Raw genomic sequence first — 57,671 nt, forward strand, 5'->3', positions numbered from 1 at the left:
GCTCTCCGATGACGAGGGTCGCGAGGCGGAGCTTCCCATGCCACGAGACGTCGTGTACGTCTCGGTCGCGCCCTACCTCAATGAGACCCACGAGTGCTACTACCACAGCCTGACGACCTGCACGGGTGAGCTCGCCAGCGCTGACATCTCGGTCACGCTCACCGACGACTCGGGAGATGTCCTAGTGGACGACGTGCTCACGACCTACGACAACGGTTTCGTCGGGCTCTGGGTTCCGCGTGACCTGGAGGCGACGCTGACCGCAAGCTACGCGGGGCGCAGCGCCACCACGAGTGTCTCCACGCGCAGCGACGACGACGCGACCTGCATCACCACGCTGCACCTGATCTGAGCAGATCCCAGTGGTAGCTGGGGTATCCCGTATCCCATGCGGATGTGCGGCGTCGGGCACCCGACGCCGCACATGCATGCTCAGGCGACGCGGTTGATGGGGCTGCCTGCGGCGAACGCGCGGATGTTGTCGCCGACCATCGAGACGAGGCGCTGCCTCGTCTCCAATCCGCGCCACCCCATGTGCGGTGTGATGATGACGGTGTCCATGGAGTACAGCGGGCTGGAGTCGTCGAGCGGCTCGTTCTCCTGGACATCCAGGCCGGCGCCGGCGACGACGCCGTCGCGGATGGCCTCGATGAGCGCCTGCTCGTCGATCAGGGGTCCCCGGGCGGTGTTGATGACGTAGGCGGAGGGCTTCATCAGCGCGAGGGTGTGCGCGTTCACGAGATGCCTCGTCTGCTCGTTCAGAGGGCAGTTGAGCGAGAGGAAGTCACTGCGCCGGAACAGCTCCTCCTGGGTGGTGAAGTGCACGCCGTCGGTGTCCTCACGTGGGGTGCGGGTGGCGACGATCACCTGCATGCCGAGAGCCTGGGCGACGGCGATCATCTGCCTGGCGATGTTGCCGTAGCCGATGACCCCCAGCGTCTTGCCGTTGATCTCGACGTGGTCGACCATCAGATGCCGGTGGAAGTTGTCGTGGTTGCCGTCGGCCAGCATCCGGATCTGCTTCTGCAGCGAGCTTGCCAGGCTGAGGATCAGGAGGATCGCGGTGTGCGCGACGCGCTCGCTGCTGTAGGCGGGGATGTTGCAGACAGCGATGCCCTTCTCCCGCGCGGCCTCGAGGTCGAGGTTGTTGTATCCGGTGCCCGCCTCGCAGATCATCTTCACGCTGTCCGGGAACTGCCGGATGACCTCCCCGCTGACCCGCATCTCCTTGGTGACGACGACGTCGAAGCCCGCCACCCGCTCCAGGATCAGCTCCTCGGGTGTCTCGTCGTAGATGACGACCTCGTCGGCGATCCGGTCGTATCCGGCCAGGCCGTCGTAGTTCACGAGTGCGGCGTTCAGCACCACGGTCCGGTAGGTCAAGATCTCGTCTCCTTTGAGGGCGGTGGGGCTGCTCGCCTCTGAGGCCCCGCAGCGACTCTACCGCCAGTTGCCCGCCGGTTCTCTGAGCCCGTCGAAGGGCGCGAGCGCAGCGAGGCGAGCACGGCGAGGTAGCCACGCAGGTACCCGCGCAGTCGGGACAGGTGTGGGTTCCGCACGATGCCAGAGCCCGGCGTCCCCGAGGGGACATCGAGCTCCGGACCGGTCGGGCCGTGGCTCAGAAGGTGAGCCGGATCGCTGCCCAGGAGACCGGAGGCAGCTGCGCCGAGACCATCGCGCCGACGGCGACCTCCAGCGCCTCCGGAGCGACGCGTTGCGGATCCGTCAGCGTGTTGGCGGCCGTCAGATCCTCGTCGGCGATCACGTGGGCCTCGGCGAGGGTCAGCACGCGGCCACCGGCGAGCTGGCTCAGGTCGACGCCGAGGTCGAAGGCGTCGGTCAGAGACCGGTTCACCACGAACAGGGAGATGCCCTTCTCGTCGAGCGTGGCGACGGCGTTGACGGTCGGGACATCCGCGTTGGCCTTGCGGGAGAAGACAGTGGGGCACTCGACGTCGACGGGAATCGACTCGCCGGCGGTGAGCCGCGAGGTGATCGAGAACGGGAAGAACGTCGTCTGGCGCCAGGTCGGGCCACCGGGCTCCGTCATGATCGGGGCGATCACGTTGACGAGCTGGGCCAGCGACGCCGAGCGGACCCGGTCGGAGTGGCGAAGCAGGGTGATGAGGAGGTCGCCGACGACGACGGCGTCCTTGACGTTGTAGGAGTCCTCGAGGAGTCGGGGAGCCGTGGGCCACACGTCGACGGGGATCTTGCCCTCGATCTTCTGCCACTCGGTCAGGTACCAGACGTTCCACTCGTCGAACGAGATCATGATCTGCTTGTCGGAGTTGTGCTTCGCCGCGGCGGCGTCACACACGGCGACGACCTGCTTGATGAAGAGGTCCATGTCGGCGGCCGAGGTCAGGAACTCCTGCGTGTCGCCGTCGATCTCCTCGTAGTAGGCGTGGCAGGAGATGAAGTCGAGGTCGTCGAAAGCGTGCTCGAGGACGGTCTCCTCCCACTTCCCGAAGGTCGGCATGGCACGCGACGACGAGCCGCAGGCGACGAACTCCAGGGAGTTGTCGAGCATCTTCATGGCCTTGGCGGTCTGCGAGGCGATCTTGGCGTAGTCCTCCGCGGAGCGGTGTCCGACCTGCCAGGGGCCGTCCATCTCGTTGCCCAGACACCACATCTTGATCCCGAAGGGATCGGGGTGTCCGTTGGCGGCGCGCTGCCGGGTGCGGGTGGTCGGGTTCGGGACGTTGCAGTACTCCAGCAGCGCGAGGGCCTCCGCGACGCCGCGGGTGCCGAGGTTGACGGCCATCATCATGTCCGAGCCGACCGCGTCGCACCAGTCGGCGAACTCATGTAGGCCCACCTGGTTGGTCTCGGTGGTGTGCCAGGCGAGGTCGAGTCGCTCGGGACGCTGATCGCGTGGCCCGACGCCGTCCTCCCAGTTGTAGCCGGAGACGAAGTTGCCTCCGGGGTAGCGGATGGTGCTGACGCCGAGCTCCTTCACGAGCTCGATCACGTCAGTGCGGAAGCCGTTCTCATCCGCGGAGGGGTGGCCGGGTTCGAAGATCCCGTCGTAGATGTGGCGGCCAAGGTGCTCGACGAAGGCGCCGAAGATGCGCCGGTCGATCTGGCCGAGGGAGCGTTGGGGGTCCACCGTTGCCGAAGCGTTCACAGTTCGTCCTTGTCTGTGGTCGGTTGGCTTCTCGTGAAGTGAGTCTATCTGGAATGTGACCGTTCAGATTCCTGGGGCGACGACACGGCGATGTGCGAGGAGGAAGCGCTACATGCTCTAGCTGACCTGGGGCGAGGGTGACTCGCCGCTGTACCTCACCGACGATGCCGGCCCGGTGCGCCTTGCGCTCACCCAGCGGCGATTCACGCCCGACTCGGGGCCTCTCCACACGATCGCGCTGGTGGAGGTGCTGGCCGTCGGATACGGCCGCTCGCCGAACAGCATGCGCGCCAGTGGGACGGTCATCGGCGACAGGCTCCGGTACGTCGGCCACGAGACGGCCAGCGTCGGCGGGGTCCGAACGCTGCTGGTGCGACAGGTCGATGCGCGTTCGGGGCTGTCGGCGATCACGTCGGTGACGCACACCGTCGGGCAGCGGGCGTACCGGTTCGCCACGACGCTCACCAACGGTGGCGAGGGGCGGCTGCAGATCCAGCAGGTCACCTCCGCGGCGGTCACGGGCTGACCGGGTTCCTCGGGGAGCGGTCCGAGCTCGACCTCTGGAGTGCGAGCGACGAATGGTGCGGTGAGAGCCGCTGAATCGCGACCGGCCTCGGAGGAGCGGCCGGCCTGGCTGACATCGACGCCCGCGCGCATGAGCACTTCACGCGCGGCGCCATCTCGTCGGTAGGCCGCTCGACCTGGTCGTGCGACGGGCGACGGGTCCCTGCCAGTCGCGGTACTCGAGAACCGTACGTCGGGTCGTGCCCTGGCCTGACAGACCGAGAATAACGGACCCTGGCGGTCGGAGCTGGAGACGCTCTTCGAGGACGGCGACGGGTCGGCCTGGCGCTGCTCGGACCCACCGACCTCGACCACTCGTGGCTCATCGGCCTCCGGCCGGGGGAGAGCTTTACGACGGTGCCGGCGTCGGTCGCGCTGTCCGACGGAGGTCTCTCGGGCGCGATCAGCGAGCTGACGCGACACCGGCGGTCGTCGCATCTCGGTGCGGAGGCCGACGCGACCAGGCCGCTGGTCTTCAACGACCACATGAACGCGCTCATGGGTGACCCGACCACCGAGAAGCTGATTCCGTTGATGGATGCAGGCGCCGAGGTGGGCGCCGGGTACTTCTGCATGGACGCAGGCTGGTACGACGACGACGGCGACCGGTGGCCGAGTGTCGGCGCCTGGGAACCGTCCACCGTGCGGTTCGGGGAGCACGGCCTCGCCGGCGTGCTCGACCGCATCCGTGCGAAGGGCATGAGCCCTGGCCTCTGGGCGGAGCCTGAGGTGGTCGGCGTGCGGTCGCCCGTCGCCCACCAGCTTCCCGAAGAGGCCTTCATGCACAGGCGCGGCGCGCGCATCGTCGAACACGACCGCTACTTCCTCGACTTCCGCAGCCAGGCGGCGCGCGACCATCTCGACGGCGTGTTCGAACGTCTCATCGGCACGTACGGTGCGACGTACTTCAAGTGGGACTACAACGTCACGCCGGGGGCGGGGCCGGACACCGAGGCACCATCCCCGGGCACAGGGCTGGTCGACCACACCCGCGCCCTGCTGGCCTGGGTGGAGGCGCTGCGCGCCGACACCCGGAGATCATCCTCGAGGCATGCTCGTCGGGCGCCCAGTGCATGGACCCCGCAACCCTGGCGCGTTTCGACCTGCAGTCCACCCGCGACCGACCCCGAAAATCGGTCAGTGGTCGATTCTCCCCGGTCAGGCCACGAGAACCGAACACCGCCTCGCGAGGACAGGTGGGACGGATGCTGGAACGGGGTGGCATCGTTGGACCATGAACGAGACCCGCTACACCTATACCGCCACCGACGGCAGCACATTCTCCGGCGCCGCTGCAGAACTCGGGGGACAGCTCGCCGACTGGCACGGCGTAACCGACGACAACCCGGGGCCCTGGCTGATCCTGGGGGAGGACGGCGACACCGCTCCGCGAGAGTGCACCCGGGACGAGCTTGTCGAGTGGATCAGTGAGGTCGAGGAGCGGCCTGAGGACCAGGTACACGAGGCGCTGGTCGAAGACTGAGCTCCGGGAGGGTGCCACGCCGGTGTCCAGCGGCCTGACAAGGCTTGTAGCCGCCACGCCTGTGCCGCGTCGGCCTGACCTACCCCCCGATTTGTCTTCGAGCCCGGGCCGGGGTAGTGTTCTCCGAGTTGCCACGGCAGCAGCAAGACAACCGAAACAGGGCGAGAAGGCCCCGGATTTGACCGGGAAGAGCAAGCCAAGTAAGGTTGATCGAGCTGCCGGAAGGCGGCGAACAACTCGATACGATCTGGTTCGAAGTGCTGTTTTGACAGTGTGGAGATTTGGGGAGTAGGGTTGGTGGAGTTGCCCCGCGGCTGGTCTGGACAGGTTTTTTTGTCTGGGTTGGTGTGGTGTGTACCCGAAACTTGAGAACTCAACAGCGTGCTTTAAGTCAATGCCAATTTTTTGATGCATCAAGCAATGTGGCCTCTTTGGGGTTGTGTTGTTTGTCGCGTTTTTACCCCGTCGGCATGGCCCTTGTGGTTGTGTCGCGGTTTTTCTTTGAGATTGATTGATTGATTGATTCAGCCAGTTTTGGTTGTTTCTGTTTGTCAGTGTCTTCTTTTTGTTGACAGTGTTTTCCTGCTGGCCTTTGGGTTGGTGGGTGCTGAAATGTTTTCAACGGAGAGTTTGATCCTGGCTCAGGACGAACGCTGGCGGCGTGCTTAACACATGCAAGTCGAACGGTAAGGCCCTTTCGGGGGTACACGAGTGGCGAACGGGTGAGTAACACGTGAGTAACCTGCCCTTGACTCTGGGATAACATCTGGAAACAGGTGCTAATACTGGATATTCTGCGATGCCTGCATGGGTGTTGTTGGAAAGTTCCGGCGGTCAGGGATGGACTCGCGGCCTATCAGCTTGTTGGTGAGGTAGTGGCTCACCAAGGCTTCGACGGGTAGCCGGACTGAGAGGTTGACCGGCCACATTGGGACTGAGATACGGCCCAAACTCCTACGGGAGGCAGCAGTGGGGAATATTGCACAATGGACGGAAGTCTGATGCAGCAACGCCGCGTGCGGGATGACGGCCTTCGGGTTGTAAACCGCTTTCATCCATGACGAAGCGAGAGTGACGGTAGTGGGAGAAGAAGCACCGGCTAACTACGTGCCAGCAGCCGCGGTGATACGTAGGGTGCGAGCGTTGTCCGGATTTATTGGGCGTAAAGAGCTTGTAGGCGGTTTGTTGCGTCGGGAGTGAAAACTCAGGGCTTAACCCTGAGCCTGCTTTCGATACGGGCAGACTTGAGGAAGGTAGGGGAGAATGGAATTCCTGGTGAAGCGGTGGAATGCGTAGATATCAGGAGGAACACCAGTGGCGAAGGCGGTTCTCTGGACCTTTCCTGACGCTGAGAAGCGAAAGCGTGGGGAGCAAACAGGCTTAGATACCCTGGTAGTCCACGCCGTAAACGGTGGGTACTAGGTGTGGGGGACATTCCACGTTCTCCGTGCCGCAGCTAACGCATTAAGTACCCCGCCTGGGGAGTACGGCCGCAAGGCTAAAACTCAAAGGAATTGACGGGGCCCCGCACAAGCGGCGGAGCATGCGGATTAATTCGATGCAACGCGAAGAACCTTACCTGGGTTTGACATATGCCGGAAACATCTAGAGATAGGTGCCCCTTTTTGGTCGGTATACAGGTGGTGCATGGCTGTCGTCAGCTCGTGTCGTGAGATGTTGGGTTAAGTCCCGCAACGAGCGCAACCCTCGTCCTATGTTGCCAGCGGGTAATGCCGGGGACTCATAGGAGACCGCCGGGGTCAACTCGGAGGAAGGTGGGGATGACGTCAAGTCATCATGCCCCTTATGTCCAGGGCTTCACGCATGCTACAATGGCCGGTACAAAGAGCTGCGAGCCTGTGAGGGTGAGCGAATCTCAAAAAGCCGGTCTCAGTTCGGATTGGGGTCTGCAACTCGACCCCATGAAGTCGGAGTCGCTAGTAATCGCAGATCAGCAACGCTGCGGTGAATACGTTCCCGGGGCTTGTACACACCGCCCGTCAAGTCATGAAAGTCGGTAACACCCGAAGCCGGTGGCCTAACCCTTTTTGGGAGGGAGCTGTCGAAGGTGGGACCGGTAATTAGGACTAAGTCGTAACAAGGTAGCCGTACCGGAAGGTGCGGCTGGATCACCTCCTTTCTAAGGAGCTTTTGGCAGGCCGGCCCGTGTGGTTGGTTTGTTCAATTCACTTCAGTTCCGGGGCATGTGTTCCCGGCTGGAGGGTTCTGGTTGGTGGAACATTGACTGAGAGTCATCCCCCGTGAGTACAACCCGGTTTTCCGGGAGTGGGAAGTGGTGGGGTGGCTTGTTTGCACGTTGTTGGGTCCTGAAGGGTCGGTTACCTAGTTGGTGGCGCCTTCTTGCGGACCATTTGCCGGGCCTGGTCATCTGTTGGTGGCTGGTGTTGGTGGTGGGCTCGCTCGTTTTTTGAGAATTTCACAGTGGACGCGAGCATCTTTGTAGATTATTGACAAGCTACTAAGTGCGATCGGTGGATGCCTTGGCACCAAGAGCCGATGAAGGACGTTGTAACCTGCGATAAGCCTCGGGGAGTTGGTAAACAAGCTTTGATCCGAGGATGTCCGAATAGGGAAACCTTGAAATACCGGAGTCATGTCCGGCGACCTCTGCCTGAATGTATAGGGCAGTTGGAGGGAACGGGGGGAAGTGAAACATCTCAGTACCCTCAGGAAGAGAAAACAATAGTGATTCCGTGAGTAGTGGCGAGCGAAAGCGGAAGAGGCCAAACCTCAGTTGTGTGATAGCTGACAGGCGTTGCAGCTGGGGGGTTGTGGGGTCTCTCGGACCGTGCTGTTGAACGGTCGAAGAGTTAGAAATGGTTAGTGAAGTTGAAGTGTGCTGCGAAGGCCACAGCAGAGAAGGTAATACTCCTGTAGACGTAAGCTTTCCACTCTTGAGAGTGTCCCCAAGTAGGGCGGAACCCCTGAAATTCCGCTTGAATCTGGCAGGACCATCTGCTAAGCCTAAATACTCCTTGGTGACCGATAGCGGACAAGTACCGTGAGGGAAAGGTGAAAAGTACCCCGGGAGGGGAGTGAAATAGTACCTGAAACCGATCGCATACAATCCGTCGGAGCCCTTCGGGGTGACGGCGTGCCTTTTGAAGAATGAGCCTGCGAGTTAGTGGTACGTGGCGAGGTTAACCCGTGTGGGGTAGCCGTAGCGAAAGCGAGTCCTAATAGGGCGTTTGAGTCGCGTGCTCTAGACCCGAAGCGGAGTGATCTATCCATGGCCAGGTTGAAGCGACGGTAAGACGTCGTGGAGGACCGAACTCACTTGGGTTGAAAACCGAGGAGATGAGCTGTGGATAGGGGTGAAAGGCCAATCAAACTCCGTGATAGCTGGTTCTCCCCGAAATGCATTTAGGTGCAGCGTCGCATGTTTCTTACCGGAGGTAGAGCACTGAATGGTCTAGGGGGCCCAACAGCTTACCGAAATCAGTCAAACTCCGAATGCCGGTAAGTGAGAGTGCGGCAGTGAGACAGTGGGGGATAAGCTTCATTGTCGAGAGGGAAACAGCCCAGATCATCAGCTAAGGCCCCTAAGCGGTAACTAAGTGGAAAAGGATGTGGAGTTGCGGAGACAACCAGGAGGTTGGCTTGGAAGCAGCCACCCTTGAAAGAGTGCGTAATAGCTCACTGGTCAAGTGATTCTGCGCCGACAATTTAGCGGGGCTCAAGTTATCCGCCGAAGCTATGGCATTCAAATATTTTGACCGTAAGGTTGTTTGGATGGGTAGGGGAGCGTCGTGTGCGCGTTGAAGCGGCGGGGTGACCCAGTCGTGGAGAGCACACGAGTGAGAATGCAGGCATGAGTAGCGAATGACGGGTGAGAAACCCGTCCGCCGAATATCCAAGGGTTCCAGGGTCAAGCTAATCTGCCCTGGGTTAGTCGGGACCTAAGGCGAGGCCGACAGGCGTAGTCGATGGACAACGGGTTGATATTCCCGTGACCGGCGAAATATCGCCCCTGCCGAGGTGAGTGATGCTAAGCATGCGAGACATTTCTTCTGGTGGCCTTCGGGTCGTCGGGGTTGTGTTGAGTCTGTGATCCGATCTTATAGTAGGCAAGCTGCGGAGGGACGCAGGAAGGTAGCTCTTCCCGGGTATGGCTATACCGGGTCAAGTGTGTAGGGTGAGACGTAGGCAAATCCGCGTCTCATTGAGCCTGAGACATGATGTGTCCACACCTTTGTGGTGTGGTTAGAGTGATCCTATGCTGCCTAGAAAAGCTTCGTGAGCGAGATATGAGCCGCCCGTACCCTAAACCGACACAGGTGGATAGGTAGAGAATACCAAGGCGATCGAGATAATCGTGGTGAAGGAACTCGGCAAAATACCCCCGTAACTTCGGGATAAGGGGGACCTGATACGTAGTAGAACTTGCTTCGAAAGCGTTGAGGGTCGCAGAGACCAGGCCCAAGCGACTGTTTACTAAAAACACAGGTCCGTGCCAAGTCGAAAGACGATGTATACGGACTGACTCCTGCCCGGTGCTGGAAGGTTAAGGGGAAGGGTCAACACTTCGGTGTGAAGCCTTGAACTTAAGCCCCAGTAAACGGCGGTGGTAACTATAACCATCCTAAGGTAGCGAAATTCCTTGTCGGGTAAGTTCCGACCTGCACGAATGGAGTAACGATTTGGGCGCTGTCTCCACCACGAACTCGGCGAAATTGCATTACGAGTAAAGATGCTCGTTACGCGCAGCAGGACGGAAAGACCCCGGGACCTTTACTATAGTTTGGTATTGGTGATCGGTGTGACTTGTGTAGGATAGGTGGGAGACTGTGAAGCCCGGACGCCAGTTCGGGTGGAGTCATCGTTGAAATACCACTCTGGTCACTCTGGTTATCTAACCTAGGTCCATTATCTGGATCAGGGACAGTGCCTGATGGGTAGTTTGACTGGGGCGGTCGCCTCCTAAAAGGTAACGGAGGCGCCCAAAGGTTCCCTCAGCCTGGTTGGCAATCAGGTTTCGAGTGTAAGTGCACAAGGGAGCTTGACTGCGAGAGAGACATCTCGAGCAGGGACGAAAGTCGGGACTAGTGATCTTCTGGTGGCACATGGAAGCGCCAGGACTCAACGGATAAAAGGTACCCCGGGGATAACAGGCTGATCTTGCCCGAGCGTCCATAGCGACGGCATGGTTTGGCACCTCGATGTCGGCTCGTCGCATCCTGGGGCTGGAGTCGGTCCCAAGGGTTGGGCTGTTCGCCCATTAAAGCGGCACGCGAGCTGGGTTTAGAACGTCGTGAGACAGTTCGGTCCCTATCCGCTGCGCGCGTAGGAGTCTTGAGAAGAGCTGTCCTTAGTACGAGAGGACCGGGACGGACTAACCTCTGGTGTGCCAGTTGTTCCACCAGGAGCACGGCTGGTTGGCTACGTTGGGAAGTGATAACCGCTGAAAGCATCTAAGCGGGAAGCACGCTTCAAGATGAGGGCTCCCACAGAATAATCTGGTAAGGCCCCCTGTAGACCACAGGGTTGATAGGTCGGACGTGGAAGCACAGTAATGTGTGGAGCTGACCGATACTAATAGGCCGAGGGCTTGTCTTCTACAAAGATGCTACGCGTCCACTGTGTAATGTCTCGAACAACGATCGAGACAACCCCCGCACGCAATCCTTCCGGGTTGTGAGGGTGAGGGTTGTTCGTGGTACAGTTCAATAACTGTTTCGGTGGTCATAGCGAGAAGGAAACACCCGGTCCCATCCCGAACCCGGAAGTTAAGCTTCTCAGCGCCGATGGTACTGCAGCGGGGACGCTGTGGGAGACTAGGACGCCGCCGGACCAACACTTACAAGAGAGAGCACCCACCCCTCACCCGGGGCCGGGTGCTCTCTCTTTTTTCATGCTCCGACACACGCCCCCCGGGGGAAGCGAACATCGAAAAGTGGGCAGTGCCCGATTCTGGACGGTCCGGTCACGAGAATCGGACAACAATCTGGCGAGCTTCTTGACCGGACCCGGTGAGCAGATCCTCCTGCCCGCCGACGACGTCAGCGCTCACACACCCGGAATCCCTCGATGACAAGTGTGTCGTGCTCATCGTTTGACTCCTGACGTGTGGGCAGGGCGGTCAGAACGCTCGTCCAGCGGAGGTGATCGGCGTGCTAGGTCCGGAGTTCCCGCCAACCATCGAGGTCGTGGATGGCTATGCCGGCGAAGGTGGAGTCTCCGGTGTGGCTGAGTTGACCAGCCGCAACTCGCGGTCCATTGCTCGTCGCCCCTCCAGGGAGAAGGTCGCGTGGGCTCCCTCGCGTCATGGCCTTGTCTCGACCCCGAGCCGGTAGTGACGTCCGAGGGAGGTGAGGATCGATCGTGCCTCGCCCATGGCCTCGAGGATGGCCGGCGCACGGTCGCGGTAGGCGAGCACCGTCACCGCGTCGGCCTCCGCGGCCACCTGGCGGAAGGCCGGCCCATGCCGGACAGCAAGCCAACCGGGAGGTCGATTTCGGTGGGAAGACCAGTCCAGGAGCGAAGGGAACCGGTGCGCTTCTCGAGCCTCGCGAGCACGTTGGGCAGGCGTTGTGCGGTTTTCGGGGGCAGTCCGGGGAGAAGCGGGCAGTGGTCGATTTTCGGGATGGGTCTGCAACTGCTGGCGGTGGGCAGACCGGTGGCGCTCGGGAGCTCAGGCGAAGAGCGACGCGATCTCGGGATGGGCGGCGGTGTAGCCGGTCAGGAGCTTGGCGCCCAGGGCGGGGGAGTTCACAAGGGGGTGGATGCTGAAGCCCTCCCAGGCGCGGTTCTGCGAACCCGTGAGCGCCGCGTCCATGATGGCCGCCTCCGAGGCGCGGAGGGTCGCGATCCGACCCAGCTGGTCGAGCGCGAGCGGAGCGACCTGCTGTGGGTGGGGGCCGTCACCGTCGACGATGCACGGAACCTCGACGACGACGTCGTCCGGCAGCGCGTCGCTGACCCGACCCCGTGCGTGGGCGTTGCCGACGTCGAGGATCATGCGCTCCCGGCTGCCCGTCGCGATCGCGGTCATCAGGCGCAGCGCCACCTCCTGATACCCGCCCCCCGCGACGTCCTCCTCGCGACGGTCCTCGTCGCGGGCCTCGGCCATGTAGGTCTCCTCACGGTTGCGGAGCGCGGAGCGCCAGGTCTCCAGCGGGGAGTCGGTGCAGCAGGCGGCCTCGTAGAACCGTCCCTGCGTCGCGTGGAGGAACTCGCCGCGGGTCTGCCCGCCGTGGAGGATGCTGGCCACGGCCTCCTCGGTGTGCAGGTAGTAGTAGAGGTACTCGTTCGGCAGGGCCCCGGTCGCGCGGACCCAGTCCTTGCCGATCAGCCGCGCCTCCTCGATTTGGTCGAGCGCCGAGTCGTCGGCGAGGATCCCGCCGAGCCGCTCGACCCCGTCGATCCGGACGGAACGGAGCCAGCCGAGGTGGTTGAGTCCGATGTAGTCGTAGTCCACGCGTGCCTCTTCGGTCTGCAGGTCGACGCCCAGGAGGCGCGAGACCCGCTTCACCAGGCCGATCGGGGTGTCGCAGATGCCGACGACCCGGTCGCCGAGCACGCGGCGCATCGCCTGCGTCACGATGCCGGCCGGATTGGTGAAGTTGATCGTCCAGGCATCCGGAGCGACGCGGGCGATCGTTTCCGCCACGTGGTTCATGACGGGGATGGTGCGCAGGGCGTACGCGAGGCCGCCGGGCCCGATCGTCTCCTGGCCGAGGAGACCCAGGCCGAGCGCGACCCGCTCGTCCGCTATCCGCCCGGCGGCCCCGCCGACGCGGATAGCGGCGAACACGAAGTCGGCGCCGGTCAGGGACCGGGCGAGGTCGGTGCTGATCGTGACCCGCGGGCCGGCTGGGAGCTGCCTGATGATCCGTTCGATGGTGCGGAGCCGGTCGGTCGAGGAGTCATACAGCGTCACCTCGTCGATGAGTGGGCTGCCCGTGAGTGCTCCATAGACGAGGGGCACGCGGAATCCTCCGCCACCAAGGATGACCAGCTTCACTTCTCTTCCTCCACGTCGACGTCCCGCCAAGGGTATCGCCGCACTCATCGACGCGCGCAGCAGAGCCGCCGGCCTCAATCTGGCCCGGTCCGGCGTGCGATGGCCGGGGTGATGCTTGAAAAGTGGAAGGATGTGCACGAAACACCCGACCCAGGAGGATCCCATGCCACTGTTCCGACCCGCCCTGCGCGTGCTGGGTGGTGGGGCCCTCGCCGGCGTGCTGGCGCTCACCGCCTGCGCCCCCGGCGACAACTCCACCAGCTCCGCGCCCACCGCGTCCTCCCCGTCGGCCGTCTCGACGGACATCTCAGCCCTCGGGGATGTCGAACTGGTCGTGTGGGACCAGGAGGTCCGCGGCTCACAGAATGAAGCCCTCGAGGCGCTCAACGCCGCGTTCGAGGACACCTATCCGAACGTCACGATCAAGCGGACCAGCCAGGCGACCGATGACCTCAAGCAGCAGGTGACACTCGCTCTCGGCGGCACGGACGTGCCGGACATCGTGCAGGTCAACAACGCCCGCGGCGACATGGGGCAGTTCGTCTCGGCCGGCCAGCTCACCGACCTCACCGGGTACGCGGAGGCCTACGGCTGGACCGACAGGTTCACCGACTCGGTCCTGAGCAAGGTCCGCTACTCGTCGGACGCCACAACCTTCGGCGACGGCAACCTGTACGGGCTGCCGCAGACCGGCGAGATCGTCGGCATCTTCTACTCGCAGTCCAAGCTCCACGCCCTCGGCCTCGAGGCGCCGACGAGCTGGGACGAATACCTCACGGCCCTCGATACGGCCATGGAGGCCGGTGAGCAGCCGATGGTGCTCGGGAACCTCGACAAGTGGCCCGCCCTCCACGTCTTCGGCCCCCTGCAGAGCAACTTCGTCGTGGCCGACGACATCGTCGCGCTCGGCATGGGCAACGCGGGATCGACCTGGCTCGACGACGGCAACACCGCAGCCATGGAGCAGTTCGAGACGTGGGGCTCCGAGGGCTACTTCGGCTCCTCGCCCAACGGGACCGACTATGACGCCGCCTGGACGGCCTTCACCAAGGGCACCGGCGTGTTCCTGCCGGGCGGCAGCTGGCTTGCCACCGACATGGAGGCCGTGATGGGCGACGACCTGCACTTCATCACCCTGGCCGGCCTCGACGGCCAGGTCGTCACCACAGGCGGCACGGGCATCCCGTTCTCGATCCCGGCCAAGGCCGAGAATCCCGACGTCGCGGCCGCCTACCTCGACTTCATCACGTCGGACGAGGCGATGAAGATGATCGCTGACAACGGCGGCATGCCCGTCAACGACACCGCGGAGCTCGCTCCCGCCGACGGCGTCCAGAACGACATCTTCACCGCATTCGCGACGGTGTCCGAGACGGGTACGCTGCTGCCCTACCTCGACTACGCGACCCCGACCTTCTCCGACACGGCGGGCCAGGGACTGCAGGAGGTCCTCGGTGGGCAGCGTTCCGCGCAGCAGGTTCTGGAGGCCTTCGAGGATGACTACTCTGCCTTCGTCGGCTCCTGAGCGGCGCGCCCGGAGGCGGCCGTCGGCCGTCGCCGCTTCCCGGGCGACCCCGTACCTGTACCTGCTGCCCGCGCTGGTGGTCTACGCGGCCTTCATGCTGTACCCCCTCGTGCAGACGGCGAACTACTCCCTCTACGAGTGGAAGGGGTTCGGCCCCGCGACGTTCGTCGGCGCGCAGAACTACCTTGATCTGCTCGCCGACCGCGCCTTCCACGCCGCGATCTGGCACGCGCTGGTGCTCGTGTTCTTCTACGCCATCGCCCCGACCGCCGTCGGGCTGGTTCTCGCGTCGGTGCTGCGCCGCGGCCGGGTCAGGGGACTAGGGATCTTCCGGGCCCTGATCTTCCTGCCGCAGGTGATCGCGCTGGTGGTCGTTGCCGTGGCCTGGCGTCACATCTACGCCACCGACGGCACCCTCAATGCGCTGCTCGGCGCGCTGGGGAGCCACTCCGACATCGGCTGGCTCGGTGACGCCGACCTCGCGCTCCCCGCCGTCGGCCTCATCGGGTTCTGGCTCTCGACGGGGCTCGTCATGCTCATCCTGCTGGCCGGCATGCTCCGCATCCCGCGCGAGCTCTTCGAGGCCGCCCGGCTCGACGGGGCGTCGGCGGTGCAGGAGTTCTTCGCCGTGACGCTGCCGAGCGTCCGCGGCGAGATCGCCACCGCGCTCGTGCTGACGATCATCGCGGCGCTGAAGACGTTCGATCTGGTGTACATGACGACGGCGGGCGGCCCCGGCACGGCGACGACGGTGCCGAGCTACGAGGTGTTCAACCGCGCGTTCAACCACAAGAATGTCGGCTCGGCGGCCGCCGTCGCCGTCGTCCTGACGGTCCTGGTGTTCCTCATCAACGCCGCCGTCAGCCGCATCGGCGAGGAGAAGGACCGATGAAGGTCTCGGCGACGGAGAGGACGCTCAACTACGTGCTGCTGATCGTGTTCGCCGTCTTCGCCACCGCGCCGGTCGTGACGATCGTCCTGACGGCGCTCGGTCCGCAGCTCGGGGTTGCGACCGGTGGGCTGCACTGGGGGAACTTCGCCGACGCGTGGGCCCAGGGCGACTTCGGCGGCGCGCTGGCCCGCTCCCTCACCGTCGCGATGGTCGTCGTCACCGCCTCTCTGGTGCTGTCCATCCTCGCCGGTTACGCGTTCGGGACCATGCGCTTCCGAGGCGCCACCGCGCTGTTCTACCTGTTCCTGCTCGGCCTGATGATCCCGGCCGAGGCGATCGTCATTCCGCTGTTCTACACCTTCCAGTCACTCAGCCTCACCGACACGCTCTGGGCGGTCGCGCTCCCGCAGATCGCACAGTCGACGGCGTTCGGCACATTCTGGATGCGCACGCAGTTCCGGGCCCTGCCCGACAACCTGATCGAGGCCGCCGCGCTCGACGGGGCCACGAGCTGGCCTGCGCTGTGGCGGGTGGCAGCGCCGCCGCTCGTGCCGGCCATCTCCACCGTCGCGGTGCTGATGTTCATGTGGACCTGGAACGAGTTCCTGATCCCACTGGTCATGTCGCCGTCGCGGACCTGGGCGACCGCGCCGCTCGCCCTGAACATCTTCCAGGGTCAGTACACCGCGGACACCGCGCTGATGTCGGCGGCCGGCGTGATCATCGCCGCGCCGATCGTCGCGGCCTTCGTGGTCCTGCAGCGGTACTTCATCAACGGAATGCTGGAAGGGGCCGTCAGATGACCGTCCGACCTGAGCGCTGGGACCCGCTCGCGGATCTCCGGCGGGCCGACGACCCGCCGCTGGATGTCCTGACCAGCGGTCGGGTGTTCTTCGACATCATCTTCACGTCGTTGGAGCGCATGCCACGCCCCGGGGAGGAAATCTGGAGCGGAGGCCTCGGCTCGTGCCCGGGCGGCATCGCCAACCTGGCGACGGCCCTCTCTCGCCTGGGGCTCAGGACCGGCCTCGTCGCGGGATTCGGCGACGACGCGTATGCCGACTGGATGTGGAACACCCTGCGCGACCAGGAGCACATCGACCTCGACAGCTCGCCGCGGTTTCCACGGTTCCATACGTCGCTGACCGTCGCCATGTCGGTCGGCGGGGACCGGGCGATGGTCACCCACGGGCACGACCTCCCGACGCCGCTGGACGAGCGGATCCTCCAGGCACCCCGGGCGCGCGCCGCCGTCGTCGATCTCGGCGGGGAGACAGGCTGGTTCGCGGCCATGTCCGAGCGGGGCACGGCCCTCTACGCCGACATCGGCTTCGATGACTCGGGCCGGTGGGACCCTGCCGACCTCGAGCCGCTGCGGCACTGCCGCGCGTTCATGCCGAACGCCATCGAGGCGATGAACTACACCCGGACGGACTCGCCGCGTGCCGCGCTCAGGGCCCTCGGCGAACTGGTCGAGATCGCCGTCGTCACAGACGGTGCCTCGGGGGCCCATGCGGTGGATCAGGCGACGGGAGAGGAGTGCTGGTGCCCTGCCCTGCCGGTGACGGCGGTCGACCCCACCGGCGCAGGCGACGTGTTCGGGTCGGGATTCGTGCTCGGCACGCTGGCGGGCTGGCCTCTCGAGATCCGGCTCCGCTTCGCCACCCTCACCGCCTCGCTCGCAGTGCAGGAGTTCGGCGGATCACTCGCGGCTCCGGGGTGGGGCGACATCAGCGACTGGTGGTACCGACTCCGGGCACGGGTCCGCCACGGCGACGGACTGGCCGCCCGCACGGAGGCCCGCTACGGGTTCCTCGCCGACCTGCTGCCGCCGGGCCGGGTGCAGGGCGTGCGTCGCGCCCAGGCCACCTTCGGCATGCATCCCGATCTGCGCTGAACCGGAGATCCCCGGGCCAGGGGTAGCCTGCGGTCATGAGCGCCGGTGACGTGAGGGGCGCCACGAAGCGGGCGTCGCCCCCCGTGGACCGGCGGCCTCAGCCCGCGGCGGCGGCCAGCTCGCGGGCCACATGGCTGCGGGCGTGCGCGACGGCCTCGTCCAGGTCGTCGAACAGGTGCTCCGTCACCCGCAGCGAGTCGATCACGCCGACCCGGGTGGCCAGTTTCATGTGCGAGGCGCGGATGCCCTTGATGAGCACGGTGATGCCGCGCCCCTCCAGCGCGGTCACAAGCTCCGTGAGGGCCTGCGCGCCGGTGGCGTCCAGGATCTGCACCTGCGACATGCGCAGAACCACGACGCTGACCCCCTGTGTCGCCTCGACGCGCGCGAGTACACGCTCGGCCGCACCGAAGAACAGGGCCCCGTCGATCCGGAAGACCGCGATGCGTTCGTCGCCAGGCTGCGCCGGGCCGGGGAGCTCCTGCCGGTGCACGCCGCTGCTCTTTGCGAGCGCCCGCAGCGAGAAGAATGCGGCGGCCAGGATGCCGATCCCGACGGCGTAGATCAGGTCGACGCTCACCGTGACCAGCGCGGTGAGGACGAAGATGGCCGCGGCTGAACGGGTCGAGGTGAGGATGACCCGCATGGCGCGTACCGGCACCATCTTCACGGAGGTGACCATCAGCACCCCGGCGAGGGCGGCGAGCGGGATGGTGGCGACAGCCTGACTAGCCAGGTAGACGACGCCGAGCAGGACGACTGCGTGCACCACTGCGGCAAGGCGCGTGCGGCCGCCCGAGCGGATGTTGACCGCCGTGCGGGCGATGGCGCCGGTGGCCGGCATCCCGCCGAAGAACCCGGCTGCGATCGATGCCAGCCCCTGGCCGACGAGCTCCCGGTCGGCGAGCACCTGGCCGGTGTCCGAGATGGAGGCTGCCACCCGCGCGGACAGCAGCGACTCGATCGCGGCCAGCATCGCAACGGTGAACGCCGGGCCCAGTAGAGCGATCCAGGTCTCGAGCCCCGCCGTCGGCATCGACGGTGCTGGCAGTGCGTCGGGCAGTTCCCCGATCGTGGCCACCGGGAGTCGCAGCACGGCGGCGGCCGCGGCGGCCATCACGATGGCGATGATCGAGCCGGGGACGGCCCGCGTGATCCGCGGCGTGAGGAGCATGATGGCGACGACCAACGCGACGATGCCCAGCGTCCACCCGGCCACCGACCAGTCGATGCCGGGGGCTGCCTGGAGGGCTGCGAGGAACGCGTTGCTGCTCGGTCCCGCGGCCACGCCGAAGGCGGCGGGCACCTGCTGCAGGAAGATGATCACGGCGATGCCGAGCGTGAACCCCTCGATCACCGGCCAGGGGATGAAGGAGACCAGCTGTCCGAGCCTGCACAGACCCATCGCAAGGACCATGGCGCCGGCCAGCACGCACACAACGCCGAGGGCCCGGATCCCGTAGTTGGCGATGATCGGTCCGAGGACCACGACCATCGCACCCGTCGGCCCGGAGACCTGCACGTTCGACCCGCCGAAGACCGCCGCCACGATTCCGGCGATGATGGCGGTGATGAGGCCAGCCTCGGCGCCGGCGCCGGAGCTGACACCGAAGGCGAGGGCGAGGGGGAGCGCGACGATGCCGACGGTGACGCCCGCCAGGGCGTCCCTGCGCCAGGTGCGCTTCACATCGCGGTAGTCGTCCCGGTGGGGGAGCAGATCGACAAAGTGGCGCCAGAGTGCCGCGGTGCTCATCGCTGCTGGCCCAGGTCAGGAAGCGCTGCTGTTGAGGCGAGCTGCTCCTGCGTCGTGTGCAGCAGCTGCGCGAGCAGTCCGCGGGCCACGCTCAGCAGGTCCGCCACTTCCGGAAAGGAGAGGCGGTAGAACACCTGTGAGGCCCGGCGGTCCGAGACGACGAGGTTGTGGCGGCGCAGGACGGCCAGGTGCTGCGACAGGTGGGAGGCCTCGAGCCCGGTGTCTTCGATGAGCTGGGTGACCGACGCCTCGTCGGCCGCGGCCAGCACCTCGAGGATCCGCACCCGGACCGGGTGCGACAGCCCCTTGAAGAGGTTCGCCTTCACCTGGTAGAGGGGTAACTGTCCGCCGATTGAATCCACTGGGCCTCCTGGTCTGATGGAATGATCATATCGTCATATCGGCGTGGCCTGAACACAGGGTAGGCCGGTTGGACCGTCGCGCCACACTGGTGCCACGGGACTGGAGGTTGACGATGGATGATGCTCTGCTGCTGATCGCGGCTGCCGTGATCATCATTGTGGTCGTGTCGGTGGCCGCGAAGCGTTTCGGGATCGCCGCGCCGGTGGCGCTGGTGGTCGTCGGGCTGCTCGTCAGCCTGGTGCCGGGCGTGCCAACCGTTGCGCTCGAGCCGGAGTGGATCCTCATCGGAGTCCTCCCTCCGCTGCTCTACTCGGCCGCGGTCAACATGCCGACCACCGACTTCAGGCGGGACTTCGGCGCCATCGGAGCACTGTCCGTCCTGCTGGTGATCGCTTCGGCCTTCGCCTCTGGTGCCGTCATCTACTGGCTGCTGCCCGACCTCAGCTTCGCCTCCGCCGTCGCCCTCGGCGCCGTCATCAGCCCGCCGGACGCGGTCGCCGCCACCAGCATCGGCAAGCGTCTCGGCCTCCCGTCGAGGCTCGTGACCATCCTCGAGGGAGAGGGTCTCGTCAACGACGCGACCGCGCTGGTGCTCATGCGCACCGCCATCGCCGCGACGGCGGGCGGCATCTCGCTCGGCGGGGCGCTCGGCGACTTCGCGTACGCCGTTGTCGTCGCGGTGGTGGTCGGGTTCGTGGTCGGGGCCGTCAGCGTCTGGGGCCGTTCCACGGTCGACGACCCCGTGCTGACCTCATTGATCTCGTTCGTGGTGCCCTTCCTCGCCTACATACCGGCTGAGGAGTTGGGTGCCTCGGGGGTGCTCGCCGTCGTCGTCACGGGCCTCTTCACGGGCTCAACGAGCGTGAAGCACCTGACGCCGCACGACCGGATGGCGGAGCGCACGAACTGGCGCACCATCTCACTGATCCTCGAGTCCGGCGTGTTCCTCCTGATGGGGTTCCAGCTGATGGACCTCGTCGGCGACGTGATCGACGGCGGGTTGAGCGTCGGTCATGCGGTGCTCATAGGGATGGCCGCCACCGTGGTGCTGATCGCCGTGCGGTGCGTCTTCGTGATACCGCTCATGGCGTGGCTGCGGAACCGTCAGGACCGCAGCCGCGACCTGCTCGGCCGGATGGACGACTTCCGGGAACGGGTGGACGCGGCCCCGGACCACCCGCGCAAGGCCCAGGTCGAGCGACGGTTGGACCGTGTCGAGGCCGATGCGCAGTTCTACACAGAGCAGATGCTCGGCTGGCGCGGAGGGGCGGTCATCGCGTGGTCCGGGATGAGGGGAGTGGTCACGCTGGCGGCGGCCCAGTCGTTGCCGCACAGTTTCCCGTACCGCTCCGAGCTCACCCTGATCGCGTTCACCGTCGCCATCGTGACGCTGATCGGTCACGGGTCGACGCTGCCGTGGCTGATCCGGACCCTCGGTGTCCGCGGCGATGATGAGGCCCGGCAGCGCGAGGACTACGTCCGGCTCGTCGAGGAGTTGAGTCGCGCGACGTTGGATGCCCTGGACAGCGATGCCCTGAGGCGGGCCGACGGGTCGAGGTTCAGTGCCGAGATCGTCGAGCAGGCGCGGAAGCGCGCGCTCAAGGCTGACAGCAGGAAGTTCACCAAGGCCACCGAGGAGCTCAGTGATGAGCTGCGGCAGACCCTCGAACTACAGCGGATGATGGCCGAGGCCAGGCAGGAGGCGCTGCTCGAGGCCCGCAGCAAGGGGACCTACCGCTCGTCGACCATCCGCAGGGCGCAGGGCTTCCTCGATGCGCAGGCCACCAGGTTCGGGATCGTCGCGGAGTAGTCAGCCGACGAGCAGGACGCCGGCCAGCCCGATGCCGGAGACCAGAACGGTCGCGAGCGTGGCAAGAACGATGGGCCCCGGGCCGATCCGGGCGAGGATCCTCGCTCGTGCGCCGGTTCCCAGCGCGAACATCGCCGCGCACAGCAGCACGTCCTGGGCCTCCGCCGCCACCGGCACGACCGCTGCGGGCACGAGGCCGGCGGACCGCAGGGCCGCCGCGGCCAGGAATCCGATCACGAACAGCGGAACCACGGGTGGGTGGGCGCCGGTCGACGCGCCGGCGCGGCGCTGCAGGAGGGAGATCACGGCCAACGCCGGGGCGAGCAGGACGACACGGGCCAGCTTGACCACGACCGCAACGGCCAGGGCCGGGCCGCCGAGCGAGGCCCCGATCGCGACGACCTGAGCCACTTCGTGAACGGAGGCGCCCGCCCACATCGCCGTCGACTCCGGCGCCAGCCCCAATCGGGCGCCCAGCAGGGGCAGCACCGGGATCATGACGGTGCCGAAGGCCACCACGAGCCCGACGGCCGTGACCACCTCCTCCTCGTCCGCGTCCACGACCCCGTCGAGGGCCCCGATCGCGGCGGCCCCGCAGATGGAGAAGCCACAGGCGATCAGCAACGACTGGGAACGGCCGAGGCCGAGCCTCAGCCCCAGCCAGGTGGTGGTGGCGACGCCGACAGCCACGACCGCCGCGACGGTGAGCAGCATCCCCGAGCCCAGGGACGTGACATCGGAGAGCGTCAACCGCAGACCGAGCAGCACCACGCCGAGGCGCAGCAGCCGTCGCGAGGAGAACGCGATGCCCGGCGCGCAGGACGCCGGCAGCCGGACCGTGTTGCCCACGGCGATACCGAGGACCATGGCCACCAGGAGCGGGCTCAGCCCCGGCAACAACCTGCCCAGGGAGAGCGCCGCGACCGTGCCGCATCCGCAGAGCGCCAGTCCCGGCCAGGTGTTGAGTCTCCAGGAGGGGGTGGAATGTCGCAGCATGGGGTCAGTCTCACCGGCCGCGGTCCTGGACGGTAGCCCTCGATCCCGGGTGAGGGCATACGATTCCGATATGACCAGTCGGTGGCCGGACCTCGTTGCGTTGGAACTGCTGGCAGCGGTCGCGGATCAGGGCAGCATCGGGGCGGCCGCCCGCTCGCTGCGGATCGCGCAGCCCAATGCCAGCAGGGACCTGGCGGCTCTGGAGGCGCAACTCGGGGTCAGGTTGCTCGTCCGGCATCCCCGTGGTGCCCGCCTGACCCCGGAGGGGGAGCGGATCCTCGAGGCCGCCCGGCAGGTGCTCGCCGCGGCCGATGCTCTGATGACCGAGGCCGCCGCGACCAACGAGCAGCTGAGCGGACACCTGGACGTGGCCGCGTCCCAGACCATCGCCGAGCAGCTCCTGCCCGCCTGGCTGGCGGCTGCCCACTCTGCGAGACCGGGGCTCGAGGTGCGCCTCAAGGTCTGCAACAGCGAGGAGGTCTTCGATCTCGTCGAGGCCGGACGCTATGAGCTGGGGTTCGTCGAGACGCCCGAGGTGCGGCCCGGGCTCCGGTCGGCTGTGGTGGGCAGGGATGAGTTGGTGGTCGTCGTGCCGCCGACGCACCCGTGGGCCTCGGGCGGCCAGATCACGGCGACCGACCTCGCGGCTACCCGGCTGGTTCTCCGGGAACCGGGATCCGGCGGGCGGGCGACCCTGGATGCGGCGCTGCGGGATGAAGGCCCGGCGCGGGTCGCGCTGGAGCTGGGCAGCAACGCGGCCGTCCGTGAGGGAGTGCTCGCCGGGGCCGGGCCGGGGGTGATCAGCGAACTGGCTGCGCTGAGCGACCCCCGACTCGTGGTCGTGCCCACCGCGGGAGTACGGCTCGGAAGAGAGCTGAGAGCCGTGTGGCGCGGCAGGCCGACCGCCGCGGCCAGCTGGCTGGTGCGGCTGGCGGAGGGGGCGGCCCGGCGTCAGATCAGGTCGCCGGGTACGTAGAGGTCGATCCCCAGGCCGTGACTCACGATCACGGCGATGCCGTAGAGGATCGCCAGAATCACGATGGCGAAGCACAGGTACGCGACGATCCGGGCGACCGGATGCGGCTTGTGGTTGACGATGTCGGCGTCGCCGCCGACCCCGTACGAGAGCGCGCGGATGCCGAGCGAGAAGATGAGTGGCAGCCCGGCGCCGAGCACCATGCCTGCCAGGAGCACGTGGAAGCCGCCCTCGAGGGCGAGCCAGAGCTGGTTCATCATCGGGCGCTCCTGGCGGCTGCGGCGGTCTCGGGGGTACGGTCGGTGGCGTTCTCCACCCATTCGTCGTTGACGTTGCTGTGGTCGACGCGCGTGCGGCGCGAGTACAGGAACATCCACAGCGACAGGGCCAGCAGGATGGCGAAGACGACCAGCGCGCCGGCGAGCCCGCCGATCGTGTGGCCGACGAACCACGTCAGGGCGCCCATCGCTCCGGCCGCAGGGAGCGTGATACCCCAGGCCATCAGCATGCGCAGCGCCACGTTCCAGTTGACCTTGGCGCCGCGCTTGCCTACTCCCGACCCGAGGATCGATCCCGTGGCGACGTGCGTCGTCGACAGCGCGAATCCCAGGTGGCTGGAGGCAAGGATGACCGCGGCGGAGGAGGACTCTGCCGCCATGCCCTGCGGCGCGCTGATCTCGACCAGCCCCTTGCCGAGCGTACGGATGATGCGCCAGCCACCGATGTAGGTGCCCAGCGCAATGGCGAGAGCGCAGGCGAGCTTCACCCAGAACGGGACCGCGGTCAGGTCGGTCCAGGCGCCGGTGGCGATCAGGGCGAGGGTGATGATGCCCATCGTCTTCTGCGCGTCGTTGGTGCCGTGCGCCAGTGAGACCAACGAGGCCGACCCGATCTGTCCCCAGCGGAAGCCGGACTCGCGGTACTTGTTGGCGACGCCCTCGGTCACCTTGTAGACGAGCCAGGTGCCGACCGTGGCGATCGCGATGGCGATGAACGGAGACATCAGGGCGGGGAGGATGACCTTGCCGACGACGCCGTCCAGCTTGGTCCCGTCGCCGACCCACTTCACGCCCTCCACGCCGAGGCCGGCGATGGTCGCGCCGATGAGGCCGCCGAACAGGGCATGCGAGGAACTGGACGGCAGGCCGAGCAGCCAGGTCAGCAGGTTCCAGACGATCGCTCCGACCAGGCCCGAGAGGATGATCAGCAGAAGCGACATGCCGCCGTCGGCGATCAACTCTGCGCGGGGGGAGCCGTCGTCGGCCTGGATCCGTACGACCGCGTTCGTCACGGTGAGGGCGACCTGCACCGAGAGGAACGCGCCAACGAGGTTCAGAACCGCCGACAGCGCGACCGCCGTCTTGGGGCGGAGCGCACCGGTCGCGATGGATGTGGCCATCGCGTTCCCGGTGTCATGGAATCCATTGGTGAAGTCGAACGCCAGAGCGGTGACGACGACGAGACATAGCACGACCAGTTCAGGGGGCACCCTCCTAGTCTGCTCCCTCAGGGCCTCATCCGCGACATCGGGGGTCAGGTTACTGCCCGGTTACTGAGCGCTGCGCCGATCAAACGCGCAGTCGTGGCGGGCTTTGTCGAACCGGTGAGACTGTCGGAGCCGCCGTCTAGCCTGGGGACACCATGAGGAGCCCAACCACCCGTCCCGTATGCCTCGAACACAGGGGATTCCACGTCGAGGTGACCCGCAAGGACGTCAAGACGCTGCGGCTGCGCGTCCAGCGCTACACCGGGGAGATCCGGCTCAGCGTGCCTCGGCGCGCGCCCATGTCGACGGTCTACGCCTTCCTCGACGCCAACCTCGACTGGCTGGCCGACGCGCGCCATCGCATGCAGTCGGTCGAGCATCCGGCGGAGAAGCGGCTGTCGCAGCTGACCCGGGTCGCGCTCTGGGGCAGCGAGCTCGAGCTCGAGGTCCGACAGGGTCCCCGGGCCACTGCGACCCGTAACCCGGACGGCAGCCTGCTCCTCACCGGGCCCGACGACGCCGGTCTCCGCAGGGCGCTGGACGCGTTCTACCGCCGGGAGCTCGGCCGCCTCGCCGAGGGGATGCTGGCCGCCTGGCAACCGGTGGTCGACCGCGAGGCCTCATCGCTGAAACTGCGCCGCATGTCGACGCGGTGGGGCACCTGCAATGTCCGCTCGCGGGCAGTCACGCTGAACCTGGCGCTCGCCGAGCGGGAACCCGACCTGCTCGAGTACGTCGTGGTCCACGAACTCACGCACCTGAGGGTGGCGGACCATGGGCCGGACTTCCAGTGGTTCATGGGGATGTACCTGCCCGACTGGAAGCAGCGGCGCCGGCGCCTGAACAGCCGCGCCGCGGACGCCGTCTGACGAGGGACCCGAGCGTGTTGTGCGGCTCCCCGGTTCGACGCAACGTATGCTCCACATGTCCACCGACGTCTTCTTCCCCGAGGTCTGTGTCGTGAGAGTCCACTGGAAGTACGCCGCCGCATCCGTCGCGGTCGCCCTGATCGCCGCGCTCAGCGGGTGCGCCCCCGATCCGGAGGCCGTGCCGGCCGAGCCGGTCGCCGGGACGAGCGTCGCTGTCGCCTCCACCCCGCCCGCCACCTCCACGCCCACGCCGTCTCCGACGCCGAGCGCGGAGGAGTCCGTGACGGCGATCCCGGACGCCACCGAGACGCCGACGCCGACCCCCACGTCGGCCGCGCTGCTGCAGGAGGGTGACGACTCCGACGAGGTCCGTGAGCTCCAGCACCGGCTGCTGCAGTTGCAGTGGTACGAGGGCGACATCACATCCACGTTCGACGAGAAGACGCGCCTGGCTGTCGAGGGGTTTCAGACCAAGCGGGGGTTCAATGCCACCGGGGAGGTGGACCAGGAGACCTGGGACAAGCTCGTCGACATGACCCGGCAGCCGACCGACGACGAGATGCACAACATCCTGCGCGCCGGCCCCGCGCTCTTCTCGAAGGGCGACAGCGGGGACGAGGTCAAGGAGATCCAGGCCAGGCTGAAGCAGATCGCCTGGTTCTCAGGTGACATCACGGGAAACTACGGGGATGTCACAGTGGAGGCGGTCAAGGGATTCCAGAGGAAGCGGGAGATCCCTGTCACAGGTGAGGTCGACCAGCGAACCCTCGACCGCCTTGATGCGATGACCCGTACCCCGACCACGGACGAGCTGAACAACGTGGTCACGACGGCTTCGTCCACGTCCATGACGCTTGATGACCGGTGTCTCACCGGGCGTGTCATCTGCATCTCCAAGGCCCAGCGCAAGCTGGCCTGGGTGGTCGATGGCCAGATCTCGATGGTGGTCGACGTGCGGTTCGGTTCCGAGCTCACGCCCACCCGCAACGGTGTCTTCTCCGTGAACTGGAAGTCACGGGACCACGTGTCGAGCCTGTACCACACGTCCATGCCCTATGCGCTGTTCTTCAGTGGTGGCCAGGCGGTGCACTACTCGTCCGACTTCGCGGCGCGAGGGTACAACGGCGCCTCGCACGGCTGCGTGAACGTCCGCGACAAGGCCGCCGTCGCGAAGCTGTTCGACCTCGCACAGGTCGGCGACAAGGTCGTGGTCTACACGGGCTGACGAACCTGGACCCTGGTCGCACCCTGGCCAGACCCCGGGCCGAGCCGGTTGCGGAGGCCTGTCGGATACGATTCCCAGGTCAGCCAGCGCCCAGGAGGCCAGTTGTGGATCCCATGATCTTCGTCGCGATCGGCATGCAGGTCGTGTCGTCGTTCCTCTTCGCGAGTGGGGCGATCCTCCAGAGCCTCGGCGTCCACAGCACGTTCGCTTCGGGTCGTTCGGCCTCCAGCAACAGGCTTTCCCTGAGCGGGCTCCTTTCGCTGTTCCTGATCCCGAAATGGCTCCTCGGCCTGCTGTTCGTGCTCGTCGGGGCCGGCATCCATCTCGTCGCCCTGTCGTTCGCGCCGGTGGCCGTCGTGCAGCCGGTCGGTATCCTCGCCGTCCCGTGGTCCGTCCTGCTCGCCTCCCGCATTCACAAGCACCAGATCACGCGGAAGCTGTGGCTCGCCGTCGCCGTGACCATCCTCGGGGTGATGGGCTTCACGGTGTTCTCCGCGAAGTATGCGACGGGGGAGAAGGAACTCACCTTCCCGCCGATGGTCTCCGCGTTCGTCATCGTCTGCATCGTGTGCGCCGTGATGTCGTTCTTCGCCATGCGCGCAGCACCCTGGGCCAAGGCGATGCTGTGGTCCGCCGTGGGCGCAACGTTCTACGGACTCGCCTCCGGTTTCATGAAGGCCGCGATGCTGCTCTACCAGCATGGTCACCCGCTCACGGGCTGGCACATCGTCGCGACCATCGCCATGATGATCGCCTGCTACGGGCTCGGGGTGTGGATGATCCAGCAGGGCTACGCCTCCGGGCCCGCGGAGATCACCGTCGGCACCATGACGACGGTCGATCCTCTCGTCGCGGTGCTGTTCGGGCTCATCGTGCTCGGCGAGGGCGCCGACCTGACGGTTGCCTCCATCATCGGCATGGTCGTCTTCGGTGCGGTGGCGGTCTACGGGGTCGTGATGCTGAGCAAGGACCACCCCGACGCCATCGAGGAACGCGAGAAGGCCGAGGCAGCGGCAGGGACCGCCGGGGTGAGCTGAGGGACGTTCAGCCCTTCACGGGCAGAGCGTTCAGGGCGATGCGCCCCGACGGCGTCGTCAGGACGATGGTCGAGTCGGCCCTGGGCATGATGAAGGTCACGTCCCCTTCGAACGGTGCGTCCTCGGAGGCGCTGAATGCGCCGGGGTCGACGGGGTCGTAGCTCGCCCTGGTGTCGTTGGTGAAGGCGAACAGCGCGAAGCTGTACTCGCCGCCCGTCACCTCGACCCGGACCCGCAGGTTCAGCTGGTCCTCACCGTCCCACGAGGCGGACACGATCTCGAAGATGCCGTCGCCGTTGCCCTCGAACGGGATGTAGTTGCCCGTGCGGGTGGCCGTCTGGGCCGCCGTGGCCACGCTGGCGGACGGGCTGACCGTCGAGGTGGCCTGCGGCCCCCCGAGGAACAGCATGCCCAACACCACCGCGGCCACGATCACGATGGCGCCGACGACGTACCAGATCCTCTTCGGCGAGCCCTTGGGTGGCTCCGGGTCCCAGGCAGGCTGCGTCGCACCGCCCGGCTGCTGACCGAACGGCTGTCGAGGGTCGCGCGCGGGAGCGTCATGGAACTGCTGCGGGCGCCAGTTCGGGTCCTGCCTCGCCCACGGCGAGCTGTTCTGGTTGCCCTGGCCGGGCCACTGCGCGTTGCTCATGATGCGGCCAGCGTACTGGCCTGTGTCCACAGGGCCGTACGAAGTTGGGCCACACGGACCCCTAACCGTCATCACGGACACATGAACCCTGTCGTCATCCGCGGAGCCAGCCGCGAAGAGATCCTGGCCGCACCTCCCGTCCTGCTCGGCTTTCACCCGCGTGAATCGGTCGTCCTGCTGCTTCTGGACGCCGGCGTGGTCGCATGCTGCATCCGCGTCGACCTCGACTGGTTCGCGCACGACTTCTACCCTGTCGCCTCCCAGCTGGAGCGCGCCGCCTCCCAGGTGCCGGCGGCTGCACTCGTCCTCATCGGGTACGGTGCCGACGAGGACGGTGTGCGGCTGGCCATGGACGAGCTGCTTGCGGTCGTCGGTCACGGCCGACGGACGGACGAGTTCCTACTGCGGGATGGCAGCTTCCTCTGCCTGTGCGGAGACTGCGAGGAGGCGCCGTTCCAGTTCGAGAACACCGGTCTTGCCGCGCAGGCCGTCTATGAGGGGATCCGGATCGAACCGGACAGGGACACCGCGGTCGCGCCGGTGCTGCTGCACCATCCCGTCGGCGACGAAGAGGCCCTGCGCGCGCTCGAGGAGGTCGCGGTCCTCCCCGAGCGTCGGGCGATGCGGCTCACGAGGGAACTGGCCGAGCGACCTGGCCCGCTGACCGCCCACGAGGCGCTCATCCTCGGCACGCTGCTCGGGGACGAGGAGCGTCAGTCGGCCCTCGCCCAGCGACTGCTCGGCCGCTCCGTGGGACCGGAGATCGGCGACCGCATCTGGGAGCACCTGGCCCAGGCGAGGGCCGTGGTGCCGGACCACCTCGTGGGAGATGTGCTCGGGCTGCTGGCGCTGGGGTCCTGGACCACGGGCCGGGGCGCGGCGCACAGCTGCTGCCTCGAGCAGCTGGCACTCATCGACCCCTGGAACCCGTTCGGTCTGTTCGCGGCCCAGGTGCACCGCGAGGCGACGTCGCCGCGCACTTTCCGGGCCGGACTCAGGCCGAGGTGAGCGATGCCGGTAGGGTGCAGCCATGCGTTTCGTCGTATGTGGTGAGGCCCTGATCGACCTCATGCCCCAGGAGGTGCTCTCGCCGGAGGAGAGCCTGTGGGTCGCGCGTTCCGGTGGGGGGCCGCTCAACTCCGCGGTGGCCCTCGCGAAGCTCGGGTGCGACACCCATTTCCTCGGCCGGCTGAGCACTGACGCGTTCGGGAGGCAGCTGTCGGCGCACCTGGCATCGGCCGGCGCCCAGCTCGACCTGGCCGTCACCACCGACGACCCGACGACCATGGCCGTCGTCAGCCTCGACGACGAGGGCAAGGCCACCTACGCCTTCCACTTCGAGGGCACCACGAACTTCAACTGGCGACCCGAGGAGTTCCCCACCCTCGCCGGGGACGACTGGCTGCACCTCGGCTCCATCGGAACCATCATCGAGCCGGGCTTCCGGCACATCCGTGACTTCGTGAACCAGACCGAGGCGACCGTCAGCTTCGACCTCAACGTCCGCCCCTCGACGTTGCCCGACCGCGCCGAGTACTTCGCACGGATCTCCGACCTGATGGCCGCGGTGGGCCGCAACGGCGGCATCGCCAAGGCCAGCGACGAGGACATCGCCTGGCTCGTCGACGACGACTCGGATCCGCTGGCCTACGCTGGCACGTGGGCCGAGGAGTTCGGGCTCTCCCTCTTCATCGTCACCCTCGGCTCCGACGGTGTGGCCGCGGTGAAGCCCGATGGCAGGGTCGTCCGGGTCCCCGGGCGGCGCGTCGAGGTCGTCGACACGGTCGGTGCGGGGGACACTTTCATGGCCGGGTTCCTGTCGGCGTATGCGGAGGACCCCTCCGACGTGGAGGGTGCGCTGGCCCGGGGCGCGGCCGCCGCCGCGATCGTCTGCACGCGCCAGGGGGCCAAGCCCCCGACCGCCGCAGAGGTGGACGCACTGCTCGCGTCCTAACGGGTGGGCCCGCGGCTCTCCGACTAGGGACGCCGCGGCGCCGCGCGGTATATTTGGCGCCTTAGTGCGCGGAGGTCTTCCGCGCGCCGATTTCAACGTGCAGGAGATGAGCCGTGAGCCAGGAACCGGGTCACTACGACAAGGTGCAGGCGCAGGAGAAGTGGCAGGCCTTCTGGGAGGCCGACCGCACCTTTGAGCCGCTCGATGACGGTAGTCGCGAGCGCCGCTACGTGCTCGACATGTTCCCCTACCCCTCCGGCGACCTCCACATGGGGCACGCCGAAGCGTACGCCATGGGCGATGTCGTCTCGCGCTACCTGCGTCTCAAGGGTTTCGACGTCATGCACCCGATCGGCTGGGACTCCTTCGGGCTGCCCGCCGAGAACGCGGCGATCAAGCACAACACGCACCCGTCCGAGTGGACCTACGCCAACATCGAGACGCAGGTGCGCTCGTTCAAGCGCTACGGCCTGAGCCTGGACTGGTCGCGTCGGCTGCACACCTCCGATGAGGAGTACTACCGCTGGACGCAGTGGTTGTTCCTCCGGTTCTTCGAGCGCGGGCTGGCGTACCGCAAGGACTCCTACGTCAACTGGTGCCCGAAGGACCAGACCGTGCTCGCCAACGAGCAGGTCGTCCAGGGGCACTGTGAGCGCTGCGGTACCGAGGTCACCAAGCGCAAGCTGAACCAGTGGTACTTCACGACCACCGACTACGCCCAGCAGTTGCTGGACGACATGCAGCAGCTGGAGGGTGGCTGGCCCGAGCACGTCCTCGCCATGCAGCGAAACTGGATCGGCCGCTCCGAGGGCGCGCACGTCCAGTTCGCCATCGAGGGCCGCGACGAGCCCGTCACCGTGTTCACCACCCGCCCGGACACGCTGTTCGGCGCCACCTTCATGGTGGTCGCGCCCGACAGCGAACTGGCGCAGGAACTGGTGACCGCCGCCCAGCGCCCCGCCTTCGACGCCTACCTGGAGCAGGTGAAGAAGACCACCGAGATCGAGCGTCAGTCCACCGAGCACGAGAAGACCGGTGTCTGGCTGGGTCTGAGCGCCACCAACCCTGTCAACGGGGAGCAGGTGCCCGTCTGGGCGGCCGACTACGTGCTAGCCGACTACGGCACCGGCGCGATCATGGCCGTGCCCGCTCACGACCAGCGCGACCTGGACTTCGCGCTGAAGTACGACCTGCCCGTGCGCACGGTGCTGGACGTGGACGGCACCGACCCGGCCGTCACCGGTGTCGCGACGGTCGGCGACGGCGCCTACCTGAACTCCGGGCTGCTGGACGGCCTGACCGACAAGTTGTCGGGCGTGTCGACGATCATCGCCCAGCTGGAGGAGCAGGGCACCGGCACCGGCACCATCCAGTACCGCCTGCGGGACTGGCTGCTGTCGCGCCAGCGCTTCTGGGGCTGCCCCATCCCGATCGTGCACTGCGAGCAGTGCGGTGAGGTCGCCGTCCCCGACGACCAGCTGCCGGTGAAGCTGCCCGACCTGCGCGGCGCCGCCCTCGCTCCCAAGGGCATCTCGCCCCTGGCCGCGGCGACGGACTGGGTCGCCACGACGTGCCCCCGGTGCGGCGGCCCGGCCAAGCGGGACACCGACACGATGGACACGTTCGTCGACTCCTCGTGGTACTTCTTCCGCTACTGCTCACCCCACTTCGCCGACGGCCCGTTCGACGTGGAGGCGGTCCGCAACTGGATGCCGGTCGCCCAGTACGTCGGTGGCGTCGAGCACGCGATTCTGCACCTGCTGTACATGCGGTTCTTCACCAAGGTGCTGCGCGACATGGGCATGGTCGACTTCGACGAGCCCATGCTCAAGCTGCTGAACCAGGGCCAGGTCATCAACCAGGGTCGCGCGATGAGTAAGTCGCTCGGCAACGGTGTCGACCTGGGCGCGCAGATCGACGAGTTCGGCGTCGACGCGGTCCGCCTGACCGTCGTGTTCGCCGGCCCGCCGGAGGACGACATCGACTGGGCGGACATGTCCCCGGCCTCGAGCCTGAAGTTCCTGCAGCGCGCCTATCGCATCGCATCCGAGGTGACGTCGACGCCTGACGTGGACTTCGCAGCCGGCGACGCTGCGCTGCGCAAGGCCACGCACAAGGCGATCGGCGAGATCTCCCAGCTCATCGAGTCCGGCCGCTTCAACGTGGCCATCGCGCGCACCATGGAGCTCGTCAACGCGACGCGCAAGGCGATCGACGGGGCCGCTGGTCCGGCCGATCCGGCCGTGCGGGAGGCCACGATGTTCATCGCGCAGTCGCTGAGCCTGGTAGCGCCGTACGTCGCGGAGGAGATGTGGGAGGCCCTCGGCCTGCCGCCGTCGATCGCGAACAGCATCTGGCCCGCCTTCGACGAGTCCCTGACCCGGGACGACACCGTCACGATGGTCGTCCAGATCCAGGGCAAGATCCGCGGCAAGCTGGAGGTCCCCGCCGACGTGACCGAGGAGGCCGCGCTCGAGCTGGCGCTGGCCGACGAGGGCGTCCAGCGGTCTCTCGCCGGTCGTGAGATCGTCAAGGTCATCGCGCGCCTGCCGAAGATGCTGAGCCTCGTGCCCGGCAAGTGACCCGCGGGCGGCCGACGCCGCCCGACTCCGGCCCCACTGTCGACGGTGGACGCCAGCCTTGTCGACAGAAGCCACCGCCATGGCGGTGGCTTCTGTGTTCAGGTTCGCGGTTGTGCCCTTAGGTGGCGTCAGGCGCGGTGCTGGAGGGTGGCCGCGAGGCGGTGCTTGAGGGTCGTCTCCAGCCGGTCGAAGCGCCTCTCGAGGGCGACGATGCCGAGGTGGCCGTGGCTGAACTTCAGGACCAGCGCCAGGCAGGCCGCAGCGGCCAGCACGCCGAAGATGAACATGACGGGGTAGCTGATCCACGTCGCGAGGACCGCGAGGATCGCGGGGACGAAGAACCCGAGGTAACCGATCGAGTAGTAGACGGCGGTCAGGCCTGCGAGGTCGTCGGCGGTCGCCATGCGGCGGACCTCGCTCAGCCCGGCGACCAGGGCGAGCCCGTAGCCGCAGCCGAGCACCACCGCCGCGGCGAGCACCAGCGCGAGGTTCAGAGTGCGCGAGGCTCCGGCTGCCAGCGCCATGCCGGCCACGAGGATCACGAGCGAGACGACCGAGGCGCGGGCGGAGCGGTCGGTGTCGATCGCCTTGCCCAGCACCTGAACGCCGAGCCCGGCGCCGAGTGTGACGACGGTCATCAGGGCGGAGAAGGCGATGGGTGTGTCGCCGACGTGGCCGAGCATGAGGCCGGGCAGGACGGCGTAGGCGGAGCCGACGGCGCCGAATACCCACGGGGCGAGCGGGAGCACGACCAGCAGGAAGCGGCGATGCCTAAACGGCGGCACGCGCAGGTCGTCGCGCAGCTTCGGGCGGGTTGCCCGCGGCTCGACCTCCCTGGTCTCCGGCACGCCGAGCAGCCACAGCCCCGTCGCCAGCGTGAGGACGATGTGAATGAGGTAGGACAGGGTCGTCGGCCACGGGGCCCATTCCGCGAGCGAACCCGAGACCCCGGCGCCGACCATGAACCCGCCCGTCAGCGCCAGGGCGGAGCGCCGGGGCCCTGCGTCGGGGTGGTCACCGCGGCTGAGCTCGGTGATCCAGGTGCCGCCGACGGCCATGACGAGACCCAGCGCGATGCCGCAGAGGATCCGGCCGACGGCGAGCAGGGGGCTGGTCTGTGGGAAGAGCGCCAGCAGCAGCGAGCCGGCCAGGCTGAGGGGTGCGGCCGGGAGCATCAGGGGGCGACGACCGTAGCGGTCCGACAGCGGGCCGCCGATCAGGAGGGCGGGGACGATCCCGAGGACGTAGGCGCCGAGCAGCATGTCCACGATGACGGCCGAGAAGGAGCTCACCTGGCGGTACATGACCAGCAGCGGCGTGAACTCGTTGCCTCCCCATGCCACCGCCATGAGCGCGGCGGCGACGGGCAGCCAGGGGCGCCTGCTACCGCTCATCGGGTCGCCTCCGGGTAGGCGCCGGACAGGTGAGCGGCCAGCGCCGCGCGGAAGCCCTCGGCATTGCCTGCCGTGAGCAGGTCGATCAGCGCGCTGTGCTCCTCGACGAACCCGCGGGCGTCGTCGAGCGTGGTCGTCCTGTGTGCGAACATGCGGTCCTGCCGCTCGTGAAGCGTGACGGCGAACGCCGCGAGCAGGTCGTTGCCGGTGGCGTCGATGAGCTGCTCGTGGAACGAGGAGTCGAGGTCGCCGTAGGTGGAGAGGTCGCCCGCATCGAGGGCCGAGTCCTGCGCCGACACGATGCGGCGGAGCCGTCCGAGCGTGTCGGCCCGCCGGCCCGGCGGCTGCTGCGCGATGGACGCGCCGCCGTGACCCTCCAACAGGAGACGGGCCTGGAGCACGTCGTCGGCCTCGCCGGCGGCGACCGGCACGACGAGGGCGCCGCGCTTCGGGTAAAGCTGGAGCCATCCCTCCGATTCAAGGCGGAGGAATGCCTCGCGCACGGGCGTGCGGCTGACCCCGAGCTCCGAGGCCACCTCGCCCTCGCTGAGCATGGTGCCTCCCGCCAGTTCCGAGCGCAGGATCTGGTCCTTCACGTAGCGGTAGGCGGTCTGGGCTGCTGAGGGGGTCGCTGCAATGGACACGCCTCCAAGCTAAACATGTATGGAACTTGTATACAAGGTGAGGCGCCGCGTGACCACTTCCGGGCAGCCGACTTCTCCACAGGTGTCCCGGAGCCTGACGCATCGGGGGAGGGATCGGCCATCACGGTCGCATGGGACGAAGTGACGCAGAGGAGCTCATCCGCGCGCGGCTCGCGTACCTGGGCGCCGGGCGTCGCGGGCTGGGGGAGCCGCGGCGTGGAGTCGTCGAAGACGCAGCGCCGACGTCGCCTCCGCAGACCTCGACCCCGGCAGCGCCAGGGTCGCCACGGTTCCCGGTGCAGCTCCGCCACGTGGCCGTCGTCGCGCTGCTTGTCCTGGTCGGTATCGGGGTCAGCCTCGCGACGCTCGGCCGCAGCTCGGCCACCGAGGTCCCGGTGGAGCCGGTCGTCGTGACGAGCGGGTCGCCGGTCGCTCCGACCCCCTCCGCGGCCGGGGCGTCGTCGGCCCCGCTGCGGGTGCACGTGGCCGGTGAGGTCCGCAGCCCCGGCGTCGTGCTCGTCAGTCCTGGCGCGATCGTGCTGGACGCGATCGAGGCCGCCGGAGGCCTGACGAAGGAGGCCGATCCTGCGCTGCTCAACCTGGCGGCGCGGGTCGCGGACGGCGTGCAGATCGTCGTGGGCAGCAGCCGGAGTCCCGCGGGGGAGATCGTGGGCGAGGCCACCGCCACCCAGGGGATGCTGGTGAACCTCAACACCGCCACCGCCGCGCAGCTCGAGGAACTGCCCGGGGTGGGACCCGTGACCGCCGCGGCGATCATCGCGTGGCGCGAGGAGAGCGGCCCGTTCAGTGCGGTCGACGATCTGCAGGAGGTCAGCGGCATCGGGCCGAAGACGTACGAGCAGCTCAGGGAACTCGTGACGATATGAGCGCCACGCATGACCTGAGGCTGGTGCCGGTCGCGGCCGTGACCTGGGTCGGCGCCTGGGTCGGCGTCTCCGGATGGCGTCCCGAGCCCCAGGTGCTGCTTCCGCTGACCGCGGCGCTGGTGCTCGCGATGGTCGTGGCGGCGCGGGCAGGGCGGTGGTGGCTCGCGGTGTGCCTGCTGGTACTCACCTCCTCCTCGCTTGCGGCGGGGGCCCTCTCCTGGCAGCGCCACGGGTCGCCGGTGGCCGAACTCGCGGCGGCCGGGCGGGTCGGCACGGTGGAGTTCGTGGTGCGGGCGCTCCCACATCAGGGTGCGAGGGCGGTGGCGGTCGACGCCGATTTCGCGGAGGTCCAGGCCCGGGGCGTGAGGGTCGAGGGGTCGGTGCCTGTGGTGCTGCTGGGCTCGGGCGACCGGGCCGACGATCTGCTGGCGCTCCGGGTGGGCGCCAGGTACCGCGCGGTCGCGCGGCTCGGCGCCGCCGAGTTGTCCGATCGCGAGGCGGCCGTCGTGAGCCTCCGCGCGGCCCCGGAGGAGCTCGCGGGGCCGGGGTCCACGGATGCCTGGGCGGCCAGCCTGCGGGAGGGGCTGCGCTCCGCGATGAGTCACTCCCCGCCGGACCAGGCCGCCATCGTCCCCTCGCTGGTGGTCGGCGACACCAGGGCGGTGGGCGAGGAGCTGCGGGAGGACTTCCGGGCCACGGGGTTGACGCACCTGATGGCCGTCTCGGGGGCGAACCTGTCCCTGATGCTGGGGGCGCTCCTGGCCGCGGCCAGGGTCTGCGGGGTGCGAGGGTGGGGCCTGCGGGGCCTCGCGGTCGCCGGCGTCGCCGCGTTCATCGTGCTGTGCGGCAGTGAACCCTCGGTGCTCAGGGCGGCGGCGATGGGGCTGATCGCGCTGGCGGGGATCGGCGCGGGGCGCGGTCGACGCAGCCTGCGGGCACTGTGTCTCGCAGTGTGCGTCCTGCTGTGGCTGGACCCGTGGCTGGCGTCGTCGGCGGCGTTCGCGTTGTCCGTGCTGGCCTGCGCGGGGATCGTGCTCATCGGCCCCTTCCTGCTCGCCTCCCTGACGCGTTGGCTGCCCGCCTGGCTCGCGGAGTCGTTGGCGGTGCCCATCGCGGCCCAGCTGGCGACCCAGCCGATCGTGACGGGGATCAGCGACCGGGTCTCCGTCGTCGGTGTGCTCGCCAACGTCCTGGCCGGCCCGTTCGTCGGACCGACCACCGTGCTGGGCTTCCTGGCGGCCTTCCTGAGCCCGCTGGGGATGCCCGCTGTGCCGCCGGCCTGGCTTGCCGGGTGGTGTGCCCAGCCGATCCTGTGGCTGGCCGGAGGCGGCGCAGCGCTGCCGAGTGCCTCCTGGGAATGGCCGGCGACGACATCGGGACTGCTGCTCGTGGCTCTGGGCTCCGCCGCGCTGGGTTGCCTGCTGGTGGCCGCCCTGCGGAGCCCGTGGGGCGGAGCTGCCTTCGCGGCGCTCCTCGTGTCCGCGTGCCTCGTCCGACCGGTGCCGCTCGGTTGGCCGGGGGAGTGGGGCGCGGTGTTCTGCGATGTCGGCCAAGGCGACGCCACGCTCATCAGGGCCGGGCCCCGGGCTGCGGTGGTGATCGACGCCGGGCCGGAGCCCGCGCCTGCGCTGACGTGCCTGGACGCGGCGGGGATCGACGCGGTTCCTCTGCTCGTGCTGACGCACTATCACGCCGACCACGTCGGCGGCGCGACGGAGATCATCGCGCGCTTCAGGCCGGGGCTCGTCCTCGTGCGCGGCGGTGCCGTGCCCGCCTGGCTGAACGCCGCGGCCGGTGCGGTCGGGGCCACCGTGCGCTCCACCGTTCCGGGCGAGTCGATCGTCGTGGGCGATGCCACCTGGACGACCGTCTCCACCGGGCAGGCCCCACCCGGGCCCGGGGCCGCGGAAGAGGGGGAGGGGAGCGCGGAGAACGACGCGTCGGTCGTCGCCGTGGCGGAGTCCGGCGGGCTGAGGGTGGTGCTGCCCGGCGATGCGGAGCCCGCTGGTCAGGCGTCGGCGCTGCGCGGTGCGGCGCGACTGGGGATCAGCCTGTCGGCCGGCGTCCTCAAGCTGCCCCATCACGGGTCGGCGCGCCAGGAGCCCCGGTTCTTCGCGGCCACGGGAGCCAGTCTTGCGGTGGCGAGCGCCGGTCGCGACAACGACTACGGCCACCCGGCCGAGGCGGCCCTCGAGCTCAGCATCCGGCTCGGCATGACGGTCGCGCGCACCGACGAGCAGGGCTCCGTCGCTGTCGCCCTGGATGAGGCTCGACTCGTCGTGCGGGCCGCGCGCTCCCCCCGGGGGTAGTCCGCCGGTCTGATTCACTACGCTTCGTAGTAGTATTGCACTAAACAGAACGAGTGTTTTGCTTGGAGGGGTGTATGAGCGACCTTGGTCTCGATATCGGGTCCACGACGGTCAAGGCCGCTGTCATGGACGGAGAGCGTCTCGTGTTCAGCGCCTACCGGCGCCACAACGCCGACGCCCGTGGCGCGCTGCGCGACCTCCTCCACGACATCGACGAGGCCCTGCCGGGGCGGGAGTTCCGCTGCCACGTCACCGGATCTGCGGGTCTCGGCGTCGCCGACCTGATGGGCGTCGGCTTCGTCCAGGAGGTCATCGCCTCGACCGAGGCCATCGAGAGGTTCAACCCGACCGCGGATGTCGTGATCGAGCTCGGCGGCGAGGACGCGAAGATCACCTACCTCCATCCCGTCGTCGAGCAGCGCATGAACGGCACCTGCGCCGGTGGTACCGGCGCCTTCATCGACCAGATGGCGACGCTGCTGCACACCGACGCCGGCGGCCTCGACGAGCTCGCGTCCCGGTACCAGAACCTCTACCCGATCGCTTCGCGGTGCGGGGTGTTCGCCAAGTCCGACCTGCAGCCGCTGCTGAACCAGGGCGCCCCGCACACGGACCTGGCGGCCTCGGTCTTCCAGGCCGTCGCGACCCAGACCATCGCCGGCCTGGCCTGCGGCAACCCCATCCGCGGCAACCTCGTGTTCCTCGGCGGGCCACTGCACTTCCTGCCCCAGCTCCGCGCGGCCTATGAGCGCGCGCTCGGCGATCACGTCACGTCGTTCACCACCCCGGCGGACGCCCATCTCTACGTCGCCATGGGGGCCGCACTGGTGGCGGGTCAGCAGACCGAGACACCGCGCCACCGTCTCACCGACCTTGCGGACGGGCTGCGTCAGCGCACCCTGATCCCCCTGGCGACCACGAGGCTGCGGCCTCTGTTCCTCGACGACCAGGAGCGCGAGGAGTTCCTGACACGCCACGCCCGCGCCACCGTCCCGCGCCGGGAGCTGTCCGAGGCGAGCGGGCCGGTCTTCCTCGGCATCGACGCCGGCTCCACGACGGTCAAGGCCGTCGTGACCACCGCCGACGGCGAACTCCTCTTCACGCACTACCAGGGCAGCAACGACCCGGTCTCCGTAGCCTCGGCCATCCTGCGCACCGTCTGGGAGGCGCTCCCCGAGACCGCCTACCTTGCCCGCGCCTGCGTCACCGGCTACGGGGAGGGCCTCGTCAGGGCCGCGCTCCGCCTCGACGACGGCGAGATCGAGACCATGGCGCACTACCGGGCCGCCGAGCACCTCGCGCCCGGCGTCACCTCGGTGATCGACATCGGCGGCCAGGACATGAAGTACCTGCGGATCCGCCGCGGCGCGGTCGACTCCATCGCCGTCAACGAGGCATGCTCGTCCGGCTGCGGGTCCTTCCTGCAGACCTTCGCCGCCACGCTGGGCACCGACATCCAGAGCTTCGCCGCCCAGGCGCTGACCTCCACGGCACCGGTTGACCTCGGCACCCGGTGCACCGTCTTCATGAACAGCTCGGTGAAGCAGGCCCAGCGCGAGGGCGCGTCGCCCGCCGACATCGCCGCAGGCCTCTCCTACTCCGTCATTCGCAACGCCCTCTACAAGGTCATCAAGCTGAAGGACGCGTCCCAGTTGGGGGAGCGCGTCGTGGTGCAGGGCGGAACCTTCCTCAACGATGCCGTGCTGCGTGCCTTCGAGCTGCTCACCGGGGTCGAGGTCGTCCGGCCAGACGTCGCGGGACTGATGGGCGCCTACGGGGCTGCGCTGACCGCCCGCCGGAACTGGGGACAGGGAGAACGGTCGCAGGCCCTCGACCTCGACGAACTCGACGCGCTGCGGGTCGACACCTCCATGGACGTCTGCCGGCTGTGCCAGAATCACTGCCAGCTGACCATCTCCCGGTTCTCCGACGGCACCCGCCACGTCTCCGGCAACCGCTGCGAGCGCGGCGCCAGCACCGAGAAGGTGCCGCCGAAGTCCGAGCTGCCCAACCTGTACGACTACAAGTACCGCCGCATCTTCGGCTACCGCAGGCTCACCGCGGAGAAGGCCACGCGTGGCGACATCGGCATCCCCCGCGTGCTGAACATGTACGAGAACTACCCCTTGTGGTTCACGGTGCTCACGAAGCTCGGTTTCCGCGTGATGATCTCGGGCCGGTCCAACCATGAGCTGTTCGAGCGCGGCATGGACTCCATCGTCTCCGAGAACATCTGCTACCCCGCCAAGCTCGCGCACGGACACGTTGAATCGCTGCTGGACAAGGGTGTCGACACAATCTTCCTGCCCTGCGTGCCGATCGAGGCCAAGGAGGTCGACGGCGCGGACAACCACTTCAACTGCCCCGTCGTCGCCTTCTACCCGCAGGTGCTCGGCAAGAACGTGGCCCGGCTGCGGGAGCAGGGCGTGCGCTATCTCGCCCCGATGCTGAGCCTCGACGACCCCGCCAAGCTGGCCACCCGGCTCGTGGAGGTCTTCGCCGACTGGAACGTGACGCCGGAGGAGGCAACCGCGGCGGTCGAGGCGGGCTTCGCCGAGGACGCGGCGGCCAAGGCCGACGTGCGCGCCGAGGGCCGCCGGGCGCTCGAGTACCTCGCGAAGCGTGGCCTGAAGGGCATCGTGCTCGCCGGTCGCCCCTATCACGTGGACCCTGAGGTCAACCACGGCATCCCGTCGCTCATCAACGGCCTCGGGATGGGGGTGCTCACCGAGGACTCCATCCTCGACCCCACCGCGAGCGAGTTGGAGCGCCCGCTGCGGGTGCTGGATCAGTGGGCCTACCACACCCGCCTCTACGAGGCCGCCGCGCGCGTCGCCACCCGGCCGGACCTGCACCTGGTGCAGCTCAACTCGTTCGGCTGCGGGGTGGACGCGATCACCACCGACCAGGTGGCGGAGATCCTCGAGCGCTCCGACGACCTGTACACGCTGCTGAAGATCGACGAGGTCTCGAACCTCGGCGCCGCCACCATCCGGCTGCGGTCCATGAAGGCGGCCGCCGCCGAGCGCCGCGGATCCGCGACCGTGGAGACCCACGACATCGACCGCACCCCGCCGCTGTTCACCCTTGAGGCCCGCCGCACGCACACCGTCTATGCACCGCAGATGGCCCCGACCCACTTCCGGCTCATCGTGCCGGTGCTGAGGAAGGTGGGCATCAACGTCGAGCTGCTCGAGCATGCGAGCACCGAGGACGTCGAGGTCGGCCTGAAGTTCGTCAACAACGACGCCTGCTTCCCGGCGATCATGGTCGTCGGGCAGCTTGTGAACAAGATCCGCTCCGGCGAGGCGGATCCTGAGCGCTCGTCGGTGATCATCACGCAGACCGGCGGCATGTGCCGCGCCACCAACTATGTCGGGCTGCTGCGCAAGGCTCTGGCGGACGCGGGATACCCGCAGATCCCCGTGCTTGCCGTCAGCGTGCAGGGCCTCGAGGAGAGCCCGGGGTTCACGCTGAGCCCGTCGATGATCCATCCGCTCCTGCAGGCGCTGGTGCTCGGCGACCTGCTGCAGTCGCTGCTGCTGCGCGTGCGCCCGTACGAGGCGCTGGAGGGCAGCGCGAAGGAGCTCTACGGGCGCTGGGACCTGATCTGCCAGGAGTGGCTGCAGTTCTCCGGCCGCAGCGCGACGCTCGGACGGAGCGTCGGCTACTCGAAGCTGGTCCGGCTGATCGTGGGCGAGTTCGATGCGCTCCCGCTGACGGACGGCCCGCGGCGACCACGCGTCGGCATCGTCGGTGAGATCCTGGTGAAGTTCCACCCGGACGCGAACAACCACGTGGTCGACGTCGTCGAGGATGAAGGGTGCGAGGCTGTGCTGCCTGGCATGCTGCCGTTCTTCCTGATGGGGATGTACTCGTCGAGGCACCGCTACGAGACGCTCGGCGTCGGAGGAAGCTCGCGACACCTCAAGGCGATGGCGACGTGGCTCGTGGAGCGCTACCAGGACCCGGTCCGGCGCGCGCTGGCCGCCACGGGTGGCAAGTTCGACGTGCCGGCGACGATGAAGGAGCTGGCGGGCAAGGCCGACGGCATCATCTCGCTCGGCACCCTGGCCGGCGAGGGCTGGCTGCTGACCGCCGAGATGGTCGAGCTGATCGAGCTCGGTGCGCCCAACATCATCTGCGCGCAGCCGTTCGCCTGCCTGCCGAACCACGTCGTCGGTCGCGGCATGTTCGCCGAGCTGAGGCGTCAGCACCCTCGGGCCAACGTGGTGAGCGTCGACTACGACCCCGGTGCCTCCGAGACCAACCAGCTCAACCGCATCAAGTTGATGATCGCCACCGCCCACAAGCAGGCGGCCAGGGCAGGGGACGGGTTCCGGCTCGGGGCGGCCACGCCCGTCTCCCCGGTCGACGTCTGGGAGGACTCACTCACCCGCTGACGGCGAGTCCGTTAACGACCGATCGGCGGAGCTCCTCGCGGTCGGCCCCCGGCTGCAGCACGATGCGCACGACGAACCCGTGCATCGCGGCCAGGACGACGCCCGCGGCGTCCCTGGCCCGGTCATCCGCGTCGGATCCGAAACGCTCCCGGCCCCAGGGGGCCAGCGCACCGACGACGACGTCGAGGAGGTCGGTGACCGCGTCGCTGGCCAGCCGCGCGAGCTCCTGCTCGAACGGGACCTGCGACCAGACCTGCAGCAGCAGGGAGGCCGTCGCCTCGAACGGCTCGTCCTGCTCGAGGAGCAGCTGGTCGAGCACCTGGGCAGGTGTCGGCCGGTCTCGGGAGTCCAGCCCGGCCTGCAGGGACTCCAACCGGGCGGTGAGCACCTCTGCGATGGCGTGGCGCAGCAGGGCCGCCTTGCTGTCGAAGTGCGAGTAGATAGACCCGGCGGACAGGCCGGACTCCGCGATGATGTCCGCCATCGACGTGCTGGCGAACCCGTCGCGCACGAAACAGCGCAGCGCCGCCGCCGCGATCTGGTCGCGCCGGTCGCGGCGCGTGTCGTCGGAGAGGCGGGGCATGGGTCAGCGGGTCTCGCGGGGCTCGAGCCCGGCGGCCACGTACATCGCGTCGATGACCCGCATCTGCGCGACCGCGTTGGCGGTCCCCGTCAGCAGCGGGGCCCCGTCGCGCACGGCGGCGACGAAGGCGGCCAGCTGCTCCTCGTAGCTGGTGGGGGAGCCGGGCACGTCGTGGCGGGTGGTGACCCCGTCGACGGTGACGGCGATGGAGCTGGCGTCCTGAGGCTTCACGAAACCCTCGACCCGGATGGTGCCGCGGGTTCCGGTGACGGTGGCGCTCTGGCGCTCGACGTCCTCCAGCAGGGAGCTGGAGATCGTGCCCGTCACGCCGTCGGGGAAGCGGAGTTCCGCGGACAGGGCCTCGTCGAGCCTCGGGTCGGTCGAGGGCCGCGCGACGGCCGAGACAACCTCGGGTTCCGCACCGGCGATGGCGCGGGCGAAGAACAGGCTGTAGCACCCGAGGTCCATGGTCGCGCCGCCGGCGAGTTCCTGGATGTAGCGGATGTTCGTGCGGTCCGGCATGTGGATGTCGAAGTGGGCCGACACGTCGACGAGGTCGCCGATCGCGCCCTCGGCGATGAGGGTCAGCACCCGGGTGACGAGCGCGTGGTAGCGGGAGTGGATGGCCTCCATGACGACGCGGTCGGTCGCGTCGACCCTCCGCGCGACCTCCCGGGCCTCGGCCGCGTTGGAGGCGAACGGCTTCTCCACGAGGACGTGCCTGCCGGCGTCGACCGCGGCGACGGTCCAACGGCCGTGCTCCGAGTTCGGTAACGGGATGTAGACCGCGTCGATGCCCGCGTCGGCGAGCAGTGCCTCGTAGCTGTCGTGCACGGTGGGGATGCCATGCCGCGTCGCGAACTCCTGGGCCCGCGCCCGGTCGCGGGCGGCGACCGCGACGATCTCGACGTCCTGGTTGCTGGCGGCGGGTTCGAGCAGCGCGGACGGCGTGATGCCTGCGGCGCCGAGGATGCCGAAGCGGAGCGGTGCGGTCATGGGCTCTCCCCTTGAGACTGGCTGGTGTTGCACGAGTCTAGGGGCCACGGCACGCGCCCCGGGGTGACGGGTGCCGGGAGGCGCCGGGTTCGTTCCTGTCGGTGGGCGCTGGCAGAATCTCCCCATGCCCGCCTTCGGATCAGCCCTCCTCGTCACCGGACCCGAGCCACTGCTCGCCAGCCGCATCGTGGCCGACGCGAAGGCGGCCGCACTGCGCGAGCAGCCCGGGGCCGACGTCAACGAGATCACGGCGACCGACCTCGAGGACCACATGCTGTCCGAGGTCATCGGTGGCTCGCTGTTCTCCACCCACATCGTCGCGGTGATCGACGACCTCGGCTCCTGCCCGCCCGAGGTGGTCGAGCAGCTGGTCGACGTGGCGAGAAATCCCCCCGACGAGCTGTGTCTGATCCTCGTGCACCCGGGCGGCAACAAGGGTAGGGGAGTGGTCGACAAGCTGAAGAAGGCCAAGGTGCCGACCCAGATCGTTGCCGCGCTGAAGCCCAGCGAGCTCGGCCAGTTCATCACGGCGGAGGCGAGGCGCGCGAAGGTCCGCATCGGGGCCGAGGCGAACCAGGAGCTGCAGCAGGCGGTCGGGGGTGACCTGCGGGCGCTGGCGGCCGCGGTCAAGCAGCTGGCCGTCGACGCCGAGTCCGGTGAGATCGATAAGGCGCTCATCCACCGCTACTTCGCGGGTCGCGCCGAGGCGTCGTCGTTCAAGGTGGCCGACGCGGTGCTGGCCGGCAACGGCGCGGTCGCGATGGAGAACCTGCGGTGGGCCCTCGAGACGGGCGTGGCGCCGGTGCTGATCACCAGCGCGTTGGCGGGATCCTTCCGCGGCATGGGCCGGCTGCTGGACGCGCAGAGCCGACGGGTGTCCGGGGGCGAGCTGGCGCGGGCGCTGGGCATGCCTCCGTGGAAGATCAGGAACCTGGAGCGCACATCGCGCAACTGGCGATCCGGCGACGTCGCTCAGGCCATCCGCATCGTCGCCGAGGGCGACGCGGCGGTCAAGGGAGCGGCGACGGACGCCGACTATGCCCTGGAGAAGATGGTGCTGGCGATCCTCAAGCTGCGCAGCCGCTGACACGTGCGAGGGCACGCAAAACAGCGCCTTGACGACCGAGGGTCAAGGCGCTGTTCTTGCCAAGAGATCAGCGTGCTGCCGGGCCCGGGGCCCGGCCTGCGCAGGATCAGAGAGCGGCGACTGCCGTGGAGATGGCCGACTTACGGTTCGCGGCCTGGTTCTTGTGGATGACGCCCTTGCTCACGGCCTTGTCGAGGCTGCGGTTAGCGGCAACGGCCAGCTCGGCGGCCTTCGTGGCGTCACCGGCGGCAACAGCCTCACGGACGGCGCGGACGTTGGTGCGCAGGTTGGACTTCACGGCCTTGTTACGCTGGCGCGCGATCTCGTTGGTCTTGATGCGCTTCTTCTGGGACTTGATGTTCGCCACTGGGCAAGCCTCTTCACGGTAAGTTGGTGTACTCGGTCTGTTGCGTTTGCACGCGACGATCAAGCTTACCTTGTCCGGCCGAGAGCCGCCAAATCCGCCCCGCAGCGTCGCCATCTGGCCGCGGATCGGGGCCTCACGTAGGGTCCCACCCGGCCAGATTCCGGGGGCGGCGCGTTCCGTGAGAGACTTACCTGTCCCACATCCACTGACGAGGAACTGCATGTCCGCACCGCGCCCCGGCAAGACCGATCCGGCGATCATCCGCAACTTCTGCATCATCGCCCACATCGACCACGGCAAGTCCACGCTTGCCGACCGGATGCTGCAGCTGACCGAGGTCGTCGACGCACGCCAGATGCGCGCGCAGTACCTCGACCGGATGGACATCGAGCGCGAGCGCGGCATCACGATCAAGTCGCAGGCCGTGCGCATGCCGTGGGTCAAGGACGACCGGACCTATGTCCTCAACATGATCGACACCCCCGGGCACGTCGACTTCACCTACGAGGTCTCCCGCTCCCTGCAGGCGTGCGAGGGTGCGATCCTGCTGGTGGATGCCGCGCAAGGCATCGAGGCGCAGACGCTCGCGAACCTGTACCTCGCCATCGACGCAGACCTCACGATCATCCCGGTGCTGAACAAGATCGACCTGCCGAGCGCCAACCCCGAGAAGTACGCGGCCGAGATCGCAGGCATCATCGGCTGCGATCCCGACGATGTCCTCAAGGTCAGTGGCAAGACGGGCGCGGGCGTCGCCGAGCTCCTCGACCGCGTGGTCGAGCTGATCCCCGCCCCGCAGGGGGACCCGGCGGCCCCGGCCAGGGCTCTGATCTTCGACTCCGTCTACGACACCTACCGCGGCGTGGTGACCTACGTCCGTGTCGTCGACGGCGAGCTCGGTCACCGCGAGCGGATCCGCATGATGTCGACCAGGAGCAGCCACGAACTGCTCGAGGTGGGCGTCATCTCGCCGGAGCCCGTCAAGGCCGAGGCGATCGGCGTCGGCGAGGTGGGCTACCTCATCACAGGCGTCAAGGACGTCCGCCAGTCGCGGGTCGGCGACACCGTCACGCTCGAGTCGCGGCCGGCCGAGACCGACCTCGGCGGCTACAAGAACCCCAACCCGATGGTCTACGCCGGCCTCTATCCGATCGACGGCGACGACTTCGGCCTGCTCCGCGAGGCCCTCGAGAAGCTCCAGCTCAACGACGCTGCGCTCACCTACGAGCCAGAGACCTCCGGCGCGCTGGGCTTCGGCTTCCGCATCGGGTTCCTCGGTCTCCTGCACATGGAGATCGTCCGTGAGCGCCTCGAGCGCGAGTTCAATCTCGACCTCATCTCCACGGCCCCCAACGTCGTCTACCGCGTCGTGATGGAGGACGGCACCGAGCACGTCGTCACCAACCCGTCGGAGTACCCCGAGGGCAAGATCGCCGAGGTGCACGAGCCGGTCGTGCGGGGCACGATCCTTGCGCCGTCGGAGTACATCGGGACCATCCTCGAACTGTGCCAGACGCGCCGCGGCGTCCAGCGGGGCCTCGACTACCTCAGCGAGGACCGCGTCGAGATCCGCTACACGCTCCCGCTCGCCGAGATCGTGTTCGACTTCTTCGACGCGCTGAAGTCCCGGACCAAGGGCTACGCGTCGCTCGACTACGAACCCGACGGTGAGCAGGAGGCCGACCTGGTCAAGGTCGACATCCTGCTGCACGGCGACCCCGTCGACGCCTTCTCCGCGATCGTCCACCGAGACAAGGCATACTCCTACGGTCTGCAGATGGCATCGAAGCTCAAGGAGCTCATTCCGCGTCAGCAGTTCGAGGTACCCATCCAGGCCGCCATCGGCTCGCGCGTCATCGCCCGCGAGACCATCCGCGCCATCCGCAAGGACGTGCTCGCCAAGTGCTACGGCGGCGACATCTCGCGTAAGCGCAAGCTGCTGGAGAAGCAGAAGGAGGGCAAGAAGCGGATGAAGATGGTCGGCCGGGTCGAGGTGCCCCAGGAGGCCTTCGTCGCGGCCCTGTCGACCTCCGAGGTCAAGAAGGGAAGCTGAGCCACCCGATGGCCCAACTGCCCGACGGTGACGAGGCGCCCCGCGACGGGGCGCTGCCCGCGTCATCACTCGATGCGAGGCGCCCGCTGTCGCTGTACATCCATGTGCCCTTCTGCCGGGTACGCTGCGGCTACTGCGACTTCAACACGTACACGCCGGCCGAGCTGGGCGACCTGTCGCCCGACACCTACCTCGGAGCGGCCATGCGCGAACTCGACCTTGCCCGCCGGATCCTCGGGCCCCGCAGGATCGACACGGTGTTCTTCGGAGGCGGGACCCCGACCATGCTGCCGGCCGAGGCACTGACTGGTCTGCTCCGGAGGGCCGGAGAGCTGTTCGAGGTCTCTCACGACGCGGAGACCACCACCGAGGCCAACCCGGAGACGGTTACTCCGCAGTACTTCGATGATCTTAGAAGTGGGGGTTTCACGCGCATCTCACTGGGCCTGCAGTCGGTCGTCCCGCACGTGCTGCAGGTGCTCGAGCGAGTCCACACGCCGCGTCGAGGGCTGGATGCGGCACGCTGGGCCAGTGAGGCCGGTTTCGAGCATGTGAGCCTCGACCTCATCTACGGCACGCCGGGGGAGAGCCGGGACGACTGGGCCGCCAGCCTCGAGGCGGTATCGTCGGCCCCGGTCGACCATGTGAGCGCGTACTCGCTGATCGTCGAGGACGGCACCCGTCTGGCGGCGCAGGTGCGCCGTGGCGAGATCGGGATGCCCGACGACGACGACCTGGCCGACAAGTACGTGATGGCCGACGAGGCGCTGACCGCCCTCGGGCTGGCCAACTACGAGGTGTCGAACTGGGCGCGCCCCGGGGGCGCCTGCCGGCACAACGTCGCCTACTGGCAGGGCGCGGACTGGTGGGGGATCGGGCCCGGTGCCCACTCGCACATCGGCGGCGTCCGGTTCTGGAACCGCAAGCACCCCCGCAGCTACGCGGCGGCCCTCGCCGCGGGAGACTCTCCGGCGCTGGCCCGCGAGGTGCTGGACCACGAGCAGCGCCGCGTCGAGCGGGTGCTCCTCGAACTGCGCGTCGACTCCGGCCTGCCGCTCGACGTCCTGACCGCCACTGAGCTTGCCCGCGTAGCCGAGCCGGTCGCGCGCGGACTTGCCGTCGTCGACGGTGACCGTCTGAGACTCACGCGCGCGGGTCGGCTGCTTGCCGACGGGGTGACGCGCGATCTTCTGGACTGACCTCGGTGCGATCGGTCGCGGTCAACTGGTGCCCACGCTGGTGAGAGCGCTCCCATGGCTCTAGGCTGGGACCCACACGCAAGGAGGCGAGCATGAGATTCCCCGCAGACTTCACCTGGGGCGCGGCCACTGCGGCGTTCCAGATCGAGGGCGCCGCTCAGGAGGACGGTCGCACCGACTCCATCTGGGACGCATACTGCCGCGCGCCGGGGGCCGTCGTCGACGGCGACACCGGCGACGTGGCCTGCGACCACTACCACCGGATGCCCGACGACGTCGCGCTGCTCGCGGACCTCGGGTTCAGGGCCTACCGTTTCTCGACCTCCTGGGCGCGGGTGTGCCCAGACGGCGCGCTGCCGAACGCCGCGGGCCTGGACTTCTATTCGAGGCTGGTCGACGAGCTGCTAGCCGCGCGGATCGAGCCGTGGCTCACGCTGTATCACTGGGACCTCCCGCAGGCCCTGCAGGAGGAGGGCGGATGGACGAATCGCGCCACGGCCGAGCGCTTCGCCGACTACGCAGAGGCCACGTACCGCGCCCTCGGTGGGCGCGTCAGGAACTGGACAACTCTGAACGAGCCGTGGTGCTCGACCTTCCTGTCCTATGCCGGCGGTGAGCACGCGCCGGGGCACACGGACCCGCGCGAGGCGGCTGCGGCCGTGCACGTGATCCTGCTCGCGCACGGCCTCGCCTGCCAGCGGCTGCGAGCCGTCGCCGACGAGATGGGCTGGGAGCTGAACCTCGGCATCACGCTCAACTTCTCGGCCCCGATCCCCGCCGACCCCGACGACGACGGTTGTCTTGAGGCCGCCCGCCGCATCGACGGCGCGACCGCGCGGGTGTTCCTCGACCCGCTCTTCAAGGGTTGCTATCCAGACGACGTGCTCGACGATATGGCCGAGGCCGGCCTGGGGGAGAACATCCAGGAGGGCGACCTCGAGATCATCGGCGAGCGGCTCGACTTCCTCGGCGTGAACTTCTACAACGCCGTCGCCGTCGCACCGCCGGCCGACGGGGGCCCCTGGGGTGGTTCGCACCCTGACGACGGGCTCACCTACACCGGGCCCGGCGGCCGGCCGCGGCGCAGCCCCTGGGTGGGTAGCGAGCGGGTGCAGGTCGTCGACCGTGGTCTGCCGAAGACGGCGATGGGTTGGGAGGTGCACGGCCCCGACATCGGGCGGCTGCTCGTGGACCTCCACGAGGGGTGGACCGGCGAGGTCGGTATCCCGCTGTATGTCACGGAGAACGGTGCCGCCTACGACGACCAGCCTGACGCCGACGGTTTCGTGGACGACTCTTCCGACCGCGGCGCGTACTACCGCCAGCACCTCGCAGGCGTCGCAGACGCCATCGAGCGGGGCGCCGACGTGCGCGGCTATTTCGCCTGGTCGCTGATGGACAACTTCGAGTGGGCCTTCGGATACTCGCGTCGGTTCGGGATCGTCCGCGTGGACTACGAGACGCAACGTCGCACGCCCAAGTGGTCCGCCCGATGGTTCGGCCGCGTCATCGAGGCAGGCGAGCTGGTCGACTGACCACCCCGGTCGGGCCCCTCCGAAAATCGGTCAGTGCCCGGTTCTCCCCGGTCATCCAGGGACAACCGGGCACTGATCGATTTTCGCGTCCCGGGCCCGAGAGGCGGGCGAGGAGGCAATGAGCGAAAGTCGTGTCCGGACCGGGGAGAATCGACCACTGCCCGATTTCTGGGATGGGGTGGGCGAGTCTGTGCTACTGTATTAACTACCTAATACAGAGATACAGAAGGCACAGCGAGGAGGTGTTCCGTGGAGTTCGACCCCAGCGTCCCGATCTGGCTCCAGCTCACGGGCGAGTTCACGCGTCGCGTCGTGACCGGCAGCTGGCTGCCCGGCGAGAAGATCCCAGCGGTGCGCGAGTTGGCGGTCGACCTGAAGGTCAACCCCAACACCGTGCAGCGCGCCCTGGCTGAGCTCGAGCGCAGCGGGCTCACCCGCACCGAGCGTACGGCAGGCCGGTTCGTGACCGACGACCTGGCGGCCATCGACGCGGCCCGTCGCGGGCTCGCCGCCGAGGCCGCCATCGACTACGCGCGCAGGGCCGACGGGCTGGGCATGGGCCTGGCCGCCGCGCGCGAACTGCTCAGCCAGGAGTGGCCTGGCGCTACCCAGGAAGGAGACGCCAGGTGAACGCCATCGACATCACCGGCTGCACCAAGAAGTACGGCAGCCTCCCGGCCCTGAACGGGCTCAGCCTCTCGCTGCCACCCGGTCAGATCGTCGGGCTGCTCGGCGAGAACGGTTGCGGGAAGACCACGCTGCTCAAGATCCTGGCCGGCGCTCTGACGCAGTACGACGGCGAGGTCATGATCCACGGGCAGCGACCCGGACCCGAGACGAAGGCCATGGTCTCGTTTCTCCCCGACGCCAGCTTCCTGGCGGGCGGCGTGACCATCGAGGAGGCCGTCGCGTACTTCCGCGACTTCTTCTTCGACTTCAACGAGCCCAAGTGCCGGGACCTGCTCGGCATCTTCGGCCTCGACGCGGGCCGGAAGCTCAACACCCTGAGCAAGGGGATGCGCGAGAAGGTGCAGCTCTCGCTGGCGATGAGCCGCGAGGCGAAGGTGTTCCTGCTCGACGAGCCCATCTCCGGCGTCGACCCGGCGGCCCGCGAGGTGATCCTCTCGGCCATCGTGCGCGACCTCAACCCAGAGGCCCTCGTCCTGATCTCGACCCACCTGATCCACGACCTCGAGCCCGTCCTCGACGGTGTCGCGATGATGCGCTACGGCCAGGTCCTGATGGCCGACAGCGTCGACCATCTCCGCGAGGTCCACCACAAGTCCGTCGATGAACTGTTCAGGGAGGTCTACCGATGATCAAGATGCTCTTCAAGCACGAGTTCCTTCGCACCTGGAAGCTCGCCCTCGTCGTGCTCGGCGGCGGCGCCGTCGTCTCGGCGCTCGGGGCACTCGGCGCGCTGTGGTTCCCCGGCCCCGTCGGCGCGCTGACCGGTGTCCTCGGAATCCTGGTCGCGGGCGTCCTGCCGTTCGCCGTCACGCTCGGCCTCGGCATCGACTTCTACCGCTCGACGTACGCGAAGACCGGATACCTGACCGCGGCGCTGCCCGTGAAGGGGTCGACGATCTACGGGGTGAAGCTCGCCTACGCCTACCTGGTCACCCTTCTGAGCCTCCTGGTGGCCGTGCCTCTCGCCGCGTTCGCCATCGCCGCGCTGCTCGGCGTCTCCGGTGAGATGACGTTCGCCGAGGCGTGGGCCAGCATCGGTGAGGTGGGCGGCGCGTTCGGCGGACTGCCGTTCTGGCTGCAGGCCTCCATCGTGGTGCTCGTGCTGCTGTACCCGCTCAGCAGCCTCGCCCAGTACTGGTTCGCGGTCACGGTCGGCAGCGAGTCCTGGATCAACCGGCTGGGTCTCGGCGGCGTCGTGCTCACCTGGTTCGGCTACTACGTGGCGGCGCAGCTGGTTGCGGTCGTCGCCATCTTCATCCCGCCGTACCTCGACATCACCGACCCGTCCGACGTGCACGTGTTCACCAACCCGATGCAGCTGTTCTCCGAGTACAGCGAGGGCGGCCTGCCGGTCATGGCCATCGTGGTGGGTTTCGTGCTGGCGATCGCGGCGATCTGGTGGGGGAAGGTGTCGTACGACCGGAGGCTGGAGCTTCGCTGATACGGTCCTTGACCGTGGATCGATACGCGAAGGACGTGCTGAGCGCAGGCTGGCAGAAGTCCCACCTCAGGCAGTCCCGCGACGTGGCCGTCGAACTCGACCTGGTGGTCGAGTTCGACGACTTCTGCGGGGCGGTCGTCGGCTGGGAGAACGGCATCGTCCTGCTGGAGGACCGTCGGGGGAAGCGTCGTGGCGCGCCCTTCGGACCTGGCTTCCTGCTCGAGGGCCAGCCCGTCGCCCTCCGGGCCCCGCTGCGAGAGTCGGCGAAGAAGCCGGCCTACACCGCCTCCGGGTCCCGCGCCTCTGCCGAGCCGCAGAAGGCGAGGGTCGCCCTCCCCAGCCGGATCTACGTCGAGGGACGCCATGACGCGGAGCTCATCGAGAAGGTCTGGGGCGACGACCTGCGCCACGTCGGCGTTGTCGTCGAGTTCCTGGGCGGCATCGACGATCTCCCCGCCATCGTCGCGGAGTTCGCGCCAGAGCCCGGGCGCAGGCTCGGCGTGCTGGTGGACCACCTCGTCCCCGGCTCCAAGGAGTCGCGGATCGCGAAGCAGGTGTATCAGGCCGGCCACCGCGACACCGTGCTGATCGAGGGGCACGAGTTCATCGACATCTGGCAGGCCGTCCGGCCGCAGCGCATCGGCCGCAAGGCCTGGCCCGAGGTCCCGCGCGACGTCGACTTCAAGCTCGGCACGCTCGCGGCCCTCGGGCTGCCGCACGCCGACCAGGCGGACATCGCCCGCGGCTGGCAGGCCATCCTGGCGCGCGTCGGCAGCTGGCGAGACCTCGAGCCGCAGCTCAACACGCGGGTCGAGAGGCTCATCGACTTCGTGACTCAGGACCACCTCGAGTGACGTGACCGTTCTCACAGCCGCGGGACAGGACCGCTAAAGTGCGTGGGTATGGACACCGAAGCCATCCTGGGGCTGCTCAAGGAGACCGCCGCGGAGGTGATCACGCCGCGGTTCCACCAGCTCGCGGCCGATGAGATCGTCGAGAAGCGCCCCGGCGACCTCGTGACGATCGCCGACCGTGAGGCGGAGCAGCGCATCGGCGCGCGCCTGGCAGACGCGTTCCCCTCGGCCGTCATCGTGGGCGAGGAGGCCGTCTTCTCCGACCCCGGGCTGCTGAGCGCTCTGGCCGGCGCCGACCACGCCTTCGTCATCGACCCGATCGACGGGACCAGGAACTTCGTGCGCGGCCGCGACGAGCACGGGGTCATGGTCGCGGAGACCCGTGGGGGCATCACGACCCGCGGCTGGATCTGGCAGCCGATGACCGGCCGAGCCTACGTCGTCGAGCGTGGCTCGGGGGTCAGGCTCAACGACGGGGCGGTCACCCGGGCGCAGCACGACAGGGCGCCGCTGGGGGCGTCATCGAAGAAGAGGCTCGTCGGCTACGACGCAGACGGCCACCTCAGCCCCGCTGTGCTAAGCCACTTCTGCTGCGCGTTCGACTACCCGGCCGTGCTCCACGGCGACATCGACTTCATGGCCTACACGTCCATGCACCCGTGGGACCACCTCGCCGGATCGCTCATGATCACCGAACACGGGGGAGTCAGCCGCACGGTCGAAGGGCTGGCCTACACGCCCACCTCGAGAGGGAAGGGCCTCATCATCGCAGGAGACACCGTGAGCTGGATGGCAGCGCAGCAGTACTGGCCGGTGGCGTGATGGCGCGCAAGGCACAACCCCGCCCCTCCATCCGCGACGTCGCGGCCCTGGCCGGCGTCTCTTACCAGACGGTTTCGAGGGTCATCAACGAGCCGCAGCGGGTCCGCCCCGCCACCGCGCAGCGCGTCAACGAGGCCATCGCCGAACTCGGCTACCGGCCGAGCAAGGCCGCGCGCTCCCTGGTGACGCGCGACTCCATGACCATCGGGGTCGTCGCCTACCACGGCGAGCTCTACGGCCCGCACCAGATGACGCTGGCGATCGACGAGGGCGCCAGGGCCCGCGGCTACGCCACCGCGACGGTCACGGTGCGCGACGACTCCGACGAGTCGCTCGCGGAGGCGCGCGAGCACCTCCTCGGCCTCGGCGTCGACGGGGTCGTGATCATCGCCTGGACGAGCGCCATGCTCGAGCTGGCCCGCACCTTCGCCGCGGAGCTCCCCACGTGCGTCATCGCCGAAGGACAGGTTCCGCCCGGCATCGCCCGCGCGCACAGCGACCACTTCTCCGGCGCCCACCAGGCCACCAGCGCCCTGCGGGCGGCCGGCAGGCGCCGCATCGCGCACCTGAGCGGCCCCGTCGAATGGCTGGAGGCGCGCACCCGCATCGAGGGGTGGAAGGCCGCCGCCGGCGCCGCCTGTGGCCCCCTCGTCGAGGCCGGGTGGGGCGTGCGCGGCGGCTACCTCGGCGTGGACCGGATCCTTGAGGCCGACGACTCGGTCGACGCCATCTTCGCGTCCAACGACCAGGTCGCCGTCGGGGCGCTGCGCCGGCTGCAGGAGCTGGGTCTCGACGTGCCCGGTCGGGTGGCCCTCGTCGGCTACGACGACCTCGACATCGCGCCCTACCTGCGGGTGCCGCTGGCCTCCGTGCGCCAGCCATTCGCTGAGGTCGGCTCGGCGGCGGCCGAGCTGCTGTTCGAGGTGGTCGAGGGGGGCGAACCCGGTTCCCGCACGCTGCCCGCGCTGTACGTGCCCCGAGCGTCGGCGGGGATTCCCGCAGCCGGGTAGGTCCCCCTCCGTTGACCCCGGAATCGCGGCCGGGTAGCATGTTGTGTGAACGGTCACATGGCGGTGCCGTGCAGTCAGGCCGATGCCGCCACTGGCGCCTCAAACCCCGGAGGAGATGTATGACCATCCGCCTTGCCGACCTGCCGGCCGATGTGCAGGAGGAGGTCGCGGCGACGCGCACCATCGTCGCCGACCTGCACGCCGAACTGCCCCGCTGGGAACTCGTCGTCTGGACCGCAGGTAACGTCTCGCAGCGCATCCGTTGCGCGGACCGCATCGGGCAGGACCTGTTCGTCATCAAGCCCTCCGGAGTGTCCTACGACCAGCTCTCGCCCGAGGCGATGGTCGTGTGCACGCTCGACGGGAAGAAGATCGACGACGGCACGCCCGACAGGCTGCGGCCGTCCAGCGACACCGCCGCGCACGCCTACGTCTACGAGCACTTGGACCGCGTCGGCGGCGTCGTGCACACGCACTCCACCTACGCCACCGCCTGGGCGGCCCGCGGCGAGGAGGTGCCCTGCGTCCTGACGATGATGGCCGACGAGTTCGGCGGCCCCATCCCGATCGGCCCCTTCGCCCTGATCGGCGACGACTCGATCGGTCGCGGCATCGTCGAGACCCTGAAGGACTCCCGCAGCCGCGCTGTCCTCATGCAGAACCACGGCCCCTTCACCATCGGCACCGACGGCCGCGACGCCGTCAAGGCGGCCGTCATGGTCGAGGAGGTCGCCCGCACCGTGCACATCTCGCGCCAGCTCGGCGAACTCATCCCCATCGAGCAGTCAAAGATCGACTCGCTCTTCGACCGCTACCAGAACGTCTACGGACAGAAGTAGGAGAGACCATGGAAAACCCGTACGCAGGCCGGAAGGTCTGGTTCTTCACCGGCTCGCAGGACCTCTACGGCCCCGAGGTCCTCCAGCAGGTGGAGGAGCAGGCCAGGCAGGTCGTCGCCGACCTCAACGCCTCCGACGAGATCCCCTTCGAGATCGAGTGGCGCCCGACCCTCAAGGACCGCGTCGCGATCCAGCGCGCCATGGTCGAGGCCAACGCCGACGAGTCCGTCGTGGGCGTCATCTGCTGGATGCACACGTTCAGCCCCGCCAAGATGTGGATCCTGGGCCTCGACGCCCTGGCCAAGCCCATGCTGCACCTCCACACGCAGGCCAACGAGGCCCTGCCGTGGGACACCATCGACATGGACTTCATGAACCTGAACCAGGCCGCCCACGGCGACCGCGAGTTCGGCTACATCGTCAGCCGGCTGGGCAAGCAGCGCAAGATCGTCGTCGGGCACGCCAGCCACGCCGACGTGCAGCACAAGGTCGCCGTCTGGGCGCGCGCCGCCACCGGCTGGGCCGAGCTGCGCACCATGAAGCTCGCCCGCTTCGGCGACAACATGCGCAACGTCGCCGTCACCGAGGGCGACAAGACCGAGGCGGAGCACAAGCTCGGCGTCTCCATCAACACGTGGGGCGTCAACGAGGTCGTCGCCGCCGTCGAGGCCGTCTCCGACGCGGACGTCGATGCGCTGGTCGCCACCTATGAGGACCTCTACGACGTGGCCCCCGAGCTCCGCAAGGGCGGGGACCGTCACGAGTCGCTGCGCTACGGTGCGCGCCAGGAGATCGCGATGCGCGGCTTCCTCGAGTCGGTGGGAGCCAAGGGCTTCACCGATACCTTCGAGGACCTCGGCGGCCTGAGGCAGCTCCCCGGCCTGGCAGTGCAGCGCCTGATGGCCGACGGCTACGGCTTCGGCGCCGAGGGCGACTGGAAGACCGCTATCCTCGTGCGGCTGGCCAAGGTGATGGGCTACGGCCTGCCCGGCGGCGCCTCGCTGATGGAGGACTACACCTACGAGCTGACCCCCGGCAAGCAGAAGATCCTCGGCGCACACATGCTCGAGGTCTGCCCGTCGCTGACCACCTCGAAGCCGACGCTGGAGATCCATCCGCTCGGCATCGGCGACCGCGAGGACCCGGTTCGCCTGGTCTTCAACACGGACCCGGGCGAGGCCATCGTCGTGGCCATGTCCGACCTGCGCGACCGCTTCCGCCTGACCGCCAACGTGGTCGACGTCGTCGAGCCCGACCAGCCGCTGCCGAACCTGCCGGTCGCGCGCGCCGTCTGGGAGCCCCGCCCGAACCTGTCGACGTCCGCCGAGTGCTGGATCACCGCCGGCGCCGCGCACCACACCGTGATGTCGACCGCCGCGG

General features: G+C 68.1%; 45 protein-coding genes, 3 rRNA genes and 2 pseudogenes (2 of these 50 cut by a window edge). 35 read left to right on the plus strand and 15 right to left on the minus strand.

Going from position 1 to position 57,671, the window contains the following annotated elements; genetic code table 11:
* A protein-coding gene (locus QH948_RS05435) for a CueP family metal-binding protein (protein ID WP_281145841.1) crosses the window boundary here: on the plus strand, nucleotides 1-352 show its 3' portion. It extends 257 nt beyond the left edge of the window; the window shows 352 of its 609 coding nt (coding positions 258-609); the start codon falls outside the window, past its left edge; the stop codon is at nucleotides 350-352.
* Nucleotides 353-432: 80 nt separating this feature from the next.
* Here QH948_RS05435 and QH948_RS05440 read toward each other — a convergent pair whose 3' ends face one another.
* Nucleotides 433-1,383 carry a 2-hydroxyacid dehydrogenase gene (locus QH948_RS05440; RefSeq protein WP_281145842.1) on the minus strand — a complete coding sequence of 317 codons (951 nt, stop codon included), beginning with the start codon at nucleotides 1,381-1,383 and terminating at the stop codon, nucleotides 433-435.
* A 235-nt stretch (nucleotides 1,384-1,618) separates the two neighbouring features.
* Nucleotides 1,619-3,130, minus strand: a complete 1,512-nt coding sequence (gene arfA / locus QH948_RS05445) for an arabinosylfuranosidase ArfA (protein WP_281145843.1) — start codon at nucleotides 3,128-3,130, stop codon at nucleotides 1,619-1,621.
* 175 nt (nucleotides 3,131-3,305) lie between these two features.
* Between arfA and QH948_RS05450 the strand changes: the two genes are divergently transcribed.
* From QH948_RS05450 to rrf, 6 genes and pseudogenes are all read left to right on the plus strand, one after another.
* Nucleotides 3,306-3,656, plus strand: a complete 351-nt coding sequence (locus QH948_RS05450; RefSeq protein WP_281145844.1) for a hypothetical protein — start codon at nucleotides 3,306-3,308, stop codon at nucleotides 3,654-3,656.
* A gap of 395 nt (nucleotides 3,657-4,051) precedes the next feature.
* Nucleotides 4,052-4,561: pseudogene (locus QH948_RS14140) on the plus strand (alpha-galactosidase); the annotation flags it as partial.
* Nucleotides 4,562-4,928: 367 nt separating this feature from the next.
* Nucleotides 4,929-5,177: a hypothetical protein gene (locus QH948_RS05455; RefSeq protein ID WP_281145845.1), complete on the plus strand. Its 249-nt coding sequence runs from the start codon at nucleotides 4,929-4,931 to the stop codon at nucleotides 5,175-5,177.
* 618 nt (nucleotides 5,178-5,795) lie between these two features.
* Nucleotides 5,796-7,317, plus strand: a 16S ribosomal RNA gene (locus QH948_RS05460).
* A gap of 329 nt (nucleotides 7,318-7,646) precedes the next feature.
* Nucleotides 7,647-10,754, plus strand: a 23S ribosomal RNA gene (locus tag QH948_RS05465).
* 118 nt (nucleotides 10,755-10,872) lie between these two features.
* A 5S ribosomal RNA gene (gene rrf / locus QH948_RS05470) occupies nucleotides 10,873-10,989 on the plus strand.
* The 16S, 23S and 5S rRNA genes sit together here, the layout of an rRNA operon.
* 471 nt (nucleotides 10,990-11,460) lie before the next feature.
* Here rrf and QH948_RS05475 read toward each other — a convergent pair.
* Nucleotides 11,461-11,601 (minus strand): hypothetical protein, encoded by a 141-nt coding sequence (locus QH948_RS05475; RefSeq protein WP_281145846.1) that lies wholly within the window; start codon nucleotides 11,599-11,601, stop codon nucleotides 11,461-11,463.
* 228 nt (nucleotides 11,602-11,829) lie between these two features.
* A complete protein-coding gene (locus QH948_RS05480; RefSeq protein WP_281145847.1) occupies nucleotides 11,830-13,161 on the minus strand; it encodes a family 4 glycosyl hydrolase in 1,332 nt (443 codons plus the stop codon).
* A 163-nt stretch (nucleotides 13,162-13,324) separates the two neighbouring features.
* On the opposite strand from QH948_RS05480, the gene QH948_RS05485 reads away from it, so the two are divergent.
* From QH948_RS05485 to QH948_RS05500, 4 genes are read left to right on the plus strand one after another with little or no spacing between them, the layout of a single operon-like run.
* Nucleotides 13,325-14,686: an ABC transporter substrate-binding protein gene (locus tag QH948_RS05485; RefSeq protein WP_281145848.1), complete on the plus strand. Its 1,362-nt coding sequence runs from the start codon at nucleotides 13,325-13,327 to the stop codon at nucleotides 14,684-14,686.
* Nucleotides 14,658-15,578: a carbohydrate ABC transporter permease gene (locus QH948_RS05490; protein ID WP_281145849.1), complete on the plus strand. Its 921-nt coding sequence runs from the start codon at nucleotides 14,658-14,660 to the stop codon at nucleotides 15,576-15,578. The genes QH948_RS05485 and QH948_RS05490 overlap by 29 nt, the downstream gene beginning before the upstream one ends.
* Complete coding sequence (locus QH948_RS05495; protein WP_281145850.1) at nucleotides 15,575-16,381, plus strand: carbohydrate ABC transporter permease; 807 nt, start codon at nucleotides 15,575-15,577, stop codon at nucleotides 16,379-16,381. The genes QH948_RS05490 and QH948_RS05495 overlap by 4 nt, the downstream gene beginning before the upstream one ends.
* Complete coding sequence (locus QH948_RS05500) at nucleotides 16,378-17,475, plus strand: carbohydrate kinase family protein (protein ID WP_281145851.1); 1,098 nt, start codon at nucleotides 16,378-16,380, stop codon at nucleotides 17,473-17,475. The genes QH948_RS05495 and QH948_RS05500 overlap by 4 nt, the downstream gene beginning before the upstream one ends.
* A gap of 97 nt (nucleotides 17,476-17,572) precedes the next feature.
* On the opposite strand, the gene QH948_RS05505 is transcribed toward QH948_RS05500, so the two are convergent.
* Nucleotides 17,573-19,228, minus strand: a complete 1,656-nt coding sequence (locus tag QH948_RS05505; RefSeq protein ID WP_281145852.1) for a SulP family inorganic anion transporter — start codon at nucleotides 19,226-19,228, stop codon at nucleotides 17,573-17,575.
* Nucleotides 19,225-19,554 carry an ArsR/SmtB family transcription factor gene (locus QH948_RS05510; protein ID WP_281145853.1) on the minus strand — a complete coding sequence of 110 codons (330 nt, stop codon included), beginning with the start codon at nucleotides 19,552-19,554 and terminating at the stop codon, nucleotides 19,225-19,227. The genes QH948_RS05505 and QH948_RS05510 overlap by 4 nt, the downstream gene beginning before the upstream one ends.
* Before the next feature lie 149 nt (nucleotides 19,555-19,703).
* Here QH948_RS05510 and QH948_RS05515 point away from each other — a divergent pair, with 149 nt between their 5' ends.
* The gene (locus tag QH948_RS05515) at nucleotides 19,704-21,401 is read left to right on the plus strand and encodes a cation:proton antiporter (RefSeq protein WP_281145854.1); all 1,698 of its coding nucleotides are present in this window, start codon (nucleotides 19,704-19,706) and stop codon (nucleotides 21,399-21,401) included.
* Here the strand turns inward: QH948_RS05515 and QH948_RS05520 are convergent, their stop codons facing one another.
* A complete protein-coding gene (locus QH948_RS05520; RefSeq protein ID WP_281145855.1) occupies nucleotides 21,402-22,397 on the minus strand; it encodes a YeiH family protein in 996 nt (331 codons plus the stop codon).
* A 70-nt stretch (nucleotides 22,398-22,467) separates the two neighbouring features.
* Between QH948_RS05520 and QH948_RS05525 the strand changes: the two genes are divergently transcribed.
* A complete protein-coding gene (locus QH948_RS05525; protein WP_281145856.1) occupies nucleotides 22,468-23,373 on the plus strand; it encodes a LysR family transcriptional regulator in 906 nt (301 codons plus the stop codon).
* Here the strand turns inward: QH948_RS05525 and QH948_RS05530 are convergent.
* Both QH948_RS05530 and QH948_RS05535 read right to left on the minus strand, forming a co-directional pair.
* Nucleotides 23,349-23,633 carry a hypothetical protein gene (locus tag QH948_RS05530; RefSeq protein WP_219080196.1) on the minus strand — a complete coding sequence of 95 codons (285 nt, stop codon included), beginning with the start codon at nucleotides 23,631-23,633 and terminating at the stop codon, nucleotides 23,349-23,351. The two genes, QH948_RS05525 and QH948_RS05530, sit on opposite strands and share 25 nt — an antisense overlap.
* Complete coding sequence (locus tag QH948_RS05535; RefSeq protein WP_281145857.1) at nucleotides 23,630-24,862, minus strand: inorganic phosphate transporter; 1,233 nt, start codon at nucleotides 24,860-24,862, stop codon at nucleotides 23,630-23,632. Before QH948_RS05535 ends, QH948_RS05530 begins: the two co-directional genes overlap by 4 nt.
* Nucleotides 24,863-25,014: 152 nt before the next feature.
* Between QH948_RS05535 and QH948_RS05540 the strand changes: the two genes are divergently transcribed.
* From QH948_RS05540 to QH948_RS05550, 3 genes are all read left to right on the plus strand, one after another.
* Complete coding sequence (locus QH948_RS05540; RefSeq protein ID WP_281145858.1) at nucleotides 25,015-25,728, plus strand: M48 family metallopeptidase; 714 nt, start codon at nucleotides 25,015-25,017, stop codon at nucleotides 25,726-25,728.
* Nucleotides 25,729-25,783: 55 nt separating this feature from the next.
* A complete protein-coding gene (locus tag QH948_RS05545; protein WP_281145859.1) occupies nucleotides 25,784-26,953 on the plus strand; it encodes a L,D-transpeptidase family protein in 1,170 nt (389 codons plus the stop codon).
* A gap of 104 nt (nucleotides 26,954-27,057) precedes the next feature.
* The gene (locus tag QH948_RS05550) at nucleotides 27,058-27,990 is read left to right on the plus strand and encodes a DMT family transporter (RefSeq protein ID WP_281145860.1); all 933 of its coding nucleotides are present in this window, start codon (nucleotides 27,058-27,060) and stop codon (nucleotides 27,988-27,990) included.
* A gap of 7 nt (nucleotides 27,991-27,997) precedes the next feature.
* On the opposite strand, the gene QH948_RS05555 is transcribed toward QH948_RS05550, so the two are convergent.
* The gene (locus QH948_RS05555; RefSeq protein ID WP_281145861.1) at nucleotides 27,998-28,642 is read right to left on the minus strand and encodes a hypothetical protein; all 645 of its coding nucleotides are present in this window, start codon (nucleotides 28,640-28,642) and stop codon (nucleotides 27,998-28,000) included.
* Nucleotides 28,643-28,723: 81 nt separating this feature from the next.
* Here QH948_RS05555 and QH948_RS05560 point away from each other — a divergent pair, with 81 nt between their 5' ends.
* From QH948_RS05560 to leuS, 3 genes are all read left to right on the plus strand, one after another.
* Entirely contained in the window at nucleotides 28,724-29,650 is a 927-nt protein-coding gene (locus tag QH948_RS05560) for a DUF4192 family protein (RefSeq protein WP_281145862.1), read from the plus strand.
* A 22-nt stretch (nucleotides 29,651-29,672) separates the two neighbouring features.
* On the plus strand, nucleotides 29,673-30,596 hold the full coding sequence (locus tag QH948_RS05565) for a PfkB family carbohydrate kinase (RefSeq protein ID WP_281145863.1): 924 nt from the start codon (nucleotides 29,673-29,675) through the stop codon (nucleotides 30,594-30,596).
* 113 nt (nucleotides 30,597-30,709) lie between these two features.
* Nucleotides 30,710-33,178, plus strand: a complete 2,469-nt coding sequence (gene leuS / locus QH948_RS05570; protein ID WP_281145864.1) for a leucine--tRNA ligase — start codon at nucleotides 30,710-30,712, stop codon at nucleotides 33,176-33,178.
* Nucleotides 33,179-33,306: 128 nt separating this feature from the next.
* On the opposite strand, the gene QH948_RS05575 is transcribed toward leuS, so the two are convergent.
* Nucleotides 33,307-34,572 carry an MFS transporter gene (locus tag QH948_RS05575; protein WP_281145865.1) on the minus strand — a complete coding sequence of 422 codons (1,266 nt, stop codon included), beginning with the start codon at nucleotides 34,570-34,572 and terminating at the stop codon, nucleotides 33,307-33,309.
* A complete protein-coding gene (locus QH948_RS05580; protein WP_281145866.1) occupies nucleotides 34,569-35,216 on the minus strand; it encodes a GntR family transcriptional regulator in 648 nt (215 codons plus the stop codon). Before QH948_RS05580 ends, QH948_RS05575 begins: the two co-directional genes overlap by 4 nt.
* 131 nt (nucleotides 35,217-35,347) lie before the next feature.
* On the opposite strand from QH948_RS05580, the gene QH948_RS05585 reads away from it, so the two are divergent.
* The 4 genes and pseudogenes from QH948_RS05585 (at nucleotide 35,348) to QH948_RS05595 (ending at nucleotide 42,815) form a co-directional block, all read left to right on the plus strand.
* Nucleotides 35,348-36,103, plus strand: a complete 756-nt coding sequence (locus QH948_RS05585) for a ComEA family DNA-binding protein (protein WP_281145867.1) — start codon at nucleotides 35,348-35,350, stop codon at nucleotides 36,101-36,103.
* A 596-nt stretch (nucleotides 36,104-36,699) separates the two neighbouring features.
* Nucleotides 36,700-37,470 (plus strand): annotated as a pseudogene (locus QH948_RS14195) (ComEC/Rec2 family competence protein); the annotation flags it as partial.
* 228 nt (nucleotides 37,471-37,698) lie between these two features.
* Entirely contained in the window at nucleotides 37,699-38,412 is a 714-nt protein-coding gene (locus tag QH948_RS14200) for a ComEC/Rec2 family competence protein (protein WP_438874134.1), read from the plus strand.
* Nucleotides 38,413-38,486: 74 nt separating this feature from the next.
* A complete protein-coding gene (locus QH948_RS05595; protein ID WP_281145869.1) occupies nucleotides 38,487-42,815 on the plus strand; it encodes an acyl-CoA dehydratase activase-related protein in 4,329 nt (1,442 codons plus the stop codon).
* On the opposite strand, the gene QH948_RS05600 is transcribed toward QH948_RS05595, so the two are convergent.
* A complete protein-coding gene (locus QH948_RS05600) occupies nucleotides 42,805-43,398 on the minus strand; it encodes a TetR/AcrR family transcriptional regulator (RefSeq protein ID WP_281145870.1) in 594 nt (197 codons plus the stop codon). The genes QH948_RS05595 and QH948_RS05600 overlap by 11 nt on opposite strands.
* 3 nt (nucleotides 43,399-43,401) lie before the next feature.
* On the minus strand, nucleotides 43,402-44,394 hold the full coding sequence (locus QH948_RS05605) for a Gfo/Idh/MocA family protein (RefSeq protein WP_281145871.1): 993 nt from the start codon (nucleotides 44,392-44,394) through the stop codon (nucleotides 43,402-43,404).
* Nucleotides 44,395-44,518: 124 nt separating this feature from the next.
* On the opposite strand from QH948_RS05605, the gene holA reads away from it, so the two are divergent.
* The gene (gene holA, locus QH948_RS05610; RefSeq protein WP_281145872.1) at nucleotides 44,519-45,481 is read left to right on the plus strand and encodes a DNA polymerase III subunit delta; all 963 of its coding nucleotides are present in this window, start codon (nucleotides 44,519-44,521) and stop codon (nucleotides 45,479-45,481) included.
* A 106-nt stretch (nucleotides 45,482-45,587) separates the two neighbouring features.
* Here holA and rpsT read toward each other — a convergent pair whose 3' ends face one another.
* Nucleotides 45,588-45,848 (minus strand): 30S ribosomal protein S20, encoded by a 261-nt coding sequence (rpsT, locus tag QH948_RS05615; RefSeq protein ID WP_219080165.1) that lies wholly within the window; start codon nucleotides 45,846-45,848, stop codon nucleotides 45,588-45,590.
* A gap of 220 nt (nucleotides 45,849-46,068) precedes the next feature.
* Here rpsT and lepA point away from each other — a divergent pair, with 220 nt between their 5' ends.
* The 11 genes from lepA to araA form a co-directional block, all read left to right on the plus strand.
* Nucleotides 46,069-47,901, plus strand: a complete 1,833-nt coding sequence (gene lepA / locus QH948_RS05620) for a translation elongation factor 4 (protein ID WP_281145873.1) — start codon at nucleotides 46,069-46,071, stop codon at nucleotides 47,899-47,901.
* Nucleotides 47,902-47,909: 8 nt separating this feature from the next.
* Nucleotides 47,910-49,100, plus strand: a complete 1,191-nt coding sequence (gene hemW, locus QH948_RS05625; RefSeq protein WP_281145874.1) for a radical SAM family heme chaperone HemW — start codon at nucleotides 47,910-47,912, stop codon at nucleotides 49,098-49,100.
* 92 nt (nucleotides 49,101-49,192) lie between these two features.
* A complete protein-coding gene (locus QH948_RS05630; protein ID WP_281145875.1) occupies nucleotides 49,193-50,635 on the plus strand; it encodes a glycoside hydrolase family 1 protein in 1,443 nt (480 codons plus the stop codon).
* Nucleotides 50,636-50,884: 249 nt separating this feature from the next.
* Nucleotides 50,885-51,265, plus strand: a complete 381-nt coding sequence (locus tag QH948_RS05635; protein ID WP_281145876.1) for a GntR family transcriptional regulator — start codon at nucleotides 50,885-50,887, stop codon at nucleotides 51,263-51,265.
* The gene (locus QH948_RS05640; RefSeq protein WP_281145877.1) at nucleotides 51,262-51,954 is read left to right on the plus strand and encodes an ABC transporter ATP-binding protein; all 693 of its coding nucleotides are present in this window, start codon (nucleotides 51,262-51,264) and stop codon (nucleotides 51,952-51,954) included. Before QH948_RS05635 ends, QH948_RS05640 begins: the two co-directional genes overlap by 4 nt.
* Nucleotides 51,951-52,766 (plus strand): hypothetical protein, encoded by an 816-nt coding sequence (locus tag QH948_RS05645; RefSeq protein ID WP_281145878.1) that lies wholly within the window; start codon nucleotides 51,951-51,953, stop codon nucleotides 52,764-52,766. The genes QH948_RS05640 and QH948_RS05645 overlap by 4 nt, the downstream gene beginning before the upstream one ends.
* A gap of 14 nt (nucleotides 52,767-52,780) precedes the next feature.
* The gene (locus tag QH948_RS05650; RefSeq protein ID WP_281145879.1) at nucleotides 52,781-53,620 is read left to right on the plus strand and encodes a DUF3097 domain-containing protein; all 840 of its coding nucleotides are present in this window, start codon (nucleotides 52,781-52,783) and stop codon (nucleotides 53,618-53,620) included.
* A 48-nt stretch (nucleotides 53,621-53,668) separates the two neighbouring features.
* A complete protein-coding gene (locus tag QH948_RS05655; protein WP_281145880.1) occupies nucleotides 53,669-54,442 on the plus strand; it encodes an inositol monophosphatase family protein in 774 nt (257 codons plus the stop codon).
* Nucleotides 54,442-55,452 carry a LacI family DNA-binding transcriptional regulator gene (locus QH948_RS05660; RefSeq protein ID WP_281145881.1) on the plus strand — a complete coding sequence of 337 codons (1,011 nt, stop codon included), beginning with the start codon at nucleotides 54,442-54,444 and terminating at the stop codon, nucleotides 55,450-55,452. Before QH948_RS05655 ends, QH948_RS05660 begins: the two co-directional genes overlap by 1 nt.
* Nucleotides 55,453-55,571: 119 nt before the next feature.
* On the plus strand, nucleotides 55,572-56,291 hold the full coding sequence (locus QH948_RS05665) for an L-ribulose-5-phosphate 4-epimerase (RefSeq protein WP_281145882.1): 720 nt from the start codon (nucleotides 55,572-55,574) through the stop codon (nucleotides 56,289-56,291).
* Nucleotides 56,292-56,299: 8 nt separating this feature from the next.
* Nucleotides 56,300-57,671, plus strand: partial view of an L-arabinose isomerase gene (gene araA, locus QH948_RS05670; protein WP_281145883.1) — the 5' portion only. It continues 140 nt past the right edge of the window; only the first 1,372 of its 1,512 coding nucleotides appear in the window; the start codon lies at nucleotides 56,300-56,302; its stop codon lies beyond the right edge, outside the window.

This window comes from Tessaracoccus lacteus, from assembly GCF_029917005.1.
Taxonomy (GTDB): domain Bacteria; phylum Actinomycetota; class Actinomycetes; order Propionibacteriales; family Propionibacteriaceae; genus Arachnia; species Arachnia lactea.

Coding starts and splice junctions, on each gene's coding strand:
- QH948_RS05560 (WP_281145862.1), top strand. CDS start 28,724: ATGAACCCTGTCGTCATCCGCGGAGCCAGCCGCGAAGAGATCCTGGCC.
- QH948_RS05495 (WP_281145850.1), top strand. CDS start 15,575: ATGAAGGTCTCGGCGACGGAGAGGACGCTCAACTACGTGCTGCTGATC.
- QH948_RS05665 (WP_281145882.1), top strand. CDS start 55,572: ATGACCATCCGCCTTGCCGACCTGCCGGCCGATGTGCAGGAGGAGGTC.
- QH948_RS05630 (WP_281145875.1), top strand. CDS start 49,193: ATGAGATTCCCCGCAGACTTCACCTGGGGCGCGGCCACTGCGGCGTTC.
- QH948_RS05660 (WP_281145881.1), top strand. CDS start 54,442: ATGGCGCGCAAGGCACAACCCCGCCCCTCCATCCGCGACGTCGCGGCC.
- lepA (WP_281145873.1), top strand. CDS start 46,069: ATGTCCGCACCGCGCCCCGGCAAGACCGATCCGGCGATCATCCGCAAC.
- QH948_RS05595 (WP_281145869.1), top strand. CDS start 38,487: ATGAGCGACCTTGGTCTCGATATCGGGTCCACGACGGTCAAGGCCGCT.
- QH948_RS05520 (WP_281145855.1), bottom strand. CDS start 22,397: ATGCTGCGACATTCCACCCCCTCCTGGAGACTCAACACCTGGCCGGGA.
- QH948_RS05585 (WP_281145867.1), top strand. CDS start 35,348: ATGGGACGAAGTGACGCAGAGGAGCTCATCCGCGCGCGGCTCGCGTAC.
- QH948_RS05530 (WP_219080196.1), bottom strand. CDS start 23,633: ATGATGAACCAGCTCTGGCTCGCCCTCGAGGGCGGCTTCCACGTGCTC.
- QH948_RS05505 (WP_281145852.1), bottom strand. CDS start 19,228: ATGAGCACCGCGGCACTCTGGCGCCACTTTGTCGATCTGCTCCCCCAC.
- holA (WP_281145872.1), top strand. CDS start 44,519: ATGCCCGCCTTCGGATCAGCCCTCCTCGTCACCGGACCCGAGCCACTG.
- QH948_RS05485 (WP_281145848.1), top strand. CDS start 13,325: ATGCCACTGTTCCGACCCGCCCTGCGCGTGCTGGGTGGTGGGGCCCTC.
- QH948_RS05645 (WP_281145878.1), top strand. CDS start 51,951: ATGATCAAGATGCTCTTCAAGCACGAGTTCCTTCGCACCTGGAAGCTC.
- QH948_RS05555 (WP_281145861.1), bottom strand. CDS start 28,642: ATGAGCAACGCGCAGTGGCCCGGCCAGGGCAACCAGAACAGCTCGCCG.
- QH948_RS05490 (WP_281145849.1), top strand. CDS start 14,658: ATGACTACTCTGCCTTCGTCGGCTCCTGAGCGGCGCGCCCGGAGGCGG.
- hemW (WP_281145874.1), top strand. CDS start 47,910: ATGGCCCAACTGCCCGACGGTGACGAGGCGCCCCGCGACGGGGCGCTG.
- QH948_RS05600 (WP_281145870.1), bottom strand. CDS start 43,398: ATGCCCCGCCTCTCCGACGACACGCGCCGCGACCGGCGCGACCAGATC.
- QH948_RS05565 (WP_281145863.1), top strand. CDS start 29,673: ATGCGTTTCGTCGTATGTGGTGAGGCCCTGATCGACCTCATGCCCCAG.
- QH948_RS05575 (WP_281145865.1), bottom strand. CDS start 34,572: ATGAGCGGTAGCAGGCGCCCCTGGCTGCCCGTCGCCGCCGCGCTCATG.
- QH948_RS05545 (WP_281145859.1), top strand. CDS start 25,784: ATGTCCACCGACGTCTTCTTCCCCGAGGTCTGTGTCGTGAGAGTCCAC.
- QH948_RS05605 (WP_281145871.1), bottom strand. CDS start 44,394: ATGACCGCACCGCTCCGCTTCGGCATCCTCGGCGCCGCAGGCATCACG.
- QH948_RS05540 (WP_281145858.1), top strand. CDS start 25,015: ATGAGGAGCCCAACCACCCGTCCCGTATGCCTCGAACACAGGGGATTC.
- QH948_RS05500 (WP_281145851.1), top strand. CDS start 16,378: ATGACCGTCCGACCTGAGCGCTGGGACCCGCTCGCGGATCTCCGGCGG.
- QH948_RS05455 (WP_281145845.1), top strand. CDS start 4,929: ATGAACGAGACCCGCTACACCTATACCGCCACCGACGGCAGCACATTC.
- QH948_RS05515 (WP_281145854.1), top strand. CDS start 19,704: ATGGATGATGCTCTGCTGCTGATCGCGGCTGCCGTGATCATCATTGTG.
- QH948_RS05655 (WP_281145880.1), top strand. CDS start 53,669: ATGGACACCGAAGCCATCCTGGGGCTGCTCAAGGAGACCGCCGCGGAG.
- QH948_RS05525 (WP_281145856.1), top strand. CDS start 22,468: ATGACCAGTCGGTGGCCGGACCTCGTTGCGTTGGAACTGCTGGCAGCG.